Raw genomic sequence first — 57210 nt, 5'->3', positions numbered from 1 at the left:
GACCTTTATCGCGAGGCGCTGGATGAGGGATCGCGCCTGTGCCTGTGCGTGGCCTACTCGGTGGCTCAGGACCATCTGCATCCTGATACGCAGGCCGAGATCGCCCGGTTTCGCGAGGCGGTGATCACCTGGTTGATGAGCGTCTTTGAGGCCGGGCGCAAGGATGGGTCGATTGAGGGGGTTGGGGACCTGTCAAGCGAGGCTGCCGCGGCTCTGGCGCTTGCAGAAGGCGCGCAGATTGCCGCGCGCCTTCGGGGATCGGTGCATCCTTTCGATCAGGCAACCCGGGGGCTGCGCGACCGGTTGAAGCTGGCGCCGTTTTAACGATGGGGTGACCTCAGGCCGGTTAACAGCGCCGCAGGCGCCCGGACTTCGGTGACGTAGGCTCAGCGATCTTCGATCAGAAGGTCAGACGCTTTCTCGCCGATCATGATCGCAGGCGCGTTGGTGTTGCCTGACACGATTTCCGGCATGATCGCGCAATCGGCAACGCGCAGGCCGTCTATCCCGTGCACCCTCAACCGATCATCAACCACGGCATCCGGGCCTTCGCCCATGCGGCAGGTGCCGGTGGGGTGATAGATCGAGGCCGAGAAGTTGCGCGCCCAGTCCAGCGTGGCGGCATCATCGTCGATATCTATGTCTGCCGAGGGGCGGAACTCTTCCGAGATTTTGCCGCTCAGGGGGGCGTGGCGCGCGATGCGCCGTGCGATTTTCACGCCTTCGGTGATCACCTGACAGTCGGTTTCGGTCGACAGGTAATTGGGGTGGATCTTGATGTAGGAGGCCGGATCGGGGCCGTCCAGTTTCAACTCTCCCCGGCTTTCGGGGCGCAGTTGACAGACCGACATGGTAAAGGCCGAGAACGGATGCACCCCTTCGCCGGGGCTGTCGGCAGACCAGGGCTGAACATGGAACTGGATATCCGGCGTTTCCACATCGGGGCGGGTTTTCATGAAGCCGGTGGCAAGGCTGGCCGCCATTGTCATCGGTCCGGCGCGGAACATGGCATATTTCAGGGCAATCCGTGCCTGGTTGATCAGGCTGCGCACCTCGTCGTTCAGGGTCGGTTCGTTGCATTTGAAGACCAGCCGCGCCTGTAGGTGATCCTGCAGGCCCTTGCCCACACCGGTGAGGGCGTGATGGGGCGTGATGCCGTTGGCCTTGAGATGTTTGGGATCGCCAATGCCGGCCAGCATCAGGATATGGGGGCTGTTGATGGCCCCGGCAGACAGGACGATTTCGCGTGCGGCGTTGATCGTGTGATGCTTGCCCGCCTTGTCGCGATAGCTGATGCCGGTGGCGCGTTTGCCGTCAAATTCGATGCCGGTGACCAGCGCGTTGGTGATGATCTGCAGGTTGGGGCGCGACTTGATCGGCTTGAGATAGGCCACGGCCGCGCTGCAGCGTCGTCCGTTTTTCGTGGTCAGCTGGAAATAGCCCACGCCTTCCTGCTGGGCGCCGTTGTAGTCGGGGTTGAACGGATAGCCAGCGGTCTGTGCGGCGGCGACCCACGCGTCACAGATCGGGCGCTGGATGCGCATGTTGGAGACGGACAAGGGGCCCTGATCGCCGTGAAATTCGTCCGCGCCGCGTTCGTTGTTTTCGGCGCGCTTGAACAGGGGCAGGACATCGTCCCAGCCCCAGCCCTTGTTGCCCATCTGCCGCCAGCGGTCATAATCCTGCGGCTGTCCGCGGACATAAAGCAGACCGTTGAGCGAGGAGGACCCGCCCAGCACCTTGCCGCGGGGCCAGTCGATGGAGCGGCCATTGAGACCGGGATCAGGTTCGGTCCGATAACACCAATCCACGGTAGGATTGTGCATCGTTTTGAAATAGCCGACGGGGATATGAATCCACGGATTGCGATCCGCCGGACCGGCTTCGAGCAGCACGACATTGGTGTTTGGATCGGCACTTAACCGGTTGGCAATAACGCAGCCCGCAGAGCCCGCTCCGACGATGATATAATCCGCATTCACATTTTTATCCCCCGCTTTACGAAAAAACATTAGGCAAATTCGCGCAACTGTTCTAGTGTTTTTTGATAGAAAACGTCTCAATAATTGCGAAAATGGGAGGAAGCAATGGGAATCAACGATAGAATTAAGGGCGTCTCGCGCCGCGATTTCTTTAGGATCGCAGGGACTTACGGGATGAGCTCGACGCTGTTGGCGGCGGGTGCATTCGGTGGGGCGATGACAGCCGCAAACCTCGCCCAGGCGGCGGAATCAACCTATAACAAGCGCTTTTCCAAGGAAGCCAAGCATACTTTGAAGTTCGGTGCGGCCGGTTTTAACCAGCAAAACCTGTTGATCGAGCGCGCGGGTTGCCTTGAATTTGCCCGTGATCTGGAAGAACGCACCGATGGTGAGATTCGCATCGAATTCATCGGCAACAACCAGATTTGTGGTCAGCTGTCCTGTGTCGAGAAAGCCCAGCAAGGCATCATCGACATCTATGCCGCCTCGACCCAGAATTCGGCCGGTGGCGCGCCCTATCTGAACGTGCTGGACTATGCGTATATGTTCCGCAGCCGCGCGGATCAGTACTATTTCATGTACAGTCCGGAATCGCAGCGCATCCTGCGCGAGCCGTTCGAGAAACGTCATGGTCTGAAATTCCTGTTCACCCATGCCGAACTGCGCGGGATCCAGTTGGGTCTGAAGTGGAAAGACGCGCCGACCGTCACCTCGATTGACGAACTGGCCGGCACCAAGAACCGTGTGACGGGCACCCAGTTGGGCCGGATCGCGATGAACGCGCTGGATCTGAACCCTGTACCCGTGGCGTGGGAAGAAACCCTTGATGGTCTGAAGCAGGGCCTGATTGATGGGGCGGAAACATGGGCCTCGGCCGTGGCATATGCCAACATGAGCCCGGTTGTGAGCCAGGTGATCGACCTGCGCTTCTTCTGCGGAACCGAGCACACGGCGATGACCGCCTCGACCTTCGACAGCCTTGGTGGCGAGTTGCAGGATGCGGTCATGGAAAGCTCGTACCTGAGCCAAGTGCATGTGCAGGCGGCCAACGAAGCCGCGCTGGTCAACACCGTTGGCTTCACCGATCCGCCGATGCCCGGCACCATCTTCGCCGAGAACGGCGTGCGCGTTTCCAAACTGTCGGACGAAGAAGTCCGCAAGGCGGAAGAGCGTTGCTCGCCCGAGTTCCAACCGCAGCTGTGGGAGCAGTGGCGCGAGCGGATCAACGGCTGGGCCGGTGGCATCGACACCTATCAGGACATCTATAACGAGGTGCGCAACAACCCGCACACCCTGGCCGAAAATGTCGAGCCGCGCCGGTGGTGGAAAGGCTAAGCCCTTTCGACCAATATCAAGGTCAGCCCCGCGCGCCGGGGCTGACTGATACGCCTAAACGAACAGACCGGGCCGCCCAAAGCGGGTAAGGCCGGGCAACGAAATCGCAAGGGAGGGTGGCCCGATGTCAATCTGGTCCGAGGCAGGAGCGCTGTTCAGCGCCTTTGCCAGTCAAGATTCGTTCGAGATACGCAACGCATTGCGACCGAACAGCATGTATATTCTTGGTACGATATATCTGATCCTGTCTGGCCTTGGGCTGGCATGGCTGTATCACCGCATCCCTTTGTTCGAGCGGTATTTTGAACGCACCGTGATGATCACCTGCTATCTGGCGATTGCGATGATCATTTTCTGGGGTGTGGTGGATCGCTTTATTTTCTCGAATCAGCAACCCTGGTCCACGACGATCCCGCCCTTCCTGTTCATGGTCATGGCCTGGTTTGGTGCGGCCTATAACGTGCGGGTGCGCACGCATCTGAGCTTTTCCGAATTCCGCACACGGATGCCACGCACCGGGCAGTTTATGTGCCTGTGTATGGATTTCGCGCTGTGGTTCGGTTTCTCGCTGATCTTCCTGATCACCACCCTGCGGGTGGTGGCGCTGTCGGCATCCAACTTCCAGATCGTTCTGGGCACTGACAACACCATGCAGTGGTGGTTCCTTCTGGGGGCACCGCTGGCGGGCACCCTGATGGCCGCGCGCGCGGTGGAGAACCTGCAGGACGACATCAAGAACTATCGTTCGGGCGCGCCGCTGATCAAGCAGGCTGTCATCGGGGGGAATGCATAATGGCCGATGGGACACTCATTACACTGATCTCGCTTGGGGTCACGATGCTGTTCATGCTGGGCGTTCCTGTCCTGCTGGTGATCGCCTATTGGGTGATCGGCTGTTCCTTTGTGCTGGGTCTGACCCTGGACAATATGGGCGCCGAGTTGCTGAACGTGTTCAACAAGGGTTTTGCCCTGCTGGCGATGCCGCTGTTCATTCTGACCGGGGACCTGATCAACAAGTCCGGGATCGCCAAACGATTATCAGATTTCGCCTATGCCTGTCTGGGCTGGCTGCGTGGCGGTTTGGCCATGGCAGCCTTGGGTGCCTGCGGGCTGTTCGCGGCGATTTCGGGGTCGAACTCGGCCACGACGGCGACGATCGGTTCGATGTTGCATCCTGAAATGGTCAAAGGCGGCTATGACGAGCGCTTCTCGGCGGCCACGGCGGCGGCGGGTGGCACGGTGGGGATCATCATCCCGCCCTCGATCATCTTCATCGTTTACGGCTTCCTGATGAACCTGCCGATTTCCGACCTGTTCGTGGCGGGGATCATTCCGGGTACCCTGATGGTGGTTGGTATGCAGCTGGCCTGCTGGATCATCTGCCGCATCAATGGCTGGGGTTACCTGATCCCGCTGCAACTGAACCGGGTTCTGAAAACCGCGTTCGGGGCATGGCTGGGTTTCTTTGCCATCGGCCTGGTGCTCTGGGGCATCTACACCGGGAAATTCTCGCCCACTGAGGCGGCGGGTGTGACCGTGGGCTTCTGTATCATTGCAGGCCTGCTGTCCTGGCTGGTCAGCCGACTGACCCATCAGGACCCGGATCGTACATGGGAAGACAAAAGCTATCTTGAGATGCTGGTGGTGGAAGGGTTCACCCTGAAAGAGATCCCCGGTATCACCATGCGCTCGGCCGAGATCACGGGCATCCTTGCGCCACTGATCGCCATTTCGGTGGTGATGCAGCAGATCCTGTCGCTGCTTGGTGCGCAGGCTGTGATCGGCGATTTCGTGACGTCGATGGGCGGATACTATGCGGTTCTGTTCACGGCGATGGTGATCGTGTTCTTCTCGGGCATGGTGCTTGAATCGCTGCCGGTGACGATCATTCTGGCGCCGATCCTGGCCCCCATCGCGATGAGCGTGGGCGTTGATCCGGTGCATTTCTCGGTGATCTTCCTTGTCGGGGCCTCGATTGGCTTCATCACGCCGCCTTACGGGTTGAATCTTTATGTGGCCTCGGGTGTGACGGGTGTTCCGTATTTCCGCCTGCTGCGCTACACGGTGCCCTATCTGGTAGCGTTGCTGAGTGTCTGGTTCATTGTCGCACTGACCCCGGAACTGGCGCTGATGCTGCTGCCCAATCGGTAGGAAAGGCTGATGCCTGACGATGTTATGGTTGAGATCAAGGGACAAATACCGACCAACCTGCGGCTTCTTTTGCTGATCGAAGAAGTTGCCAGATCAGGCATGCCAATGTCGCCATCCGCGCTCAGCGATGCACTGGAGTTACCGAAACCCACGGTGCATCGCCTTTTGGCCACCGCCGAGGCCGAAGGGTTCTTGCAGCGTGATGTGGATGGGCGATCCTTTGGTCCCGGCAAGCGGTTGCGCCGTCTTGCCGGGAACACGTTGTCCTCACAACGTATCCGCACCGAACGGCTGATGATCATGCAATCGCTGGCGCAGGATGTTGGAGAGACCTGCAATCTGGCGGCGGCGGGACGGCATGGGATGGTCTATCTGGACCGGGTTGAAACCCATTGGCCTTTGCGCATTCAATTGCCGGTTGGCACGCAGGTGCCGTTTCACTGTACCGCCAGCGGAAAAATGTACCTGTCGTCGCTGCGTCCCGAGAAACTGGATCGTTTGCTGACGGCGACTGAGCTGGAGGCGCGGACCAGACGTACGTTGACCACCGCCAAGGATTTGCGGGCGGAACTGGCCCTGACGCAAAAGCGGGGATATTCCACGGATAACGAGGAGTTCATGGACGGGATGACCGCGATTGCGGTGCCGATCCGTGACAATCTGGGGCGGCTGGTGACCACCTTGTCCCTGCACGCGCCCAATCAGCGTAAGGATATTGCCGGCTTCGAGCCGCATTTGCCGCGTCTTCGGTTGGCGGCAAAGCAGCTTGAAGAGCTTATTCAGGACTAACGCGTTCCGGCTTTTACGTGCGACATCACATCAAGCCGAAACGCTTTGGCATCACCCGTCGCGGCGATAGACATGCACAGCGCATTTGGCGTGGCGCACAACCCGCGAGGCGGTTGAGCCGAGGAAGTAATCCCGCAGGTCCGGGCGGTGCGAGCCGATGACAATGCAATCGACTTTGTGTTCGTCCGCATAGTCGATGATTGTGCGGGCCGAATGCCCTTCGGTGATCTTGGCGGTGACGCCGTCCAGATGAGAGACTTTTTCGTGCAGCCGTGCCTTGGCAGCCTTGTAAGCCGCGGCGATTGTGGCCTCGTCCATATAGGCATTCGCCGCACCCTGCGGTGTGTCATAAACATGCAGCGCCACGATTTGCCCGCCATCCTGCAACAGGGCGCGGGCCACTTCCAGCGTGTCGGGCGAGAGGTCGTGGTCAAGCGCCATCGGGACGAGAATGTTCTTATACATGGGGTTCTCCTGATTTTGGCAAAATGCCTATTTCCAAGGGTAAAGGATTATCTTGGGGGCGGCCACGCGTCCTTGTCTCAGATCAACAAAAGCGGCGGCTCCATCGGCCAGCGGGCGGGGTTCGGTCCAGTTCAGATCGCCCAGCCGACCATCGAAAATGGCCTGCGCGGTCTGGCGGAAATCCTGTGCGGTATAGGTGTAGGTGCCGATGAAGGTGATTTCCTGCAAGGTCATGCGACGCACGTCCAATCCGCCGGTGTTTTCACCCAGACCCACATGCGCGATCACCCCGCCCGGCGCGGCAAGGGCCGAGGCGGCGGCGCGGGTGGCGCTGTATCCGACCGCGTCGATGACGATGGGATAAAGGCCCTCGGCCTCGGCGGTGACCTGATCGTGGCAGGTGTCGGCAAGGAATGCCCGGCGCGCCGTGTTGGGTTCAACGATGCTGACATCGGCGACACCCATCGCTTTCAGGGCAAGGGCAGCGGCCAGCCCAATGGCACCGCCGCCGATGACCAAGGCGCGTTGATCCATGTCGGGATGCAGGGCCTCAAGCGCCAGACGCGCGGCATGCCAGCTGACCGCCAAAGGCTCGGCCAGCGCGGCCTTGTCCATGGGAACCGCGTCGGGGACCGTCACTAGGTTCGTCTCGGGCATCGAAATATATTGCGCGAACGCCCCTTCGCGGGGCTGCATCGAGATGATTTGTCGCGTTGGGCAGAGGTTTTCGCGCTTGGCCACACAGGCGGGGCAGGTGCCACAGGTGACAAGTGGGTTGACCGTCACGCGCCTGCCATCCAGCGCGCCACCAACGACAACGCCTGCTGCCTCATGTCCAAGGATCAACGGGGCCGGGCGGCGCGCATCATGCCCCAAATAGGCATGCATGTCCGAGCCGCAAATGCCCACCGCATCGACGCGGATCAGATGCTCGCCCGTCGCCGGAACAGGATCGGGCACATCGCGGTAGCCCAGCGTTTCAACGCCTTCGTAAACCAGTGCTTTCATTTCGCGGTGAACCCCCCATCGACCATCAGAACCTGCCCGGTGACGTAAGACGACGCGTCTGAACACAGGAACAGCAGCGGGCCGTCCATGTCCTCCATGCGTCCATTGCGCCCGGCGCAGGTTTGCGCGGCGTTGCGTTTGGCGCGCTCGGGGTCCTCAAAAACCGCAGCGGTCAGTTCGGTTGGGAAAAATCCGGGGCCGATGGCGTTGGCGGTGATGCCGTGCTTGGACCATGCCTCGGCCATCGCGCGTGTCAACTGCCCGATCCCTGCCTTGGTGGCACCGTAAGCGATACCGCCGGGAAAGGCGCGGGTGGTTTGCAGCGAGGCGAAATTGACGATCCGCCCCCAGCCCTTTTCCTTCATCGCGGGCACCATGGCCTGACTGAGGAAGAAGGGGGCCGAGAGGTTCAGCGCCAGCGTGGCATCCCAGCCCTCAACCGTGACCTCATCCGCAGGTTGGCGGGTGTTCACGCCCGCCGCATGGATCACGATATCGGGCGCGCCGAAGGGGGTGGAGATTTCCGCGACAAGAGCGGGAATGACGTCGCGATCCGCCACATCGGCCACCACATAGGCGGCGTTTGCGCCGATCTCGGTTTGCAATTCCTGCAGCGGCTCTTCGCGTCGGGCGACGCCGATCACTTGTGCCCCGGCCGCGGCCAACGCGGTGGCGGCCCGCCGTCCGAGGCCTGAACTGGCCCCGGTGATGCAGGCCACGCGGCCCGTCAGATCAAAGAGCGCGCGGGGATCAGCCATCGGCGGTCAGATCGAACTCTTCGTCGGGGAAGTATTTGGCCAGACGCACATCGGCGGTGCGGGCGTGGCCCTCCATCCCTTCGAGGCGGGCGATCCGCGCGGTGGCCTCGGCCACGGGTTTGGCCCCGTCGCGGGTGGCGCGCTGCCAGGTGACGATCTTCATGTATTTGTGGACGCTGAGGCCACCGGTATAGCTTGCCGCGCCAGAGGTCGGTAGCACATGGTTGGTGCCCGAGGCCTTGTCGCCATAGGCCACGGTGGTTTCTTCGCCCAAAAACAGCGAGCCATAGCAGGTCAGGCGGTCGAGCCACCAATCAAGGTCTTCGGCCTGAACGGTCAGGTGCTCGGGGGCATAGGCATCCGAGGTGGCGGCCATGTCTTCGCGATCGGCACACAGGATCACCTCGGCATAGTCGCGCCAGGCGGCGGTGGCGTTGTCGCGGTTCACCTCTGGCAGGTCATTGATCAACTGCGGGACCAGCTCCATCACCTTTTCGGCCAGAGCGCGGTTGTCCGTCACCAGCCAGACGGGTGAATTATAGCCATGCTCGGCCTGACCCACGAGGTCGGTGGCAACAATATGGGCATCCGCCGTTTCATCGGCGAGGATCAGGCTGTCGGTGGGGCCGGCGATCATGTCGATGCCGACACGGCCAAAGAGAATGCGCTTGGCTTCGGCCACGAACTGGTTGCCGGGACCGACGAGGATGTTGGCCTTGGGCAGACCGAAGAGGCCGAAGGTCATGGCCGCAACGCCCTGCACACCACCCATTGCCATGATCTTGTCCGCGCCCGAGATGTGTGCGGCATAGATGATCGCGGGGGCCACGCCGACGCCGGGATGCGGAGGCGAGCAGGCGGTGATGTGATGACAGCCTGCGACCTTGGCGGTGGTGACGGTCATGATGGCGCTGGCGATATGGCTGTAACGCCCGCCGGGCACGTAGCATCCGGCGGCATCCACGGGAATGGCCTTTTGACCGGCGATCAGGCCGGGGACCACTTCAAGCTCAACATCGGTCATGGTGGCTTTCTGGGTTTCGGCAAAGCGTTTGACGTTGTCATGGGCGAATTCGATGTCGCGTTTCAGCTTTTCAGGGACCAGCGCGCAGGCGGCGGCAACTTCGTCATCGGACAGGATGACGTTGCCTTCATACTTGTCGAACTTGGCGGCGTATTCCAGCGCGGCGGCGTCCCCGCCCGCCTCGATATCGTTCAGAATACCCTTGACGATCTCATGCGTTTCGGAGGCATCGGATTTCGCTGTCAGGGTCGCTTTCTTGAGATATTCGCGCGTCATTGTCAAAACTTCCTGTCTTAATAGCTGGGGAGCCCTGCAGGCCAAATGATCAGGGCGAAGGCGGTCCTTATTCCTATCACCCGCACAGGGCCTTTGAAAGGGAAAGGGCTGCAAAAAATGCTTATTTTAAAGGGTGTAAAGCCATGCTTTACCTGTTCGTGGGCTGTCCTGTTTGCCGGTGTCAGGCGGCATCCGAGACGCCCGGAGCAATCTTGCTTGCGCGACGTGTCAGAACCGATGCGCATCCCGAGGGCGACGCGGTATGGGCGGCTAGCGGGTGTCAGGCGATCCGATCAAAAACTGCCAGGGTTTTGATGCCCGGTGGTGGCGTCATGCTGTCGCCCGGGGACAGCGCAGTGATCGGTTAATCGGTCTTGCCGTACCGGGCCATGATCATTTCCACGGCGCTGTCCACGATATCGGTCATTTCCTGTTCGCTGACAACAGAGCCGCTGAAAAGCATGGGCCAGAACGCCTTGGTCTTGATCAGGCCAATGAATTCCTTGCCCGCGGCATCCGGATCGGGAACCGACAACTGCCCGTCGGCATCGGCATCTTGCAGCATGTTGATGAACGCGGTCGTCTTGTCGAGCTTGCATTGCGCGGCCTCGGCCAGTTCCGGGTTGCGCAGGGTTTCGCTGATGATCATCCGCGACATCGCGATCACTTCGGGCAGCATGATCACGCGACCTTCCGCCCATGCCAGATCATGGAGCTGCTGGCGAATGTCGCGCCCGGGAACATAGCGGATTTCAAGCATATCTTCGAAGCGGCTGGACAGTTCCATCACGATGGAGCGGAACAGATTATCCTTGCTTTCAAAGTACTTATAGAGCGTGCGCTTGGAGACCGAAGCGCGTGCAGAAATCCGGTCCATGCTGGCTGCCGCGAACCCGTTTTCCTGGAATTCAGCAACGGCTGCATCGATGATTTGCGCGTGCTTGCATGCGTTTGGTGTGGTCGGATCCCCCATGGGTTCTACCTATAGACCCAATGGAGTCAGTGGGTCAAACGCCGGGGTAAACTTGGGAGTTTACAAGGCGCGCGCCCTTTCGTAAGGTAAACCCGCAAGTTTACCAAATCATCAAGTGTTATGTCCTACAGGAGACCACCCAAATGGCAGTTACCCTGAACCTGAACGGTGAGACACGCACCGTTGACGCAGACCCCGGAACCCCGTTGCTGTGGGTGATCCGGGATGAGTTGAAACTGACCGGCACGAAATTCGGCTGCGGTGTCGCCTCGTGCGGGGCCTGCACCGTGCATCTTGACGGCGAGCCGGTGCGGTCGTGCCAGACTTTCATCGAAGATCTTGAAGGGGCCGAAGTCACCACCATCGAGGCCATTGGCGAGTCCGAGATCGGGGCCGCGCTTCAACAGGCATGGGTCGAACTGGATGTTGTGCAATGCGGCTACTGTCAGTCCGGGCAGATCATGTCTGCCGTGGGCCTTCTGAAGGAGAATGCCAAGCCAAGTCCAACTGACATTGATGACTACATGGCCGGCAATGCCTGTCGCTGTGCCACCTATCAACGCATCCGCGCCGGTATCCTGCGCGCATCTGAAATTCTGGAGGCCTGAACCATGACCATCTCAACATCACGTCGCGGGTTTCTGAAAGGGGCTGCTGCGGCCTCGGCCGTTCTTCTGGTGGGCACGCGCCCGGATGGGGCGCTGGCGTCGGCGTCGTCCGAGGGGGCCATGCTGAACCCGTTTGTGAAAATCGACGGCGACGGCACGGTCACCGCCATCGTCAAGCATTTTGAGAAAGGGCAGGGGCCTGCCACGGGCCTGCCCACGCTGATTGCCGAGGAACTTGGCCTGCGTATGGACCAGATCGAGTATGAATTCGCGCCGTCCGACCCGCAGGTCTACAACAACACGTTGTTTGGCCCGTTTCAGGGGACGGGTGGGTCCACGGCGATGGCCAATTCCTGGCTGCAATACCGTCAGGCCGGGGCGGCAGCGCGGGAGATGCTGATCACCGCCGCTGCGCAGGAGTGGGGTGTCGATGCCAACGCCGTGACCATCGAGGACGGCATAGTCAAAGCGGGCGACCAATCCGCCCCCATTGGGCAGTTCGTGGCCGCGGCCTCGCAACTGGAAGCCCCTGCTGAGCCGCGTCTGAAAGACCCGTCCGAGTTCCGGTTGATCGGAAATGAAGCGGTACGCCGCAAGGATTCAGCGATCAAGGGGAACGGTCAGGCGATGTATGCCATGGACATGCACCTGCCCAACCAGATGGTTGCCATGATCGCGCGGCCCGAGGCGCGCGGAGGGCTGGCGCTTGGCTTTGATGACAGCGCCGCCAATGAGGTAAAGGGCTATATCAACGCGGCCATTCTGCCCAACCAAGCGGGTGTCGCGGTTTACGCCGAGAACACCTGGGCGGCCATTCAGGCACGCGAGGCCTTGGAGGTGGAATGGGACATGTCCGGCGCGGAAACCCGGTCGTCCGATCAGGTCAAGGCCGAGATCATGGAGGCGCTGGACGCGACCCCAACCTACAACGTGAACAAGGCCGATGCAGATGCCGTGGCGGCGGCTGTCGATGGCGCGGACACGGTGGTTGAAAAGACGTTTTACTTCCCGCTGCTGGCGCATGCCCCGATGGAGCCGCTGAACTGTGTCATCGAGCAGACGGAAGAGGGCGATATCGTGCTGCATGACGGGGCGCAGATGCCGACCGGGCCGCACATGGCCTATCAGCAGATTTTTGAGCTGCCCGCCGAGAAAATCCAGATCAAGACCATGCTGGCGGGTGGATCTTTCGGTCGGCGTGCCACGCCGGATGCGGATTATCAGGTGGAGGCCGCACTTGCCTTTGTAGTCACGGACCGCACCCGCCCCGTGCATCTGGTCTGGACCCGCGAGGATGACATGCGCAGCGGCTATTACCGCCCGGCCTTTGGCCACAAGGTGCGTGTCGGGCTGGATGGTGCGGGCAATATCGTCGGCTGGCAGCACCAGATCGCGGGTCAGTCGATCATAAAAGGCACCCCATTTGAAAGCTTTGCGGTGCATGACGGTGTTGATCACAGTTCGGTCGAAGGGGTGGCCGACAGCCCCTATGATATCCCCGGCATGGCCGTGGGCCTGACCGACACGGCCAAGGCGACATCGGTTCTGTGGTGGCGTGCGGTCGGGCATACGCATACGGCCTATGCGATGGAAACCATGATGGATCTGGCCGCAAAAGCGGCGGGACGGGACCCTGTCGAGTTCCGGCTGGCGCATCTGTCTGACGACAGCAATGCAGACCAGCGCCGCAAGGCGGGTGTGCTGAAACTGGCCGCAGAGAAAGCGGGTTGGGGGAATGTCCCGGAGGGCCGTGCGCAGGGCATTGCCGTGCATAAATCCTTTGGCTCTTACGTGGCCGAGGTGGTTGAGGTGTCGGGCGACCCCGAGGATGGGGTGCGCATCGAGAAGGTCACGTGCGCGGTGGATTGCGGCATCGCAGTCAATCCGGACATCGTGAAGGCGCAGATGGAAGGCGGGATCGGTTACGGTATCGGCCATGTCATGCGTAATCAGATCACGCTGACCAGCGGAGCGGTGGATCAGTATAACTTCCCCGATTACGAGCCGCTGCGCATCGGTGACATCGCCGAGATTGACGTCCATATCGTTGCTTCGGCGGAGGCGCCGACAGGCGTGGGTGAGCCCGGTACGCCGCCTTCGACCCCGGCGCTGGCCAATGCCGTGAGAGAGCTGTCTGGCGACCTCGTCACGGCCCTGCCAATGGCGGATAACGGCGTCAGCTTCGCCTGAGATAATCCCCACGCCATCACGCTTGGATGGCGTGGGGACCACTGCGCGTCACTTAAAATCTTTGAAAATATATGTCTGGTGGTTGCGCGGGATACGCGTGGTTGCCCCAAGGGATCGGCTTACGCCGGTCTTTCTGATGCGTTGGATTCGGGGCCGCCGCAACAGGGCTTTTTGCAAACCGCCGCGATGCTGCATAAGATGAGTGTGAAACTAAACAAAAGTTTCCAAAAACGACCAAAACCAACGGAGAGACGATGACCAAACCACATAACCAGATGATGATTGACCGCCTGGCAGATGCCGCCCGCGAAGGTAAGATTTCGCGCCGCTCTTTCATGAACTATTCAATGGCCGCAGGGATGACCGCCTCGGCGGCAACCGGCCTTTGGGGCACCTCGGCCAGGGCCGAGCCCAAGCGCGGGGGCACATGGCGGCTGGCGCAGCATGACGGCAATTCGTCGGACAATCACGATCCGGGCACCTACCTGACATTCGGGATGATCAATCTGGCGCATATCTACCGCTCGTACCTGACGCAGATTAACCCGGATCAGACGCTTGGCGGCGATCTGGCGACGGAATGGTCCGCCACACCTGACGCCAGGGAATGGACCTTCAAGCTGGCTGACAACGCCACCTTCCACAGCGGCGGCAAGGTGACGGCAAACGATGTGATCGCGTCGATGAACCACCACCGCGGCGAGGGGAACACCTCGGCGGCGGCAGCCTTGCTTGCCGATGTGGCCGACATCAAGGACAATGGCGACAATTCGGTCACCTTCGTGCTGAATGCCCCGAATGCCGATCTGCCGTGGCTGCTGACCGATTATCACATAGCGATTTGCCCGGCGAATGAAGACGGCTCGATGAACTGGCAATCCGGCGACGGGTGTGGACCTTACAAGCTGGTCGACAATGAATTCGGCGTGCGGTCGTACCTTGTGCGGCATGATGGTTGGCACGGTGAAGGCGCCTGGTTCGACGCGATCGAAATCCTCTACATCAACGACCCCAACGCGCGTCAGACCGCCGTTGTGACCGGCGATGTGGACAGCGCGAGCCAGATGGAAAACAAGACGCTGGCGCTGCTGCAACGCGATCCCAACCTTGAGATCGACAACGTGCCCTCGGCGGCGGCTGTGACAATGCCGATGGACACGTCGCAGGCCCCGTTTGACAATCCGGATGTGCGCATGGCGCTGAAACTGGCGGTCAATCGTCAGGAACTGGTCGACAAGATCCAGTTCGGCGCGGCCACGATCGGGAACGACTTCCACCATTCGCCAGCGATGCCCTATTTCCCGGAAAGCATTGAACAGCGCGAGTATGATCCGGATCAGGCCAAGTCACTGCTTGCCAAGGCCGGGATGGAAGGGCTGACCGTTCAACTCAGCACGGCAGATGCGGTGACAACAGGCGCTGTGGATGCGGCTGTGCTGTATTCCGAGCATGCCAAGGCCGCCGGGATCAACATCGAGGTCGTTCGTGAGCCAAATGACGGCTATTATTCCGACGTTTGGATGAGCAAGCCGTGGTGCATGGTGCAGTGGGGCGCGCGCCCGACGCCGGATGTGATGTACTCGCTGGCCTACAAGGACGATGCGGCCTGGAACGAAACCCGTTGGCAGAACGCACGCTTTAACGAGCTGTTGTTGCAGGGCAAATCCGAGCTGGATGACGCCAAGCGTGCCGGGATCTATACCGAGATGGGTCAAATCCTGCGGGATGATGGCGGGGCGGTGATCCCGTATTTCCCGAACTTCGTCTATGCGCGGCGCAAGAACGTGCGCCACACGGGCGAACTGGCGGCAAGCTGGCCGATGGATGGTGCCCGCGCGGCGCAGCGCTGGTGGTTTGATAGCTGAAGACGCGAATGAGAGGCCTGTACTCCCTGTGCGGGCCTTTCTTATCCCGGTGGTTTCATCAAGATGCAGCCACCGGGGCATTTCATGAAAACGTGAGTGATGATGTATCGGCCCCGACGCGGGCCGTTTTGCCGTGCTGGACCCGGGTGGGCGCGGGGTGCGAGGCCTTTCCGGATGATACATGCGAGGTGGCACCTGACACCGCCGTCACGAAGGACGCCCTCCAATGGAGTCAGGACCACCCCGCATTATGTCCGAAGCAGAACCGCCCTGTCCGGGCGGATCGCTTCGGTCGCCGCCTGGTTTATTGTTCGCGGAATGCGCGCGACATCGAGTCTGTGATCGGTTTGGTCAGATACTCGAAAAAGGTGCGTTCTGCGGTCTGGATCATCACCTCGGCTGGCATGCCGGGCGTCGGTGAAAAGTTCCGGACGCGTGCGGTTTCTTCTGCCGGAAGCCGGATGCGCGCCAGGTAGACCTCTTGCGGCAGGATTTCGGAATCGTCCGGAAGCGCGTCGGCAGACACGTAGAAAACCGTGCCATAGAGCACCGGGGTCGTGCGCTGGTTCAGCGCCACCAGCCGGATCGTCGCGGTCTGTCCGATCTGCACGCTGTCAATGTCGGTGCGCGGCAGCTTGGTTTCGATGATGAGCGGCGCATTTGCGGGCAGAATCTCGGCGATGGCCTTGCCGCTTTCGATCACCCCGCCCGGCGTGTTGTAGTTCATCCGCACCACGGTTCCGGACACGGGCGACAGGATCGACGAGCGTTCGTGCACTTCGAGCGCGCGATTGTAGTTTTCGCGCACGGTATCCAGTTCGTTCTGGACCGACTGCAATTCATCCAGCGCGGCCTTCCTGTGTTCGACGACGACCTGTTCGATCTGTTGATCGTGCTTGGCCAGCAGCGCTTCGACCTCGAGCATTTCTGCCTCAAGCTGACCGATCTGGCCCAGCCCATCGGCCTTAGCGCGGAAGAGCGAGTTGATCTGGGATTTCTGCGACAGGCCCTTTTCGAGCAGCGCGGATTGCGATTCAATATCCTCTTCCAGATATTCGATCTGTTGGTTCAGGGCTGTTTTCTGGGCCATGAATCCATCTTTGCGGCTGTTCAGGGCAAGGATGTTGCTTTCCAGAAGGCGGATATCCTTGGCGATCTTGGCTTTCGAGGATTCGAAGTTCAAACGCTGATTGCCGAGGATTTGGCTGACCGTTGGATCATCCGGCACCTCCTTGAGGAAGGCTGGCACGGCAAATGTATCGTCCCCGTTATATTCGGCCAGCAGCCGGGAGGCGACCGTTTCAAGGCGTGCCCGTCGTTGATGTAGCTCGCGCAGTTTTGCCTGCGCGGCGGTCTGGTCAAGCTGGATGATCGGCTGGCCGCGCTGGATGCTTTCGCCTTCGGACACCAGGATATCGCTGATGATCCCGCCTTCGAGGTGCTGAACGATCTGGTTGTTACCGGTTGCCACAAACGTGCCTTGCGTGATCACCGCCGCAGCCAGGGGTGCCATGAAGGCCCAGGCCCCGAAGCCACCGAAAGAGACGACCATCACCGTGATGCCGATAATGGTGATGCGCTTGATCGAGCGGGGCACGTCGGCAAACCATCCGGGCTGGTGAGGCGGTTCATGAAACGCGGTTACGGTCACGGGTTATTCCTCCGATAGGTGAGTCAGGTCCGGTTGTCGGGGATGCTGTTGCCCCCGGATTTGTCGCCGGAAAGAGATTTGAGAACGTCATCGCGGGGGCCGATCATTGCAACAGACCCGTTGGCCAGCAGCATGATCTTATCCACATGCCCCAGCAGCGACGGCTTCTGGGTGACGACAACCACGGTGATGCCCTGTTGTTTGGCCTGTTGCAGCGCGCGGGCCAGAGCCTGATCGCCTGCAATGTCGAGGTTGGAGTTGGGTTCATCCAGCACCAGCAGGCGTGGGTTGCCGAAGAAGGCGCGCGCCAGGGCGATGCGCTGTTTCTGCCCACCCGAAAGGGGGGAGCCATCCGCAGCGACGACGGTTTCGTAGCCATGCGGCAGGTTCGCGATCATCTGGTGAACGTCGGCCAGTTTGGCGGCCTGATAAATCTGTTCATCCGTTGCATCAGCACGCATGCGCGCGATGTTGTCCTTGATGGTGCCCGGGAACAGTTGCACGTCCTGCGGCAGATAGCCGATCGACTCGCCGAACTGGCGCTGATCCCAGTTGTGCAGATCCATGAGGTCAAGGCGGACACAGCCCGAGGTGGGCAAAATCGCCCCGACCAGCATTTTGCCCAGCGTGGTCTTGCCCGCGCCGGAATTGCCGATCACGGCCAGCGATGTGCCCGGTTCAAGGTGAAAGCTGACGCCGTTCAAAATCACGTTCTTGGTGCCTTGCGGGACATAAAGCAGGCGCTCTACATCCAGCCGGCCTTCGGGGTTCGGCAGGCGCAGCCGGTCATGATTGAGCGGCGACGCAGCCAGCAGATCGGAGATCCGGCCATAAGCGGCGCGGGACAGGATGAACTGGTTCCAGCCCTCGATGGCGCCTTCGATCGGGGCCAGCGCCCGTCCGGCGATGATCGAGGCGGCGATGACCATGCCGCCGGTGATTTGTCCGTCGATGGCCAGAAACGCCCCCCAGCCCAGCATGCCCACCTGGGTCAGCAGGCGCACACCCCGGGAAAAGGCGGCAGTGGTGATGTTGCGGTCCTGCGCGCGCACCTGAGCGGTCAGGGATGCGGCGGTATCGCGCCCCCAGATCGAAACCGCCTCGGGGATCATGGCCAGAGCATTGATGATCTGGCTGTTCCGGGACATCGAGTCGAGGTGCATGTTGGCCATGCTCTGGTGCCGGTTGGCCACGGTGAAGGGCCCTGATGTGATGCGCTGGTTGATCAGCGCGATGACCAGCAGCAGCAGCGCCGTTGCCACAACGATCAGCCCAAGGTGAAAATGGATCAGGAAGATCGCCAGCACGAAAAGCGGGGCGAAAGGTGCATCGAGAAACGCCAGCAGCGTGCCGGACACGAGGAAGCCGCGCAGTTGCTGCAAATCGCCAAGCGTCTGATATTCGCGCCCGTTGCTGGCCAGCGAAGCGCGCGCCGCAGCACTGAGGATCGACGAGCCCAGCCGCGCGGCCAGTTCCACGGCGGTCCGCATCAGCGCGAAACGGCGCATCGCATCAAAGAACGCCTGCAGGATAACCGCCCCGACAATCACAGCGGTCAACATGACCAGCGTATCGACCGAGCGGCTGGTCAGAACCCTGTCCGAGATCTGGAAAAGATAGATCGGGATCGCGAGAATGAGAACGTTGGTGGCGCAGCTAAACAGCATCACCACGGTGAGATTGCGGCGCACCGCGCCAATCCCGGCCTTGAGTTCGCCCGAGAAATCGACGGGCTTGGAACGACGGTGAAAATTTCCGCCGCCACCACCACCGCCACCTTTGCCGCCGCCACCGTTGGCGGGTGGTTGCGCGGCCGGCTTTGAAATCGCAGGCCGGACTTCGCGCACCTCTTCGGCATCTATCACTGGCGCGTTGGAGACCCGGCTGGTTTCGAACTTGAGTTCGGATGGTGACCCGGCCTGAGCCGTGTCCGCCTGTCCGTCCTCTGGTGCGCGTTGTTCAGGACGCAGGGTCAAAACATCCGGCTTCCTTCCTTCGGCGCTGTCGTGAGTGGTCTCGGGGGTCCCCGATACGGCCAGTGTAGCGTTGTTACTCATAATCTCGATGCTCTTATGTCTTTGGTTTTAATCAAGCGACCATGCCACCCATGGGGTCGTTCCCCAGTTCGTCTTCACTGACATAGCCGGTGTATCCGCCACCGTTTTCGTTCGCTTGCTGTTCGGTATCGTCCATGAGGAAGGCGACGGCTTCGGTTACAAGACCGCCGAGGCCCCCGGAAACAAGACTGCTTTCCTCGGCCACGACCAGGCCCGCCTGGTGCAGCAGGGCGTCGGAATAGGTGTCGCCGTTGACGTGAATCTCGGAGTCGACGCCAAATTCGGAAATGGCCGCGATGTTGACCAGCGCATTGCTGCCAGTGGTCAGCCCGGCCTCGTCGCCGCCACCGGCCACGAAAATCTGATCGGATTCAGAGGCGATGTTGAACTGATCGATGATCTGAAGGTTGATCAGGTCACCCGCGATGTAGAGCACGCTGAGGAAACCGTCACCGGCAAAGGCCTCGTTCGTCAGGATGTCGCCGGGTATGGCGTTGGACCCCTCCGCCAGGCTGTCGCCAAGCTCTTCGAACTCCGAATCCATTTCAAAATAGCTGTCGGTGCCGGTCGATTCGATGCTGGCCTGGTTCCAGAGCATGTTTTCATTGCCGCTGGCCGACCACGTCCCGTCATCGGGATGGGTGATGAAGTCATCGTCCAGCAAGACGTTCATCTGGTTGATCATGCTGACATTAATGATGTCGCCGCCAACCACGATCATATCGTAGAGGAAGCTCAGCGAAAGCAGGCTTGCGGTGTTTATGGAAAAGTTGCCGCCGCTCTCGATGAATGTGCCTTCCGCGGACAGCTCCATGCTGACCACATCGTCGTCGGCAATGAAGTTCTGCTGCATCAGGTAGTTGAAATTGACGACATCGCCCTCGATGCGCACCACGGATGCGATGGATGGAAACGTGATCGCTTCGTCTTCGCTTGCGGTTTCCGCGTCCGGATCCACGGGTGAGGCCGTGTTCTCCAGAATGGACGCGATATTGTTGAGCGTGTTGTCTTCCACGCCTGCGGTGTTGAGCACGCCATTCATCATGTCAAAGTCACTGAGCACGTTGACCTGGCTGATGCTGGACAGGGACAGGCTGTCGCCCATCACGGCAATCACCGGTGCATCTGTCAGGGAAAACGAGACATAGGCCTGGTTGATCAACGTGTTGCCGCCGGCGATCACGTCATGGCCGGGGCCTTCTTCATCGTCTTCTTCGGGCAGATCTGGCAGGGCCTCTCCGACTTCGGGAACGGAATCCGCAGTCTCGCCATTCATGTGGATGCCGACAGTGTGTTCGCCGGTTGCAACGAAGACGCTTGCGCCACTGGGTGAGGCGGCGTCGAAGGAGGTTGCCGCATCGTAAATCTCATAGGCGGTCGGGGCGAAGTCGTCGCCGGTGCCCGGGATTTGCGGCACCAGCGGACCGGCCAGTTCTTCGGCCGCGTCTGTCAACCATTCCAGGGCCAGGGCGGGTGCGCCCTCGGGCAGGAATTCTCCGCCGTCCAGACCGAGCAGAATGTCGGAATCCCACAGTTCGGTTTTTTGCACGATGACCGTCGCATAGGATGATGGCGGCGGTGGCGTGGGGATGATCGTGCCGCCGCCGCCCCCGGACGGTGCGTTTGACAGGTAAGTCAGCTGCTGTGCGGAAAGGTTGGTCCCGCCCACGAAAGGCGTTGCCTGCCCAAACCCTGCATTCAGAAACACGGAAACCGGCTCGAACCGGTCAGGCAACGGCAGGAGTTGCACGCTGTAGGAGATACCTGCGTCGTAGCCCGCGGTGTTCAGCGGTGCCGCTACTTTGACAACGATGTTCGGAAGGCCGTTCGCCTCGTCGTAATTATCGGCTTCACCTTCGAAAGGATCGTAATCTGTGCGTAGACGGGCTTCTTCAATAATCTGGTTAAATGAACCAATAAAATGCGCAATAGCTTCGGTTGTAAAATCAAAAGACATTTGTTTTTCCCACCCGGATCGAGATTAAAAATACAGACCTCGTTTTTCTTATTAGTTGGCCTGCGCGACCGGAGCCGCGCAGGTTGTTTTCATTGGTTAAGCCAATGGCTTACGCCATGGTGTCGTCTTCGCCGACCAGGGTCGAGGTGAGCGAGCCACCAACAACCGTCATGTCAACCGTGTTGCCCAGGATGTTGGCACCCTGCACAATGCTTTGGTTGAAGGCCGTTGTGTCGACAACTGCCGATGCCTGAGCTTCGGAGATCCCGGTGACGAAACCGTCATCACCGTTGTTCGAACCCCACCAGCCAGCGTGGCCGGCTGCGCCGCCATCACCGTTCAGAGCGTTCCCGGCTGCACCACCGTGGCCGCCAAGGGACAGACCATGTCCACCCTCTGAATAGCCACCTGTGCCGTTGCCGCCGCCGCCAGCGATTGCGCCAGCTGCGCCACCGGCACCACCAACACCCAGACCGACGCCCAGGCCAGCACTGTGTGCTGCGCCAATGCCGCCAGAGCTGCCGCTGTCGCCGCCGTCGCCATCGCTATAGCCGGACGCGGCACCAATTGCGTTGCCGCCGTCACCAGCGTCACCTGCAGCAGCCAAGCCAGCACCGGCACCGGCACCGACCGGGATCAGGCCCAGGCCACCAAGGCCAAGTCCGACACCGATTGCGCCAGCATCGCCACCATCGGCATCGCTCAGGCCGATTGCGCCAGCTCCGGCATTGCCACCGTCGCCGCCGTCGCCGCCGTCACCCGTATCGCCGCCAACACCGACGCCAACACCGATTGAACCGAGGCCACCACCGGCACCTGAGGCACCGTCACCGCCAACAGCAGCTGCAATGCCGCCATGGCCACCGGCACCGCCGGTTGCACCAGAATGGCCGCCATAGCCTGCGGAATCACCGCCCCAGCCGCCGACAGACGCTGCACCAGAACCACCGTTGCCGCCTTCAGGCTGCGCTTCGATGCCTTCATCTGCGGTTGCGGTGCCACCTTGGGCGCCACCACTCTGCTGGAAGTTGGCGTTGTTCTGCACCTGAGCATTCGAGATGCTGTCGTTGTCTTGCAGGTTTGCAGACTGGGCCAGCGCTACGCCGGCATCGTTGCCAGCACCTTTCAGCGCGTCCTTCAGAACGTCACTCATGTTGATGTCGTTGCCGGCACCAACGGAGTGATGGATTGTTCCATTTTGTGCCGAGATGACGTCACCGACGGAGCTGCCTCCGGACAGGTCGAAATCAGAGAAGTCGTCGTCGGAAGGCAGTCCTTCCAGGCCGACGCCCACATCCACGGTCACGTCCACATCGGTATTGCTTGTGTTCGTGGCAGTGTTTGTCGCCGTGTTCGTTGCCGAGTTGCTGGCTTCGTTGTGGTTGCCATTGTAGTTGACGTTGCCGTTGGCGTTGAGGTTGCCATTGGCATTCCCGTTGGCGTTGCCATTGGCGTTGCCGTTGTGGTTGCCGTTGGCATTTCCGTTACCATTCAGGTTGCCGTTGGCGTTGCCGTTCAGGTTGCCATTGCCGTTGCCATTGAGGTTGACGTTTTCACTCTCGCTGGACTGGCCTTGATGCTGGCCCTGACCTTGACCCTGGCCCTGGCCTTGAGCCTGACCTTGGCCCTGACCTTGCAGTTGCCCTTGGGCCTGCAGGCCGAAAAGATGATTATGACGATGTCCACCCATGATAATACTCCTTGTGAGGCATTCGATGGTCACCGCTCTATCTCAAGTGACATCTCGTCGAATGCGTTTGGGTTTTAGTTGTGTTGAATTTGATCGGGTCGCCGTGACGAAATCTCGGTCGTGGCAAAACCCATGGTTATGCTCTTAGACTGTCGGTTGTGTTCCCCTTTCCTTTCCCGGGGGCGGGACAATTCGAAAGGCGCTGATCTGTAAAAAATAAGCCGGACGACATCCTCGTGGATTAAGTCGCAGATCCGGACAGATCTGATGCGTACCTTTCGGTAATGATGCCCCCCCATGGCATTTGCACAAAATCGTGCTGAAGGAACGATGCGGGGGAATCGGGCATCAAAAATAGCCGCTAATTCAGCCTAGTCCTGATGGCGGTTTAGAAAAGGTCCGAAGTTTCATGAGGTTGCGGCGATTTACTTCAACCGGTTCAACTAGGGGCTCTAAACCGTCCGGTGATTCGGACTAGCCTAAGAGAACTTGACCTGTACGAAGGGTATAGTTGAGATGGTTTTATATATATCGAAAGGTTTAGAAAATGGCTGAAAATTTGAAGAGTTGGTCAAAAAGTTGTTATTAAACTTAGTTAATGCTACGCTAACGGTTCTTTAAACAAACTATTTTCACGACCGGTCCGAGAGGGCCAAATTTTAACTGGCGGTGCTAGATATCAATCTGGGGGGGCACTGTAATGATACACATGGACGAGGCGCGGGGTGACCGCGTTGATAAATTGTATGATATGGAACGGACAACACATTCGGTTGTCGCGCTTGTATCAGGAAATCAGAAGTTTTCGGAGCGGCTCTGCCGTGTGACCGAATCTGAGCTCGAAAAGTTCGGGGTCAAATGTTTCGAGACTGTCGATCAGCTTGTCGATACATTGCCGAACTGGCGGGAGCGATTACGCCTGATCGTGCTTGATCAACCTGCGGCCGGGAAACTTGACAGCAATCTGGCGGGATGGGTGCGTACGCAGTCGGGGGCAAGCTTTGCCTGTGCCTATTGTGACGTGAACAAGACCAGACCTATGGTCAGCACTCTTTATCCGGCAGCGGTTTCAAGCTTCTTTCCTTTGAACCTGAACTTCGACGCCTGGATTTCGATGCTCAAGCTGTGCTTGTCGGGACATCTTTACGTGACGCCCGAACTGATCGCGCCGATAGATACCGGAGCGGACCGACCGCGCGAGCAACCGGTTGAGCCGGTCGCGAAGTCCGCGGATCAGCCATCTTTGGGCAACAACCTGGATCGACTGACGCAGCGCGAGATGGAAGTTCTGCAGCATGTCGCCAAGGGACGTCAGAACAAGGTGATCGCGGCCAAGCTGGGACTTTCGGAAAATACGGTCAAGCTGCACATTCACCACGTGATTTCCAAGCTGGGTGTGCACAACCGCACGGAAGCAGCGATGATCTATGCCACGTCAAGGGACTGACATCACGCCGCAAGACAACGAAGCGGCCCTGCGCGAGATTTTTCTGCGCGTGGGGCAGCTGAATTTCAACTGGACCAATACCGAAAGCCTGTTCATTCACGTGACCGCCGGGCTTGCGAATGTCGACAAGGATGTGGCGATTGTCATTTTCCTGACCCTGAACACCACAAGTGCCCGGTTGGATCTGGTCGACAGGCTGGCAAAACTGCCGCGCACCCCGCAGGTGCAGCGCGATGCGATCCTTGACCTGACATCGCGCTTTCGCAAGGAGTCTGCGCTGCGCAACAAGTACAATCACTGCATCTATTCCTTCGATCCCGAAGGGGGCCCGCTGAACACCATCATGATGCGCATTGCCGATCGCAAGAACCGCATTCTGGTTGGCAAGCAGGAAGTGGCGGACGCGCAGGAGGTCGCCAATATCGACGCGTCGATTGCGCGTCTGAGGCAGCTTAATCTTGATATCTGGAAAACCGTCGCGACCTTCGGTTATCCAATCTGACAAACAAGACCCATCGGTCTGTCCCTGTCATGGGTGCACCTGAGTCTGACATTTAGTGCAGGTTAAAACGGTGGTTGACCAATTCTCACACTTCCCACCCACAGAAAATGGCCCGGTAACCTGATCAATCTCATATCCGAGCTTCTTCATAAACGGATAGTCATTCTCTGATGTTTCCACCACACCGCTAATCCCGCATTCGGGGCAAGTTATTGAGTGAGATGATCTGTCGCGAGCCGCCATGCGTTCAATATGGGTGCTGTACGAGCGGCATGCAAATCAAAGCTGACTATTTGGAAATTCAAAGTGACCCACTACCCTCATTTGGTCTGCATTGAAATTAATCTTACTTGCGCTATCGTCCATCCGGATTTGCCTGAAGCGTTTCGGGAAACCCTGAGATACAGCTTTTCGCGAAACACTTTAGCATGCTGATAAACCGAGCGGGGAATAACACTGTGCCAGATACCATAAAGGGTTTACTTGCAAGCCATCCCGGAACGGCACCTGCGATTGGTGCGCCTGATCGGGACTGGCTTGACTATGCGGGCCTCAGAACACTCTCTGACACGGTTGCGGCCTCGCTGCACAGAGCGGGCATCGGGCGCGGGGACCGCGTGGCGATCATTTTGCCCAATGGCCCCGAAATGGCCACGGCCTTCGTCACAATCGCGCAAACCGCTGTCACCGCCCCGCTGAACCCGGCCTATCGCGAAGAAGAGTTCGCTTTCTATATCGACGATCTGAAAGCCAAGGCCGTGGTGCTGATGGAGGGTGACGATGGCCCGGCAAGCGCTGCTGCAGAGAAACTTGGCGTTGCGGTTCTGCGGCTTGCCTTTGATCCGGCTGATCCCGCGGGTCAGTTCACCTTGTCATCGGAAACTACCGACCGTGGCGATCAGAGCGTACCGGGCGCAGACGATGTGGCGCTGATCCTGCACACCTCGGGCACAACGTCCCGACCCAAGATCGTTCCGCTTCTGCAATCCAATGTCGCGGCCTCGGCGCATAACATTGCCACATCGCTGGCGCTGACCTCGGATGATCGCTGCATGAATGTGATGCCGCTGTTCCACATCCACGGCCTTCTGGCGGCGGTGTCGGCCACGCTGTCGACGGGCGGGCAGGTGTGGTGTGCGCCCGGCTTCGACGCCCTGCGGTTCTTCGGCTGGCTGCGCGATGCCGACCCGACATGGTACACAGCGGTGCCGAGCATGCATCAGGCGATCCTGTCACGCGCGGCGCGCAACGCCGATATCATCGAGGGCGCGCGGCTGCGTTTCCTGCGATCGTCATCGGCCTCGCTGCCGGGTCCGGTGATGGAAAAGCTGTTCGAGACATTCGGCGCGCCGGTGATCGAAGGCTATGGCATGACCGAAGCTGCCCACCAGATGTGTTCCAACCCGCTTGAGCCGGGCACCCAGAAACCCGGTGCGGTTGGCGTCCCGGCCGGACCCGAGGTGCGCATTGCCCATGAGGTGGAGCCTGAACTGGCCGATGGTGGGGTTGGCGAAGTTGTCATCTCTGGTCCCAATGTGACCCCGGGATATGAGAACAATCCCGATGCCAATGCGAAGAATTTCTTCGAGGCCGAGGGCAAACGCTGGTTCCGCACGGGTGATCAGGGCACGTTTGACAGCGACGGTTTCCTGACGCTGACCGGACGGTTGAAAGAGATCATCAATCGCGGCGGCGAGAAGGTCAGCCCGCTGGAGGTTGATGGCGTGCTGTCTGCGCATCCGGCGATTGCCCAGGTCGTGACCTTCGCCTTGCCGCATCCCAAGCTGGGGGAAGAGGTTGCCGCTGCCGTCGTCCTGCGCGAGGGCGAGGATGCAACCGATCGCGATATCCGCGAATTCGCCCTGGAGCGGCTTGCGGATTTCAAAGCACCTCGCAAGGTGATCATCCTTGACGAGATCCCAAAGGGTGCAACCGGCAAGCTGCAACGGATTGGATTGGCTGAGAAACTTGGCCTCGTGGAGACATCCGGGTCATGAAGATCTGCATTTTCGGCGCGGGCGCTATCGGCGGCTATATGGGCGCGAAGCTGGCCGAGGCGGGGGCCGATGTCAGCCTTGTGGCACGTGGGCCTCATCTGGAGGCCATGCGCGAGAAAGGTTTGACACTGATCGAGGAAGGCGAGTCCAAAACCCTGCCGGTGACAGTGTCGGAGAACCCGGAGGATCTTGGCCCGCAGGACTATGTCATCGTTACGCTCAAGGCGCATTCGGTGCCGCCCGTGGTGGGCAGGATGCAACCTCTGATCGGTGACGGGACGACGATTGTCTCGGGCGTGAACGGTGTGCCCTGGTGGTATTTTCATAAGATCGGTGGCGATCTGGAGGGGACACGTTTGGAAAGTGTCGATCCCGGCAATGCGCAATGGGACGGCTTTGGGCCGGACAATGTACTGGGCTGCGTCGTCTATCCAGCGGCAGAGGTCAGCGAGCCCGGCGTGATCAGGCATATCGAGGGCAATCGGTTTTCGTTGGGTGAGCCATCGGGCGAACGTTCTGAACGTGCGATGGCTTTGTCCAAGGTGCTGAGCGCGGCCGGGCTGAAGGCACCGGTGCGGCCCAAGATCCGTGATGAAATCTGGGTCAAGCTTTGGGGGAACCTGTCGTTCAACCCGATCTCGGCACTGACGCACGCCACGCTGGATGTGCTGTGCACCGACCCCGGCACCCGCGAGGTGGCGCGCAACATGATGCTTGAGGCGCAGACCATTGCCGAAAAGCTTGGCGTGAAATTCCCCATTGACGTGGATCGCCGCATTCAGGGCGGTGCCGATGTGGGCGCGCACCGGACGTCGATGCTGCAGGACCTTGACGCGGGGCGTCCGATGGAAATCGACGCGCTGGTGGGATCAGTGCAGGAGCTGGGCCGTGTGACAGATACGCCGACGCCCACGATTGATACGGTTCTGGCCTTGATCCAGCTGCGGGGGAAGGTGGCCGGGCTTTACGGTTGATCGCATCCGGCGCAGCCTCTTGAAGGCTGGGAGGAAGATCGGGATCAGTGCCAGGCTGCGTGAGGAAGATCGACGGATCGCCCGAGCAGAGCAGGAGCGACTGGCGCGGCGTTGGTTCAGCAATGGGCCCCGGCCCGCTGGTCAGAACGACGGGCGCAAGCGTTTAACCCATAGGCACGGTCATGAATCCTGCCGGTCCAGATCGTGGCCTGCGGTCGCGCCGCTGATCAGCTGATAGGACAGCAGGTTCGTGATTGTTGCAGGATCGCGGATCAACGGCCTGCGCTTTTTGGGCAAGGATGCCCTGAACTCCCGGGCGCGCCTCTGGATGGCGACGGCGTCTTCCAGCGACACGAAGGTGAATCGCAGATGTTCACCCGGTCGAGTCTGAGCAACGCGCGGAAGATCGGCGGGCAGGACCGATCCGATCCGGGGATATCCACCCGTTGTCTGGCATTCGCTGAGAAGTACGAAAGGCGTGCCGTCGCCGGTGATCTGGATATCACCCGGCACGATCACTTCGGACAAAACGCTCAGCCCCGCTTCGCTTTTGAAGCCTTCGCCCTCCGGAACAAGGCGGACACCCATCCGGTTGCCGCGCGTGTCGCGTTGAAAGCTTGTTGCCTCGAAACGCGCGATCTCGGCGGGTGCGAAGAATTCCGTCTGCAGGCTTGATACAATCCGGACCGTTCCGCCGCCGAACCGCTCTTCCGGGGGCAGCCTCCAGCCTGTGTCGCTGCGCCCGTCCTGACCCACTGCAAGGCGATCCCCCGGTTCTATCCGGGCACCGATACCTGCGGCCAGATGCGCGCTTCCAGCGCCCAGCAGCTGCGGTGTTTCCACCCCTCCGCCGAGGTGCAAATAGCCGTAATTGCCCGCCACGGCGGCCCCTATCTGCAGCCGCGCGCCCTTGGGCAGCAAGTGGCTGGCGTTCCAAGCAAGGCGTGTCCCGTCGATGCTGGTCGGCATCGGCGCCCCGGTAAGCGCGATGCGCATGTCTTCTGTGGCTTCGAATTCGCCGCCCATGCCGACCAGTTCAAGCGCCGCGTGGTCGTCCTTTTGCCCAAGAAGGGCTGCGCCTTCGGCCAGCGCCATCCGGTCAGCCGCGCCGCCGCGCGACAGTCCGAACGCCAAATAGCCCGGCCGTCCGAGGTCTTGCACGGTTATGCCGGGCCCGACACGATGGACGATCAGGTTGCGTGTCATGGGATGGCCTCGCTTACCGCGCCACCATTCTCGTCGTCTTGCAGGGCCGCGAGTGTCTCGGAGCTGGTCGGCTCAAACAGCACCTCGTCGCCTGGGCGCAACAGGAACGGTTCGCGCGCTTCGGGCCGAAACAGGCGAAGCGCGGTCTGGCCGATATGACGCCAGCCGGTGGGGGTGGCGACGGGAAACAAAACCAGTTGGCGGATGGCAACGCAAAGCCCGCCCGCCGGCACCTGCGCGGTGAGCTCGGTTTGCCTTGGGATGTCCCATTCGGGCGGCAATTCGCCCAGATAGGGCATGCCCGGTGCAAAGCCGATGGTTTGCACCCGCACGCGCGTCGCCGAGATCGAGGCGATGGCCTCGGCCTCGCTCAGCCCGGCGGCCTGTGCGCTCTCGGCGAGCTGAGGGGCCGCATCGCCGCCAAAGACCGTCGGAACCCGCCATAATCTGCGTCCGGTTGGAAGCGCTGCCGCATACCAGTCACGTTCCTGCAATAACCCTTCCAGAGCGGTGCGCATCGCCCCATGATCGCGCCACAGCGGATCGAACCGCAGGTAGGTCGAAACGAGCGAGGTCGAGCTTTCTTCGACCCCCTCCCACCGGGCATGTTCGATTGCGTCGCGAAAGGCGAGGCTGGCGCGGTTTGCCGGTTCGTTCAGGCTGTCGCCGAAGCTGATGACAAAACCGTCATATCCGGCGGTACGAATCCGCGGCCATGTTGATTTCTGGGTCTCCGACATCGAATGAACGTTCCTCAGGCAACCACCGGAAGCGGTCGGACTTGGTATGAAAACTGCAACGCGCGGTCAAGAACCGGGTCGGTGAGGCTCATTCTATAGGAGGACGCGGGCCGCACACCACCAATCGCGCCAAGAGTGCCGCAAAGCATGGCCTGACCATCGGTGAGGCCAGCACTCTCGGCCAGTTCGCCAAGCGGCTTGATGCCTGTCAGCGGTCCGGTTTGGTACGTCGTCCACTTGCCCTCTTCCTCGATCTCGCACAGCAGACGCAGTTGATCGAGATGCGGGCTGACCTCGTTGAACCGCCAGAGCTGAGCTGCGACAGGTTTCGGGCAGGCTTGTTTCGAGGCGGCGACGGACACTGCTTCAAATTCACGGTCGGTATGGTCCGAACCGAGCCCAAGGAACAGTTCGCCATCCAGCTTGACGAGAAGCGGTTCAACCTCGCCCGAGGTGGCGGTGCCCAGCACCTCGATCTCCGGCGATTGCACCAGAAGGGAGTTGGAAACCCGGTAGAACAGCGGCACCTGACTGGGCGGGGCCACGCCCAGCTCTGCCAGCTCATCTATGTGGTGCTGAACCGCGTCGGGGTCGCGCCCTGTCCACCCGGCGACGATCACCTGCTCGATCGGGGCGTCGATCTCGGTCTTGTTCACACTAAACCGCATTGCGTGTCACCCTCCCAGAACCGAAGGCAAATAAAGCGCGATGGCCGGGAAAGCGATCAGCAAACCGGCCATGATCAGCATGGCCACCACATAGGGAACGCTGCCAAGCATGACTTCACTCATCCTGCCCGATTTGCGCGCGCCCTGAACGACATAGAGATTGAGCCCCACAGGGGGTGTGATCAGTGCCATCTCGATCAGGACGATCATCAGGATGCCAAACCAGATCGGATCATAGCCCTGTGCCACCACCAGCGGCACGATGATCGGGATGGTGACCACCATGAGCGACAGCGTTTCGATGAAGAAACCCAGCACGATGTAGATCAGAACCACGACGAGGATCGTGCCGAGGGGCGACAGGCCCAACCCGCCCAGAAATGCTTCAAGCTCGCGCCCCAATCCGGCGGAGGCCAGTGTGAAGTTGAGGAACGATGCCGCGATCACCACCAGCATGATCATCGACGTGATCTTGACGGTGCCGAGGATACTGTCGGTGAACATCTGCAGGCTGATGCCGCCAAAGAACGCGGCGATCAGCACGGCACCTGCAACCCCGACAGCGGCGGCTTCGGTTGGCGTGGCCCAGCCCTTGTAGATCGTCCCGATGATGATGGTGAACAGCAGCACGATGGGGATCAGTTGCAAAAGCGCCCGCAGCATTTCGGCCAGGGCAAACACTCGCCGCGTCCCGCCCAGGCTTGGGCGCACCATGCAAATCAACATGGTGATCACCATGAAACCAATCGCCAGCGCCAGACCGGGCAGCAGGCCAGCCAGGAACAGCTGCGGGATCGAGGTTTGTGTCAGGAACCCATAGACGATCAGGTTGATCGACGGCGGGATCATGATGCCCAACGTCCCGCCTGCGGCGATGGCGCCGGAAAAAAGCTTGGGGTCATAGCCGAGCTTTTCGGCCTGCGGCATGGCCACGGTGGCCACGGTGGCGGCCGTGGCAACGGAGGAGCCCGACGTGGCCGAGAACATCGTGGCGGTGGCGATATTGGCGTGCACCAAGCCGCCGGGCATCCAGCTGACCCAACGATCAAGCGCCGCATAGGTGCGCGAGGCGATCCCCGAACGCACCAGGATTTCGCCCAGAAGCACGAAGAAGGGAATGGCGATGAGCGTGGCATTGTTCGAGGTGGACCAGACCTGATTTCCCAGCCCCTTGATCAGCGGAAAGGGACTGAAGAAGGCATCGATGCCGAAACCCAGAAGAAACAGAACAATGCCAACCGGGATCGACAATGTCAGAAGCCCGAGCAGGCCGACAGAGATATAGCCGATCATTTCAGCGCCTCCTCTTCACCAAAGCAGCCGATCGCGGCCTCGGATTGCTCAAAGCGGCCTTTCACCACCAGCATGAGCGCGGCAAGAAGCGTCAGCCATGACACGATGGCGAACCAGACCCATCCTGCGAACCACGGTGCCTGCACCAACGCGAGAGGCGTTTCCAGCGGTGTGTTCGCCCGCGAAGAATTGGCCAGCGACCGGGAAAGAACAGGCCAGCATTTCACCGCGATCAGCGTCACCGTTCCGGCCATCATGGCCATCGAGAAAAGATCGAAAAGCGCCCGGCCAAGCTGACCGGTGCGGGCGCGCAGGATGTCGATCCGCACATGCCCCAGTTCGAGAAGCGTGAAGGCCATCCCCCAAGAGGTTGCGATGGCCATGACATAGCCGGAAATCTCGTCGGTTCCGCCAAGGGAAGACCCGATCCGGCGAAGAAGGATATCCAGAAGGACGATGGCGGCGCAGGCCAGAAGAACGAGCCCCGTCAGGATCGCGATGTACCTGTTCAGGCTGCGCAGTTTATCAAGAACGAGCTGTTCCATGTGGTCCCTCTGTCTTGTCATTCGGTCGGGAAAAGATGCGCGCGCCGCCCATATGCAGGCATGATTTCCGCGATCCGGCAATAGGGGTGGGCGCTTTTGCACCCACCCCTAAGCGTTTAGTTGGCGATGGTTACGCCGACGGTGGCACCCACGCTGGCGTTCCAGCGCTCGGCCCAGTCACCGCCTGCCCGTTCGGCCCAGTCGGGCAGAACTTCGCCCACCAGCACATCACGCGCCTTGGCGAAGTCGGCGTCGGAGACCTCAACCAGCGTCATGCCGCGTGCATCGCCCGACGGGCACTCGCCATTGCCGGTAAGGCAGGCAATGTCGTTGACCAGCGCATCCTGCGCGCTGGCCCAGGCGGGGCCTTCGAATTCGGCCGCGATCTGCTCGGTGATCAGTGTCTGGGTGTCGGCATCAAGGCTGTTCCACTTGTCCATGTTGACCGCCGTCACGACGCTGTCCCAGCCGCCCAGCGGGATCGGCATCAGGTGGGTCGAAACTTCCCACCAGCCCGCGGAATAGCCTGACCCGGCTCCGGTCACGGCGCAGTCAACGACACCCTTCTGCAGCGCGCCCGGCACTTCCGAGAAACCAACATTCACCCCCTCCGCGCCAAGCGCTTCGAGGAACTTGGCGGTCATCCGGCCCGAGGCGCGCACCTTGAGGCCCTTAAGGTCGTCCAGCCCGCTGACCTCGGCGTTGCAGAACACCACTTGCGGCGGATAGGGCGCGATGGCCAGAACGTGACTGTTGAACCGGTCCTTGTAGATATCGGCCACCATCGGGCGGGCGGCATCGACCATGGCGCGGGCCTCGTCGGCGGTCAGGGCGAGCAGCGGCACGTCGAGCCCTTCAAGCTCCGGCGCATCTGCCACGGCATAATCCGCGACCGTCATTGCCACGTCATAGACGCCGTCGCCCAGCAGGCGGAAAACGTCGCCCACGCCAAGATTCATCTGGTTATGCGTGGTCAGGTTGACGTTGATGTTGCCGCCCGAGGCAGCGGGAAGTGTCTCGCCCCAGAACGGCGCTTCGTATTGCTTGTGCAGGGGCAGGCCGGACCAGCTGCCGACGACCGACAGGTCTTCTGCCATGGCTGGCACCGCCAGTGCAGTGGTGGTGGCGAGGATTGCTAAGATACGTTTCATTTCGGTCTCCTTGTTGGATGCTTGGCTATGTTTCAGGTGAAGGTCAGGACAGGGACTTCGGCGTCCTCGGCGACGTCGGTGATCAGCATGTGGCCGGGTTTGTGCGTGATGCAGAGCGGCAGGCGCGCCGCCTCGATTGCGACCTGCGGGGTCACGCCGCAGGCCCAGAACACCGGTACGCCGCCGGGTGCAACCGGGGCCGGGTCGCCCCATTCCGGTGACGAGACGTCCCTGATGCCGATCCCGGTAGGGTCGCCCCAATAGACCGGCGCGCCATGGGCAAGCGGGAAGCGGCGCGATATCTCGATCACCTCCTCGACCCGGTCCTCTGGTACGGCGCGCATCGACACGACCATCTTGCCGGAAAAAGGCCCCGCCGGAACCGTGTCGATGTTGGAGCGGAACATCGGCACCGTCGTGTTGTTTTCGATATGCCAGACCGGAAGCCCGGCTCGCATCAGCGCATGTTCGAAGGTGAAGGAACAGCCAAGCGCAAAGGCGACCAGATCGTCCTGCCAGATATCCCGGATATCATCGGCTGTCTCTGTTAGCCTTCCGTCGCGATAGATGTTGTAGGCCGGAACATCCGTGCGAATGTCGATATCCTGACCCATGGTGAACATCATGGGATTGCCGGTGTCGGACACGCCGGTCAAAGGGCACGGTTTCGGGTTGCGCTGGCAATACCGCATGAAATCGAGGGCATAGGCCTCGTGCATGATGGCGAGGTTGGCTTGCAGATACCCTTGACCCAGACCGGCCGTATGCGAGCGGTACTCTGCGGTCCGTATCGCGGAACGTTGCGCGGTCAGTGTGCATGTTTTCAGCTGTTCGTAAGAATCGATCACGGAAGCCCCCTGGGTTGCCCAGAGGGTCACAACTTGAAGCTATAGAATCAAATCGTTTTTTTCTCTCGATTCTGATCAATTATTTTTATCACTATGATACGAAGTGGCCACCTCCAGAGCCGTCTTTGCCGCCGTCTCGATCAGATGGCTCTTGGGTTCACCCAGATAAGATGCGGTGAATTGCAGCGGTGACGGCACCCAGCCCGGATCAAATTCGGCGATGCGCCCGGCGGTGACATGTTCCCGGCCCAGGGCACGCGGTAGCGCGGCGACGCCCAGGTCGGCCTCGACCAGCCGGAAACAGGCCGAAAGCGATGTTGACGGGAAAAGCGATACGTCTGGCCCGACCCTTTCGAACAGCATTTCTTTCAGTTCACGGTAAGGGCGCGTGTTGCGTGCATAGGTCAGGACCGGGCGCGTCAGATCGGCTGCCGCAAACGGATCGCCCCGCGTCCCCGCGGAATACCATGCCAGATCGAACCCCGGCAGATCGATGTTGTTGACCTTGTGTTCCGAAATCGGGCCGAGCAGGATTGCAAGGTCGATCTCCCGGTTCATCAGACCCGTGCGCAGGTTGACCGAAATATCCACGTTGAATTCGATTTCGAGCCGCGGATAAAGCGCATGCAGGCGCGAGACCAGATCAGGAAGCCAGCATTGGGCGATGGTCTCGGACACCCCGAGGCGCAATCGGCCTTCCACGCCTCTTGGATCGACCACATCGCGCTCGACAAGTTCGGTCAGGTGTTCGAACTTTTCGGCATGGGCCAGAAGAAGCTCGCCTCGCTTGGTAAGCCGCATCCCGGCCGAGCGCCGTTCGAAAAGCGCGCAGGCAAGCGTGTCCTCAAGGTTCTTGATCCGCGCGGTCACAGCCGGTTGTGTCAGATTGAGGCCCGCCGCCGCCTTGCGCACCCCGCCGTGACGGATGACCGCCAGAAAGGTCCGAAGCTGCTCTATGTTAATCCGTGTCATCGTAGATTGGTCGCATGACCACATCGATCTGGGCAACCCAAACTTGCGACGCTCATGACCCAGAGGTCAGGTCTGCCGGCGACAGCACGCTTCCGTCAAGGCCATTTACTCCGGCAGTCCTGCCACGCGCAGATCGTTTAAGACGCGTTCAAGATCAGAGCTGTTGGTGTATTTCCCGTCATAGTTATGGCGGACGTCGACAATTGAATACTCGGGATCGAATTCAAGCAGGCGCTCAACGGCCGCTTTGGCGTCGTCCGTATTGTCAAGGCAGACCTGCAGGATGGCCAGCACCCGATATGCCATCGGGGGGATTTCGGACATTGCGTTCATGGTTCGCAGCCCGTCCTCGCAATGTCGCGTATGCCATTGAACCCATGCGAGATTCCATTTGATCCAATCCTGATGCAACGGGTCGAGGCGCACGACCTTTAGCATAAGTTCTTCTGCTTCCTCCGCCTGACCGCCATAGGTCAGGGCCTCGGCAAGAGAGGCCATTGCGCCCGTGTCCCCGGGGTTCAGCTCTAACGCCTGTTCGTATCGTGCAATCGCCTTGTCGAGCCGTCCTTCCTGAATGTGAAAATAGGCCATCGCCGAATGGCTGTCATAGTAATCCGGCCCGGTCTCAACAGCTTTCCGGGCAAACTCACGGGCCGCTTCCAACTCGGCTTGTGGCTCCTGATCTGTCCACCCCCAACGGTATTTATTGATGTGAACAAAGGTCAGCCCAACATACCCGAACGGTTGTGTCGGATCGGCCTCGACCGCTGCAAGGTTGGCCAGCCGCGCCTTCTCATTCCCCTCGGGTGTAAAATCGAACAGGTGTTGGCGTGCTTTCAGGTTAAGCAGCAGGGCCGTCAGTTTGGCCTCATCGGAATGTATGGCATCCTGGCCCTCCGAATTGATAACCTTCTGCGCCACTGTCGCGACGACCCGGCGGACAATGTCATCCTGCACGGCGAAGACATCGTTCAGATCGCTGTTATAGACTTGCGACCAAAGTTGATTGCCTTCGACGGCATCGACAAGCTGGATCGTGACCCGCAGCCTGTCGCCACTCTTTTGCTGGCTGCCTTCCAGCAGGTATCGCACACCCAAAGCCTTTGAGATGTCGGCAACTTTGGTCGGCGCCCCGCGAAAGCTGAAACTGGAATTGCGCGCAATGACAAAAAGCTCGGGGAAGCGGGACAGGTTGGCAATAACGCCCTCGGCAATCGCATCGCTCAGGTAGCCTTCCTCGTCTCCGACGCTGAGGTCTTCAAAGGCCAGAACGGCGATGGATGGTTTCGAGGGAAGCGGCAGGCTTGCAGGGGTTTGATCACCCGGGCCACCATCATTTGTGGCAGCCCAAAAAATACCCAGACCAATGGCAACTGACACCAGTATCCCGATCAGTCCAATTCTGGACCACGGACGGACACGCGTCGCACCAATGTCTGGTTGGGGTGCGCTTTCCTGTTGAACTGGCGTTGCGTTCAGGCGGTATCCTTTCTTGGGCCGGGTCTGAACAATTTTGTACTCGGAATCACCCAAGGCCCGCCTGATATCTGCGATACATTGCGTCAGGCTGTCATCGGTCACAAAGCTCTTGGCCCAGACATTTTCGATGATGATGTCTTTTGAGACGGTCTCGCCAATGCGGGTCACGAGATAGGCAAGAACGTCCGAACTTTGACTGCGCAAGTGGACCACATGCCCCGATTGATCGGTCAACTCCCTTGTTTGCAACGAAAAGCTGAACTCGCCCAAGGTGACGGGATTGGTCAATTTCATATCTTTTTCAGGTTTTGATCCGGACATTTCAGCCCCTCCCTGTCCAGTTGAATGTGCGAAGTGTCGCACAGAGAGGCAAGAACAATCGGCCGCGTCGTGGCATTCGCACTGCACCAACCGGATCGCGAAATCGCGACAGGACCCTGAAAGGAAAGACCATGAAACTTGTTCTGAAAATCGCCACCACCGCCATCAGCGCGCTTTGCGCAACAACAGCATTGTCAGCGGATTACACCATCAAGCGCTCGCTTGAGCTGCCGTACCCGGCGGTTGAAATCTGGAACCTGATTGGAGATTTCTGCGACGTCGACGATTGGCACCCGAGCATCAATGCGTGTTCCCTGAAGGTCGACGAAGGCTCGCTGGTTCGCCTGATCACCACCAATGACGGGGACGTTATTACGCAAAAACGCATCGCTGAGGAACCGAGCCTGTCTTACACCTACAGGACAGTCAGCTCATCCTTGCCGGTCGAGAGTTTCACCGCCACGCTGTCAATTGAACCTTTTGAGAAGCCATTGATCATGTGGTCCGCGAGTTTCTCGTCTGACGATCCGGCAACAGAACAGGCCGTCGTCACCGAGATGGAAGCAGGGCTGGCAGCAATCGAAACCATTCTGAGCGCGCGCTGACAAAGCGTTTGCCATCAAAAGGGGCCGTCCCGCATGGAAAATCAGAGTCCGCTCCCGGGACGGCACCGCGAAACGAAGTTTTGAAATCGGCAACAGGAGCCGTGTTCGCCGATGAGCGCGGGTATTTTTCATACATGTCATATCCGGTTTTCGCTGACCCAATAAGGTGTTTCGGGAAAGACCTGACACACAGCTCTCTCGCCGGACAAGTTGCGGTTCATGCTGGACGAACTGCTGGACGTGGTTGGCTTTGCAGACAGTCCTGAGCTATCCGGTCTCGGAAATTCCCTGCTATCAGGGAAATTTGCAGAGGAGTTTGGGAACTTTGCGCATCTGAGATAAATCGCAGTTGGCAAAATCCATTGAAAAGTTGAGCTTTTCCCACGAGATTCCCTAAAACTCTCAGCAGGGAAAACTCTTTAGCTTGCAACCTTGGCTCTGCGGTCTTTGAAGCGCAGTACCAACAGCAACCGGTGCCTCCGAGCGGAAACATGATCAAGCGGGCGTGGCTTTCCCGTTACCCTTATCTTCCGGAGATCACCGATGAGGACACCGTGTTTCAGAGCCGGGATACCGCCTCAAAAACCGGTCCGGAAAACGATTGGTCCGTGGGCACAATATGGCTCTTCAAGAATGGCTATTACTACTTGATAGATGTTTATCATGAGAAGCTGAACTCCCCCGATTTGAAAGTGAGGATGATCCAAAATGCGCGGGAACATGAACCTGGGATCATTCTGATTGAAGACACCGGTGTTGGTACAGGCTTACCGGAAGATCTCATTCGAGAAGGCTTCGATGCCATCGGTGTTGCGGCAACAAAGGACAAAGTCACCAGAGCCCACATTCAAACGCCAAAGTTCGAGCCTGGTCGCGTTCTTTTTCCGTATTCCGCTCCCTGGTTGGCTGATCTGGAGGCCGAACTTCTGGCATTCCCGTCCGGGCGGCACGATGATCAGGTGGATTCAATCACGCAGGCACTTGCATACGATATTCCGGTCGGACCGAGTGTGATCTGGATATGAGGATTGGTTGAATGACAGGACACCAGTAAAACAGGAAGAGGGTTACCCTCGAACGTTTCCAAAACCGTGCCTGAACGCGCTACCCAGAGCAGACCTCTATGTGCAACGCAGTAACGGGCGCCATGTAATGGCGGCAAGGCGGATAGCAGCAGTCATTGGACTAAATAGCGGCAAATATCGGCTTAGAGCCCGAAATGCTTTATGCTGCTCTGTGCACAAGCGACCTCTATCCGGGCTAAGCTGTCATCAGTTTTGGCAAGGACGCCTCAAAGCGGACATTCAGCTTCGCTGAAATTGACATGGGAAGTCTCCCGAGGCCGGATGCCAGAGCGCGTCAGTTTCAAAACGAATTATTCTGCCGCCACCAATTGGCAGTGTCCTAAGTCTAGGCCCGATAAAACTCGGCCCCCCATTCAACATCCGCGCGCATTATGGCTCCAAAATCCTCCACCTGTCCTGCCCGCATAGCCCTGCAAAGGCGCTTGTGGTCGGCGTTCCAGTCAAGTTTGGCCATCCCACCCTCTTGCAATCCGTGGAAAAGCGAGGGGCCTGTTTTCATCCACAACTGTTCGATCATCGAGATCAGGTCGGGGTTGTCCGCAAGGCGGTAGAGCAGGAAATGAAAGTGGCGGTTGTCGACCATGTAAGCGGCGAAATCGCGTAGTTTCAGATGGGCATCAATACGATCGCACAGGGCTTCCAGCTCATCCAGAAGCGCGGGGGTCAAGAAAGGATGCGCCGCTTGGACCGCTGCACTTTCCAGCAGGGCGCGCAGCTCGAACAGACCGGCGGCGCGTTTGCGGCTTAGACTTGGGACATTGAAGGCCTTTGCAGCGGCACTTTCGATCACTTGTTCTGAGGAAAGCCGTTTGAGGGCTTCGCGCACCGGCATCGCGCTGGTGCCAAACTCGGCCGCCAGCTTGCGCATCGACAGGCGGTCGCCAGGCGAATAACGCCCAAGGATCAGCCGGTTTTTCAATTCGGCATAAATCCCGTCAGACAGCGAAATGTCCCGGAGGGTTGTGGTGTCAGTCATGCAGGCAGACTGGCACGAATGGGGCGCGCTCGGCAATGTGCCATGCGCGCCCACAGTCTTAAGGGGATCAGCCTTTGAACCACCAGCGCTGGTAAGCGCGGGCGCCGTCCAGTTCCCAGGTGGAACTGACAGTCTCGTCATGACCGACCTTCTCACTATGCGCATATACGTAATTGGTGAACATCGGAACGATCGAGCCACCTTCGTCGCGCAGAAGCGTCGACATATCGCGGTACATTTCGGCCCGCTTGGCATCGTCCAGCTCGGCCTTGGCTTCCAGCAGGACTTTGTCGAACGTATCGTTACTCCAGAACGCCTCAGACCATGGCGCACCGCTTTGATAAGCTAGCGTATAGATCATGTCGGGTGTTGGGCGCGCACCCCACTTGGAGAAGATGAACGGCTTTTTCAGCCAGACATCTGCCCAATACCCATCACCGGGTTCGCGAATGGGCTTGAGAGTGATGCCCGCGGCCTTGGCCTGTTCAGCATAGAGCGTCACGAAATCAACTGCGCCCGGCATGATCGAATCCGAGGCTGACACATCAAGGGTCAACCCCTCCATTCCGGCCTCTTTCAGATGCCACTTGGCCTTGTCAGGGTCATAGGCGCGTTGCTCAATCCCTTCGGGATAGTAGGGCATGTTGGGCGAGATATGGAAATCATTGCCCAATGTTGCCGTGCCAAACACGATCTTCTCTATCAGCTCTTCGCGGTCCATCGCCAGTTTCAGGGCCATGCGCACATTGTTGTCGTCAAACGGGGCTGCGGTGACATGCATCGGCATGGTCACGGTTGAACCGGATGGCAGGTTGAGGATTTCCAGACCTTCACGGCGGCGCAAAAGTTCCAGCGTCTTGAGGTCAACCGAACTGACTGCATCCACATCACCCGACACAAGGGCTGTCTGTCGTGCGTTGGGATCGTTGATGGCAATCATTTCGACCGCATCGAAGTAAGCGCCTTCACCATGCCACCCGTCGTGCTTGGTCAGTGTCGCGCTGACGCCCGGATTGAAGTTCTCGACCTTGTAGGGACCCGCACCAATCCCGCCTTTCCAATCCAGATTGCCATCGGCATCCGCCGGGCAGATCGCGATGTGATAGTCAGTGAGGATGTAGGGCAGATCGGCCAGACCCTGATCCAGTTCAATGATCAGCGTGTGATCGCCATCGGCACGCACATCAACCACATTCCCCAGAAGGGATTTGGCCGCGGAGGTGCTGTCTTCGCCCATATGGTGACGGATCGACGCTTCGGCATCGCGCGAGGTGAATTTACGGCCATCATGGAAGGTGGCGTTCTGATTTAACTTGAATGTCCAGACCTTGGCATCGGCAGACGCTTCCCAGCTATCGGCCATATCCGGGCCAGCAGTGCCATCGGGGTTGATCGCTGTCATATAGCTGCGCGAGGCATGGGCCAGCTGGATCATGAAGACCGACAGGTACTGGCCCGGATCGTTTACATCCGAGGTGTTGGCATCGTGGATTGCGACGCGGAAGGTGCCACCCTGGCTGGGCGTCATTGCCGCAACTTTGTTGGTCCAGAGCATAGATGCCGCCGTCACCGACAGGCCCGCCGCTGTGGCATGGCCCATAAAGCTGCGGCGGCTGACACCTCCGCGTCGACCTGCGGCCGTGATGCGATCAAGAACAAGTTTATCTGTCTGTTTTTTCATTTTGCGTTTCCCTGTTGAATTATTATTGATTTCATTAAGGTCAGCCATCGCCAGCCTTATTTTAGATTTTTCGCCACTTGCTGGGCTCAAGCGTCTATTTTTTGATATTCCGGCGTGACACTCATCCATCACCCGTCTTTCGAGCGATGTATTTGATGAAATCCCAGATCGTCCCCTCGACGTCATCAGGGGCCAATGGTCCGCCATGATAGCCACGTGTGCGCAGCGCCTTTTGCAGGATTTCCAGCTTCTCTTTGTCCTCGACATTAAACGCCCGGCACAGATCAACATAGCCGCGCGTCGCCCCCGAGGTCGGCTCGTCCTTCTGGCCGGTCACGCCCCAGCGGATACGAACCTTGTCAGGGCCATCGGGGCGGATGATCATGAACAGCGTGAAATCTGTGCCCATTCCCACCATCAGGTTGGGATAGATCCCGTACATGGGCGAGTTGTGTTTCTCGTCCTCGGTCAGGTCCGGGTGGAACGGGCCGCGCGGTGGGTAATCGGGATCATAATAGGCGTGATAGCCGGTCCAGCCTTCGCCCGAGCGCATTTTCTTGCAGAGTTTGGTGGGTGTGATGGGATGCAGCGTGGTCAGATGCGTGGCGCTGAGGTGATAGCCCTCCATGAAGTTCTCAAACAGCGCCTTCCAGTTACACGCCCACACGTCCTCTTCCATGAAGACGAGGTGGCGATCTTCCTGATGATAGTTGTGGATCACCTCGGACAGGCCCTCAAGACGGGGGGCAAGTGGCGCGGCCAGACCATCGAGATTGACAAACAGCCAGCCTTTCCAGATTTCGCTGGCGAACTCGGGCAGGCCGCATTTTGACTGATCGAAACTGGGCTGTTTGCGCATCATGGGCGCGACCTTCAGGGCGCCGGTCGTGTCATAGGTCCAGGTGTGGTACTGGCAGATAAACTTGCGGGCATTGCCACTGCCTTCGGCCACGCGATTGCCCCGGTGACGGCAGACATTGGAGAGGATGCGCACCACGCCATCGGTGTCACGCACGACCAAAAGTTCCTCGCCCAACAGTTCGGTGGTAAAGAAATCGCCCGGATTGCGCAGCTCGCCGACATGGCCCACGCACATCCACTCGCGGCGCAGAACCTCTTCGATCTCGATCTCCAGAAACTTGGGCGAGGTGTAGAATTCAGCGGGCATGGCCCAGGCCTGTTCGACCGGGCGAGCAAGCCTATCCGCCAGCTCATGCCGGATACGGGCGACCTCATCATTGGCCTTGTCGAGCATCAAACAGCACCTTGCTTTGCTAAAACATGAATCTTACAGTCCTCAAAAGTGTGATCACAGTTTATTGATTCTATCAAGCTTATATGCAGGGGTATCGAAACCGTGATCACGAATTGGCCGAAATGAGAGGATCGCTATGTTTCTGAGAAATGCCTGGTATGTGGCGGCGTGGGGAGATGAAATCACCGATGAGTTGCAAGAGATCACCTTGCTGGAGGAAAGCATCTGCATGTTCCGCGACAGCAAGGGTGGTGTCGTCGCGTTGGAAAACGCCTGCCCGCATCGCAAGCTGCCGCTGACCAGGGGGCGGAGGAAGGGCGACACGGTCGAATGCGGCTATCACGGGCTGACCTTTAACGGTACCGGCCAATGCGTGCGTGCGCCCGGCAAAGGGGGTATCCCGTCAAACGCCAACGTCCATGCCTACCCGGTGGAGGAACGATATGGCCTTGTCTGGATCTGGATGGGCAACCCGGCCCTGGCCAGTGCGGAAGAGATTTTCCAGATCGAGCATTTCGATAATCCCGCTTGGGGGATGAACCGGGGCAAGGCGCTCGAAATTGACTGCAACTATCTTTATGTCACTGACAACCTGCTTGATCCTACCCATGTCGCTTGGGTGCATCAGTCTTCCTTCGGGCAAGCCGCGACCGAAGATACACCGCTCAGGATCACCAAGGCCGAGGATGGCGTGACCGTCTGGCGCTGGATGATGGATGTGGAACCGGCACCCTTTTACAAGAAGATTGTGGAATTCGAGGGCAATTGCGACCGCTTGCAGCATTACGAGGTGCGCTATCCCTGCCACGCCCTGATCAAGGCGGTGTTTACCCCTGCGGGAACGGGTGGCGAAGGGGGCCCGTTGCACGACAAGGTCTTCGTGATGGACAGCTATAATTTCATGACGCCGGAAACCCGCGATCGCACCCGCTATTATTGGTTCCAGCTGCGCAATATCCGTCCCGACGATGCGGCGCTTTCCAAGATGATGAGCGCCGATGTCAAACACGCCTTCGAGGAGGATCGCGAGGTTCTCAATCACGTGCAGAAGGGCATGGCCAACAAACGCACACCGCATATCGACCTGCCGATTGATGGTGGACAATTGCGGTTCCGTCGCCAGCTTGAAGTGCTGATCGAACAGGAACGCACCGCCGATGCGGCCCTGGCCTAAGACGATGCGGGCGGTGGAAATACTGGGCGATCTGGTCGCCATCCCCTCGACGCCGGGGCAAAACAATGCGGAGTGGGTGCGGTATGTTACGGACCTGCTGACGGCGGTTGGTGCGCGCGTCAACGTGGTGCCGTCACCCTTGGGGGATTGCGACGGCTTGGTGGCCAGCATCGGGCCGGATGTAGAGGGCGGCGTGGTGCTGTCGGGGCATGCGGATGTGGTGGTTGTCACCGATCAGCACTGGACCAGTGATCCGTTCGTGATGCGCGAGCAGGATGGGCGGCTGTTTGGTCGGGGCACCGCCGATATGAAAGGCTTCGTGGCCTGCGCCCTGGCGATGATGGAAGAGGCAGCGGCGCTGCCCCTGACCCGCCCTTTGCATGTGGCCATTTCCGGCGATGAGGAAACCACCTGTCAGAGCGCCATCAGCCTTGCGACGCATGTGGCGTCTGACCTGCCGTCGGTGCGCGGCGTATTGGTGGGCGAGCCCACGATGTTGCGTGCAGGCCATAGCCACAAAGGCTCGTACACCTGCGTGGTCACGGTCACCGGGCGGACGGCCCATGCCAGCCTGCCCGAAGCGGGGCTGAGCGCCACGGCATTGGCCGCGCGCCTGATGGTATGGATCGACGACCGCTCGGCGCAGACATCTGCACCGGAGACCACGACCTTTACCGTGGGCACCATCACCGGGGGGATCGCCAACAACATCATCGCACAACATTGCCAGTTTGAATGGGACATCCGGCTGTCGCCGCAGGACGATCTGGAGGAGGTGATTGCGGGATTGCAGGCGGAGGCCGACAGGTTGTTGGCTCAGGTGCATCCCCGCGTGCCCGAGGCCCGTATCGACATTGCGCGCACTGCATTTTTCCCGGGGTTTTACACCAAAACAGACCATGAATTTGCGCAGGAGTGCCTGGCGGCCTCAGGCAATAACGGGTTTGACAGCCTGCCCTATGGCACCGAGGCGGGCCTTTTCCAAGACGAGGGGCTCTCGGTCATGGTGATGGGGCCGGGATCGATTGATCAGGCCCACACGCCGGACGAGTTTATCGAGATTGATCAGCTGGCCCGCTGTATGGCCCAGTTACGCGCCTTGGTCTGAAAGCTGATCAAGAAACGCCCGCACCGGGGTGTTGACGGCGTCGGGGTCTTCGGCCAACGCCATGTGCCGCAACCCCGGCAGGATCAGGGCGGTGCCACCGTCGACCCCCTCCGCAATGGCCTTGGTCATCTCGGGGCCATTGCCGTAATCCTGATCCGCCGTGATCGCCAGCGTGGGCAGCGACAGGCGGATATCGGGGTTGGTGATTTCGTCAATTCCGTCGGCCAATACCCTGTAGATCGTCGGGTAAATCTTTGGGTCATTGGCCAGAACCCAGTGCCGGACAAGCGCCATCATATCGGGGTTCCTGGCGCGGTACTCATCGGTGAACCAACGTTCCAGCGCGGCCTCGACCGTGGCATGTGGCCCTTGGCTTTCCGCTTGATCCACGCGGGTCAGAATGGCGGCTTGCGCCTCCGGGGTACGCCGGTGCGGTGAATTCAGAATAACAAGCGCGCGGGCCAATTCGGGGTGATCCATAGCGAAGCGGCGACAGATCATCCCGCCCAGTGAAAAGCCAATAATCACCGCATCAGGGACATCCAGAGCAGCCATTAGGCTGACAAGCTGCTCGGAAAACAAGGACAGGCTGGGCCGCTCGGGCGGAACCCCGCTTTGCCCATGGCCATAAAGGTTATAGGTGATCACATCATAGGCATCGCTGAGCGCGGGCACCATCCATTGCCAGACCTCGCGGTTCAACCCAAGCCCGTGGATCAACACCACACTCGAGGCGTTCTGTGGTCCTGTGCGCTCATAGGATGTGCCATCGGGTAACTTGGGCATCCAACGCTCCTTTTTGCTGAGGGTAGCCACGGTTTTGCATCGCAATGAATGCATTTTTCGCCACGGGATGTCGATAAATCGCACATTTGAGGCCCAGAACCGCCCAAGATGAGAATCAGACCAAGGGGAGGCCGCAAAGATGACATATGTGATCCGCTACCAGATGCTGATTGAGGGCGCGTGGGTGGACGCCTCGGATGGTGGGGCCTTTGACAGTGTGAACCCGGCGACAGGGCAGGTCTGGTCCCGCGTGCCAGAAGCGACCGAGGCAGATGTGGACCGTGCCGTGCGCAGTGCGCATGAGGCGTTTCTGAAAGGTCCGTGGTCAAAAATGACCCCGACCGAGCGCGGCAAATGCCTGCGCCGTCTGGCCGAATTGCTGGCGGATAAGTCCGAAGAGTTGGGTCGCACGGAAACCATCGACACCGGTAAGATGCTGAAGGAAACGCGCTGGCAGGCCAAGTACATCGCCGAGTTTTTCCAGTTCTACGCAGGCTGCGCCGACAAGATTTCGGGTGAGACCCTGCCCATCGACAAACCCGATCTGTTTGTCTTCACCAAGCGGGAACCCCTTGGCGTGGTGGCCGCCGTGGTGCCATGGAACAGCCAGCTTTTCCTTGTGGCGGTCAAGATTGGCCCGGCCCTGGCGGCGGGCAACACCGTGGTTTTGAAAGCGTCCGAACATGCCAGCGCCGCCATGCTGGAATTCGGCAAGTTGATTGAAGAGGCGGGGTTTCCCCCCGGCGTGGTCAACATCGTCACCGGGCATGGCGATCCCTGCGGTCGGGCGCTAACCAGTCACAAGCTGGTGTCGCGGATTTCCTTCACTGGCGGGCCGGGGGCGGCGCGTCATGTGCTGGACAATTCCAAGAACAACTTTGCCGAGGTCAGTCTTGAGCTGGGCGGCAAGTCCCCGTTTATCGTCTTTGACGACGCCAATATCGAAAGTGCCGTGAACGCCTCGATCGCGGGGATTTTTGGGGCGACGGGGCAAAGCTGTGTCGCGGGCTCGCGGCTTTATCTGCATGAGGACATCGCCGATGAATTCCTTGAGCGGATGGTGGCGCAGGCCAAGGCGATTGAGATTGGCGATCCGTTGCTGGACGCAACCCAGATGGGCCCGCTATGCACCACGGGGCAGCGCGATCATATCGAGGCCGAGATTGCCCATGCTGTTGAAGAGGGGGCCGAAATCTTGTCCGGAGGCAAGCGCCCCGAGGGGATGGAGGGCCTGTTCTTTGAGCCGACCATCCTGGCCTGTCCACGGCAGGATTTGCGCATCGTGGATACCGAATTGTTTGGGCCGGTCCTCTGCGTACAGCGCTTCAAGACCGAGGAAGAGGTGATAGAGCTGGCTAATGATACCGAGCATGGATTAGCGGCGGGGATTTTCACCCGCGACAGCGCGCGCTCTTTGCGGATGGCCGATGCGGTGCGCGCCGGGATCGTCTGGGTCAATACCTATCGTGTCGTCTCTCCGATTGCGGAATTTGGCGGCATCAAAGGGTCGGGTTATGGGCGCGAAAGCGGGTTTCAGGCAATGTATGACTATACCCGCCCCAAGACGGTCTGGATGAATACATCCGATGCGCCGATGGCCAATCCGTTTGTGATGCGTTGAGAGGGGAACAGAGATGAAATTCCAACTGGCAATCAATCTGGAGCGCATGGATGCAAGCACGGATATGCGGGCTGTGCGCGATCATACGCTTGATATGGTGCGCATGGCCGAGCAGGGCGGGTTTGGCATTGTCTGGGCCGCCGAGCATCACGCGCTGGAAATGACCATCGCGCCCAACCCGTTCCAGATCCTGACCTGGTGGGCGGAACATACCAGCACGATCCGCCTGGGCACTGCTGTGGCCACGGCGGCGTATTGGCACCCGATCAACCTGGCTGGTGAGGCGGCGTTTCTGGACCTGCTGAGTGACGGGCGGTTGGAATTTGGCATCGGCTCGGGCGCGTATCAGCGCGAATTTGACCGGATGCGCGCGGGGCTGAAACAGCCCGATGCCTGGCGCTACATGCAGGAAATGCTGCCGGCGGTGCGTGCGCTTTGGCAGGGGGATTATGCCCATGATGGCGAATTCTGGCAGTTTCCAACCTCCACCTCTTGCCCCAAACCGGTGCAAAACGAGGTGCCTGTCTGGGTCGCGGCACGCTCGCCCATCACATATGACTACGCGTTGCGGGAGAAATGCCATGTGATGAGCTGGCCATTGACGCGACCGTTTTCGGAGGCCGAGCTTTACAAAAAGCATCTGGATGAAGCGATTGCCAAGGCCGACAACGGCTTCTCGCCGATCTTTGCCATGATGCGCCACACGGCGGTTTACGACAACGCCGCGGATCGCCAGCGGGCTTTGGACGCTATCCGCCTTGTGCTGGGCCAGTTCGAGAACCTGTTCCGCAATGCGGGTGACGTGCATAACGGTTTCCCCAAGCAAATCCCGCTGGATCAGTTGGACGGGCGCGAACAATATGATCCAGCCATGTTGGAGGAGAATCTGCTGTTCGGAAGTCCGGATGAGGTGATTGAAAAACTAAAAAGATATCAGGCGCTTGGCGTAGATGAGTTTATCTACTACGCCTCGATGGGTCTTGATCTGGAGGCGCAGAAACGGTCCATGGAATTGTTCTGTGACCGGGTCATGCCCGCGTTCCAATAAGGAGAAACAGATGTCAGACGATGTGAAAGTGGTCCGCAATGGCCACGTGCTTGAGGTGACGTTGGATCGCCCCAAGGTGAACGCCATTGATGTGCCCACCAGTCAGGCGCTGGCGGCCGCGTTTCAGGAATTGCATGAGGACAAAGAGCTGCGCTGTGCCATCCTGACCGGCGGGGGCGAAAAGATCTTCTCGGCCGGATGGGACCTCAAGGCGCTGAACGATGGCGAGATGCAGCTTGATAACTGGTGGGAGGCCGATGAATACGGGTTTGGCGGCTTTACCGGGCTGACGGAAAACTGGGCGCTGAACAAACCGGTGATCGCCGCGATCAACGGGCTTGCCATTGGCGGCGGGTTTGAGATGGCCATGGCCTGTGATCTGCTGATCGCGGCCGATCATGTGGAGTTCGGCCTGCCGGAAATGCCGCTTGGCATCGTGCCGGACGCTGGCGCGCTGCAACGGCTGCCGCGCCGCATCCCGCATAACATCGCGATGGAAATGTTCCTGCTGGGCCGCCGGATGAGCGCCGAAGAGGCGGCGCATTATGGGTTGGTCAACAAGGTCGTGCCCAAAGCCGACCTGATGGATGCCGCCCGCGAATGGGCCGCGTCAATCGCGTGGTCCGCTCCGCTGGCGATGCAATCGGTTAAGGAAGTGCAGCGTGAGATCGAATGCCATCCCCTGCAAGCCGCCTTTCACAAGATGCGCACCGATCCGATGCCGACCTATCGCAAGATGCTGAAATCCGATGACGCCGCCGAAGGGGTGGCCGCCTTTGTCGAAAAGCGCGAACCAAATTTCAAAGGTGAATGATGTATCCTGACCCACATGCCGTTCGCCGCATCACCTCGCTGGGCGCCGGGCCCATTGGCGGGGGTTGGGCCGCTCATTTTCTGGCACGCGGTTATGACGTCACCGCCTATATCCATGACGCGGCGGAACGTTCGGCCTTTGACGCCATCCTCGACACGGCGTGGATCAGCCTGACGGCCCTTGGGCTGGCCCCCGGTGCTGCGCGTGACCGTTTGACCGTGACAACTGATCTGGAAACGGCGCTGGACGGGGCGCAATTCGTACAGGAAAGCGCCCCGGAGCGCTTGGACATCAAACAGGCGCTTTATGAAAAGATGGGCGCGGTGCTACCCGACGATGTGGTGATCGGTTCATCCACGTCGGGCCTGACCATGACCGAGATCCAAGCCACATGCCCCACGCCGGGGCGCTGTGTGATCGGGCATCCGTTCAACCCGCCTTACTTGCTGCCGTTGGTCGAAATCGTCGGCGGCAAACAGACCGATCCGGCAGCGGTTGACTGGGCTGCGTCCTTCTACGAGGTCGCGGGCAAGGCCCCGTTGGTGATGAAAAAGGAAATACCCGGTTTTGTGGCCACGCGCCTGCAAGAGGCCCTGTGGCGCGAGGCGTTGCATATGGTGGCGGCGGGCGAGGCGACGCCTGAGGATATCGACAATGCGCTGATCAACGGCCCGGCCCCGCGCATGGCGGTGCAGGGGCAATGTATGGCCTTCCACGTCGCCTGCGGCGCTGGCGGTATGGCCACCAATCTGGATCAGTTTGGTCCGGCGCTGAAATGGCCCTGGACTCGGCTTGAGGCCCCTGAACTGACGCAGGAATTGCGCGACCGGATGGTTGATGGCTGTAACGCCATGGCAGGCACGCGCCCGTTTGAAGAGATGGCCGCCGAGCGGGATGCGCAGATCGTTGCGGTGCTTAACGCGCTGCGTCAGGCACATTAGGCGCGCCTTGCGCCTGTTTGAGCGTGTCCAGATAGGCCGATAATGTGCCGGGCCAATCCGGCGCTTCCTTGTTGTCGGGCCAGGCCTGGCGGTATTCCCGTGGGCGGCGGTCAAAGCATTTTCGGAACGAATAGGCGAAATGCGATAGCGAGTTGAAGCCTGATGCGGTGGCGATCTCGCGCACGCCCAGATCGGTTGAGATCAGCAGGACGCGCGCATGTTGCAGCCGCAGCAGCAGGCCAAACTGTACCACGCTGCACCCGACGGCGCGTTTGAATTGGCGTTCCAGCTGGCGCTGTGACAATCCCACGCGTTTGGCCAGCTCTGGTACAGGCACCGGTTCGCTGAGGTTCTGATCCATCACCTCGACGGCGTCGGCCACGCTTTGCGGCAGCTCGTCCAATCCACGCCCCAAACTCTTGCGCTGCGGGGCCAGCGGATCGCGCACCGGATGATGCAGGATATTGTCAGAAATCTCACCCACCAGCGCATCGCCATGATCCTGCCGGATCAGGTGCAGCATGAAATCGAGACCTGCGGTGGAGCCCGCACAGGTCATCACGCGCCCGTCGATGGTAAACAGTTGTTCGGTCCCAAGAATATCGGGGAAAAGCTCTTGAAAGCCAGGGAGATAGGCCCAGTGCACCGTCGCCTGACGCTTGGCCAATAACCCGGCGCGGGCAAACACATAGGGGGCCATTTCAACCGCGCATTGGCGGATGCCTTGCCGGTCGGCGCGGCGTAGCCACGATAACAGTTTGGGATCGTTGTGATGCTCGGCCCCCCAACTGCCGATCAGCAGCACAAGATCATCCGGCCCCAGTTTCTCGGGCAGGCCCTCGCACATCACCGAGGTGCCATTGCTTGCCGTGACCTCACCCGGCTCGGCGGCGCAGGTGACGGTGTCATACAGCGTACCGGAGGAGAGGTAGTTGGCAATGCGCACCGGCTCCATCAGGCTGATCAGGCTCATCATGTTAAAGCGGGGCAACAGGATGGCGACGATTCGAGCCGCCGGGCGGCTTTGCGCTGTGGGTGAAATCATGGTGAATATCCCGCTGGATAGGAACCGTCGAAGTCAGACTATCCGCCATCATAAGTCAATAACTGGCGAATAATCGACACTTTTCTAAGGTGCCCATCGCAAACTGGGCAAGTCTGGCAGGAGAGTGTTGAGATGAATTTTGAAGTGATCGTTACATGCGCCGTCACCGGTGCCGGTGATACCGTTGGCAAAAGCCCGCACATCCCGGTCACCCCGCAAGAGGTTGCCGATGCCGCGATTGAAGCGGCTAAGGCAGGCGCGGCCATTGCTCATCTGCATGTGCGTGACCCGGAAACCGGGAAAGGATCGCGCGATCCGGCTCTGTTCAAAGAGGCCGTTGATATCGTCCGCGCCAGCGACACGGATGTCGTGATCAACCTCACCGCCGGGATGGGTGGTGATTGGGTGCCTTCGGCAGATGATCCATCGCTGCCTGGGCCGGGGACTGACATGATCGGCCCGGAAGAGAGGCTGGCCCATATCAAGGAATGCCTGCCCGAGATTTGTTCGCTGGATTGTGGAACGCTGAATTTCGGCAATGGGGATGAGATTTACATTTCCACCCCGCCGACCTTGCGGCGCATGGCCCAACTGACGCAAGAATGGGGCGTGAAGCCCGAGCTTGAGGTGTTTGATCTGGGCCATATCCGGTTTGCCAAGGCCATGGTCGAGGAAGGGCTGATTGATGCGCCACCCATGTTCCAGCTGTGCCTTGGCATTCCGTGGGGCGCGGATCAGACGGTTGAGACGATGGCGGCGATGAAAGCGCAGCTTCCGACCGGGGCTAGCTGGGCCAGTTTTGGGATCAGCCGGATGCAGATGCCCATGGCCGCGGCGGCCATCACCCTTGGCGGTAATGTGCGCGTAGGGCTGGAAGACAACATCTGGCTGGATCGCGGGGTGCCTGCCACGAATGGACAGCTTGTGGCCCGCGTGGTCGAGATTATCGAGCGGATGGGCGGACGTGCCCTGACGCCGCAAGAAGCGCGCAACAAGCTGGGCCTGCGGGGGGCGGATGCATGAATTTCGCCGTCAGTCACGAGAATGAGCTGCTGTTAAGCACAGTGCGCGCCTTTCTGGAGGCCGAGATTTATCCGCATGAGGACGAGGTGGATCGATTGGGCGAGGTTCCCGAAGAGTTGGGCCGGCAGATCGAGATGCGGTCAAAGGAGTTGGGCCTTTATGCTTGCAATCTGCCCGAAGAAGTGGGTGGTGGTGGTCTGAGCACGTCCGCCCAGCACCTGATCGAGCGTGAGTACGGTAAGGCGACCCACGCGCTGCACAGCTGGGCCGCGCGCCCTACGGAAATCCTGCTCGCCTGCGAAGGCGATCAACGCGCACGGTATCTGCTCCCTTGTGTGACAGGCGAAAAACGCGAACTGTTTGCCCTGACTGAACCCGAGGCCGGTTCGGACGCGATGGGGATGAAAACCAATGCCCGGCGCGATGGTGATGATTGGATTCTGAACGGCTCCAAACATTTCATTTCCGGCCCCTGTATGCCTGATTTCGCGATTGTTTTTGCCGCCACGGGTGAGGACGAGACACCACGCAAGCCGCGCAAACGGGTCACCGCCTTTCTGGTGGATGTGGGTCTGCCGGGGTTTGACTGCCGCGAAGGCACAAAATCGGTCAGCTATCGTGGCTACAAGACCTATCAGTTCAGCTTTGAGGATGTACGCCTTGGCCCCGATCAGATTCTTGGCGAAGAGGGGCGTGGCTTTGAGGTCGCCAACCAGTGGCTCAGCATGGGGCGCATTTGGGTTGGGGCCAGTTGCTGTGGCAAGGCCGAGCGCATCCTTGAGATGATGACTGATTGGGCCGCCACTCGCCGCCAATTTGGCAAACCCATTGGGCAATTTCAGGCCACAGGTTTCCGGCTAGCCGATGGGGCAATGACACTGCGCGCAGCTGATCTGATGGTCACGGACGCTGTGCGGCGGCACGAGGCGGGCCATATGTCGGATCAGGATGCGGCGATGGTCAAGGTGTTCTGCTCGGAAATGCTGGGCAAGGTCGCGGATGATGCGGTGCAGGTGCATGGCGGCATGGGGCTGATGGAAGAGCTGCCGATTCAGCGCCTGTGGCGCGACAGCCGTCTTGAGCGGATCTGGGATGGCACCTCGGAAATCCAGCGCCATATCATCACCCGCTCAATGCTGCGCCCGCTTGGCGCATGACCCCGGCCAAGCGCCAGAATTTCGAGCGTCTGCTCACCCCCCGTCACATCGCGTTCGTCGGGGGCGCAGATGCCGCCGTCGCGATTGGCGAGGCCCGCCGCGCCGGGTTTGGTGGGCAGATGTGGGTGGTCAATCCCAAACGTGATCAGATTGGCGGTATCGCCTGCCTGCCTGATCTTGCCGCCCTTCCCGAACCGCCCGATGCTGTGTTTCTGGCTATTCCGGCGCCGCATGTTCCCGACGCCATCGCGACGCTGCGCGATATGGGGGCTGGGGGCATCGTCTGTTACTCTGCGGGCTTCAGCGAAGCACATGAAGACGGGGCCGCGCTGGAGGCTCAGCTAAAGGCAAATCTGGGCGACATGGTTTTGATTGGCCCCAACTGCTATGGCCTGATCAATTATGTGGGCGGCTCAGCCCTTTGGCCCTTTGCCCATGGCGGCAGCTGCCCCGGGCATGGCGCGGCGATTATCACCCAGTCGGGCATGTTCTCGTCCGACATCACGATGAGCCAACGTTCATTGCCCCTTGCCTACATGGCCTCGGCAGGCAATCAGGCCGATTTGGGTCTGACGGAATTCGTGGATCTGATGTGCGAGCGTCCCGAGGTGCGCGCCATCGGCCTTCACATCGAAGGGCTTGCCGATATCCCGGCTTTTGAGCGCGCGGCGCTGAAAGCCTTGCGCGCCGGAACGCCCATCGTTGCCCTGAAGACGGGCCATTCTGCCATTGGCGAAAGCCTTACGATCAGTCACACGGGCTCTCTCGCCGGATCGGATGTACTCTATCAGGCGTTGTTTGAGCGCGTCGGCGTGATCAGCGTGACCAACCCGGCGCAGTTTCTTGAAACATTGAAGTATCTTTGCATCGCCGGTGCCCCCGAAGGCCATGACGTGATGGGCTTCACCTGTTCCGGCGGTGGGGCAACAATGCTGGCAGATCATGGCGAGGTGATCGGGCTGAGCTATCCCAGCCCGGATGACGCCACCCGTCACAGGCTGGAGATGCACCTGCCGCCGATCGCCACGGTTTCCAATCCGTTGGACTACACCACTCCGATCTGGGGTCAGCCAAAGAGAACCGCGCCAGTCTTTGCCGAGGCCCTGAACCATATCCTGGCTCAGTCAACGGTGCTTGTGCAGGACTACCCGGCCAAAGGGCTTGATGAGACCGAACAGCTTTATCTGAATGACGCCATGGCCTTTGCAAAGGCGGCGCAGGCCGCCGGTTTGCCTGCTGCGATCTGCGCAACGATTCCGGAAAACATGGGGCAGCATATCCGCGAGGCATTTATCGCCGAAGGCATCGCGCCCATGCAGGGCATTCACGAAACCCTGAATGCGATCCGCGATGCCGCTTGGTGGCGGGATCGTCAACGCCGTATACTAGTCGCGCCACCTAACCCGCTTTTGTCCGCGCCCGACTTCGCGGATCCGCATTTGCTGAACGAAGCCGACGCCAAGCGAATGCTGCATGACGCAGGCATTCCCGTGCCCAAATATGCCGAGGCCGATGACGATACGCTGGTTGATGCGGCGCGCGCCGTGGGATTCCCGGTTGCCCTCAAAATGATGGGGCCTGAACTGACCCATAAGACAGAGGCTGGTGCCGTCGCGCTTAATCTCAACAACGCAGAGGTGGTAAAGAATGCCGCCAAAGAGATGCGCACCCGTGTCGCGGCATTCTCAGAGACTGCGGTAACGGACAGCTTTCTGATTGAGGCCATGGCACCACCGCCCTTGGCCGAGCTTCTTGTGACGCTCCGCAATGACCCGCAATTTGGATTGGCCATGACATTGGGCAGTGGGGGTGTCTTGGTTGAACTTGTGGGGGATACACAAACCCTGCTTCTTCCCGCGACGGCCAAAGACGTCGCCAACGCATTGCAGGCTTTGCGAGTCTCGAAACTGCTGAACGGCTTCCGTGGCAAACCGGCCGTCAATGCTGAGACATTGATCGACGCCATTATGAAGCTGGCGCAGTTCGCCACCAAGCACGTCAAGTACATCGCCGAAATTGAGATCAACCCGCTCTTTGTCTACGAGGATAGAGTTCTGGCTGTGGACTGCCTGATGCACAGTTTGAGATACCCCAACGCCAGATGAGGTTTATGTACTTGGATTTCCTTATGAACGAAATTCCAACCAAACTTACACGTGCGGCAAAAGTCTGCTTTCCACCCTTGGTGCTTATCGCAGTGGCCGCCAAGCTCTTAAAGCAGCCGTTGGAGCCGGTGCGGCGATCGGCAGCAAAGTCTAAGCGGAGCTGCCATTTACATCAGTTGCCACGAATGGCTGCAAGGCGGGACGAACCGGTCGTTGAGGTCTCCGGGATAGATGGCTGCTTTTGGTAAATGCTTGCGCCGACAAGTTGTCCGGTGGCACATGGCCTCGAAATTGGCAGATTGCATTCTTGCTAAAAAATGAGGGTACCAACTCGCTGTTGTCTTCTGCGCCCAGACTACACGATGCTAGCGGACCAGCACAGCGGCAAGCACAAAGTCCTTAAGGCTGCTCACGATCTTGCGCATTGGAATTTCCCCCAAGACACTTCTGTAGGCGCTTCCCTCAATCACAGACAAAAGCAGCTGAGCGCCTTCATCTGCCGAAGGCATCACGCGAAAGTCGCCTTCAACCGCACCACGGGTCAACATCCTGGCCAGCGCATCGATCAACTCTTGACGGTTCTCCAAGAACAGCGTTGCGATGTCAGGCTGTCGCAGTGCTTCATTCGTGATTTCGATGCTCAAGATCACGTTTTCCGGCTTTGCAAGATATTTGGCATAGGCCGCCACAAACTGGCCCAAGATTTTGGGGGCCGGTGACGATTTGCGCAGCGTTTTCAGAAAAGGCTTCATCTCGTTGCGCTCAAGCATCGCAATTTCGACCAAGACGTCATGCTTGCCGGGAAAGTGGTTGTAGAGATTGCCCAGACTCACATCTGCCCGTTTGGCGATGTCTCGTACGCCGGTCTGATGATAGCCCTGCTCAAGAAAACACATGACCGCCGCATCCAAAATGTGGCGGCGCCGTCTGGCCGTTGTCTTTTCCCTAGATAGTTTCTGAGGCTTGTCGATATCAGTCATTTCCCAATTATATCTTGAACGAACGATCGTTCATAATATATGGCAAATAGCCACCTGCTGCAAGGCGCAGATTGATTCTTTCATTGGTGAGGGATGCAGATAATGACGTCAAAAAATGCTCAGACAGGGCCATCGCCAATCCGCAGGTGGCTCTGGATCGGGTTATCGCTGATCATCCTTCTGACCGTGCTTGGGCTGTTGTTCGAAACCGAAGACACAGCGGATGTGGAAAAAACCGATGCTGCCCCGCCCGCACCACTGGTCTCTGTTGTCATTGTCGAGGCACATTCCTCTCAGGCAGAATTGTCTGCTTTTGCCGAGCTACGGCCGCGGTGGGATGCAGAGCTGCGATCTGCGGTGACAGGGCGGATTGTCCTGGTGGAGGACAGCGCGCTGGCTGGGGCAAAGGTTGATAAAGACGATCTGTTATTCTCGATCGAAAAAACGCAATACGAAGCAGCTGTTGCATTGGCTGAGCTAGAGCTTGAACAAGCCAAGTTCGAAATGTTGCGCGCGCGCAACAATGCCTCTGTCGCGTTAAAGCAATTCGAGCGGGACGGCCTGGAACCGCCAACCGAGCTCGCCATTCAATTACCTCAGTTGCGGATCGCAGAAAAGAACGTTGCCTCCGCGAAAAGCCGACTTCGTTCAGCACAACGGGCTCTGGCAGACACCGATGTCCGGGCGCCGTTTTCAGGCTTTGTAACCAATCGACTGGCCAGTCTGGGTCAAACCATCAATCAAGGCGACCCGCTGGTACATTTGTCCGATGACAGCCGGTACGAGTTAACAGTTGAAATCAGCCAGTCAGACTGGGCATTGCTATCCCACCCGATCGAGGGTCAGACAGCATCCCTACAGCACCAAGACGGTCGGTTCCTTGG

At 59.6% G+C, this 57210-nt stretch carries 50 protein-coding genes (2 of these 50 running past the window's edge); 25 read left to right on the top strand and 25 right to left on the bottom strand.

Translation table 11 applies throughout. The features are described from left to right. Positions 1-324, top strand: partial view of a TetR/AcrR family transcriptional regulator gene (locus V6N02_RS10015; protein ID WP_371225441.1) — the 3' portion only. It extends 255 nt beyond the left edge of the window; the window shows 324 of its 579 coding nt (coding positions 256-579); its start codon lies beyond the left edge, outside the window; its stop codon occupies positions 322-324. A gap of 62 nt (positions 325-386) precedes the next feature. On the opposite strand, the gene V6N02_RS10010 is transcribed toward V6N02_RS10015, so the two are convergent. Continuing rightward, complete coding sequence (locus tag V6N02_RS10010) at positions 387-2012, bottom strand: GMC family oxidoreductase (RefSeq protein ID WP_371225440.1); 1626 nt, start codon at positions 2010-2012, stop codon at positions 387-389. Positions 2013-2087: 75 nt separating this feature from the next. Between V6N02_RS10010 and V6N02_RS10005 the strand changes: the two genes are divergently transcribed. The 4 genes from V6N02_RS10005 (at position 2088) to V6N02_RS09990 (ending at position 6257) form a co-directional block, all read left to right on the top strand. Continuing rightward, positions 2088-3317: a TRAP transporter substrate-binding protein gene (locus tag V6N02_RS10005; RefSeq protein ID WP_371225439.1), complete on the top strand. Its 1230-nt coding sequence runs from the start codon at positions 2088-2090 to the stop codon at positions 3315-3317. A gap of 124 nt (positions 3318-3441) precedes the next feature. After that, a complete protein-coding gene (locus V6N02_RS10000; RefSeq protein WP_371225438.1) occupies positions 3442-4110 on the top strand; it encodes a TRAP transporter small permease in 669 nt (222 codons plus the stop codon). Then, complete coding sequence (locus V6N02_RS09995; RefSeq protein ID WP_371225437.1) at positions 4110-5468, top strand: TRAP transporter large permease; 1359 nt, start codon at positions 4110-4112, stop codon at positions 5466-5468. Before V6N02_RS10000 ends, V6N02_RS09995 begins: the two co-directional genes overlap by 1 nt. A 9-nt stretch (positions 5469-5477) precedes the next feature. Beyond that, positions 5478-6257, top strand: a complete 780-nt coding sequence (locus tag V6N02_RS09990) for an IclR family transcriptional regulator (RefSeq protein ID WP_371225436.1) — start codon at positions 5478-5480, stop codon at positions 6255-6257. 51 nt (positions 6258-6308) lie between these two features. Here V6N02_RS09990 and V6N02_RS09985 read toward each other — a convergent pair whose 3' ends face one another. The 5 genes from V6N02_RS09985 to V6N02_RS09965 all read right to left on the bottom strand — a co-directional run bounded on the left by V6N02_RS09985 (position 6309) and on the right by V6N02_RS09965 (position 10761). Next, positions 6309-6722, bottom strand: coding sequence for a universal stress protein (locus V6N02_RS09985; protein WP_371225435.1), 414 nt, complete (start codon positions 6720-6722; stop codon positions 6309-6311). A 27-nt stretch (positions 6723-6749) separates the two neighbouring features. Beyond that, positions 6750-7730, bottom strand: a complete 981-nt coding sequence (locus V6N02_RS09980; RefSeq protein ID WP_371225434.1) for an alcohol dehydrogenase catalytic domain-containing protein — start codon at positions 7728-7730, stop codon at positions 6750-6752. Then, the gene (locus V6N02_RS09975) at positions 7727-8488 is read right to left on the bottom strand and encodes an SDR family NAD(P)-dependent oxidoreductase (protein ID WP_371225433.1); all 762 of its coding nucleotides are present in this window, start codon (positions 8486-8488) and stop codon (positions 7727-7729) included. The genes V6N02_RS09980 and V6N02_RS09975 overlap by 4 nt, the downstream gene beginning before the upstream one ends. Next, positions 8481-9788, bottom strand: a complete 1308-nt coding sequence (gene hisD, locus V6N02_RS09970; RefSeq protein ID WP_371225432.1) for a histidinol dehydrogenase — start codon at positions 9786-9788, stop codon at positions 8481-8483. Before hisD ends, V6N02_RS09975 begins: the two co-directional genes overlap by 8 nt. Before the next feature lie 364 nt (positions 9789-10152). Continuing rightward, positions 10153-10761, bottom strand: a complete 609-nt coding sequence (locus tag V6N02_RS09965; protein WP_371225431.1) for a TetR/AcrR family transcriptional regulator — start codon at positions 10759-10761, stop codon at positions 10153-10155. Positions 10762-10904: 143 nt separating this feature from the next. On the opposite strand from V6N02_RS09965, the gene V6N02_RS09960 reads away from it, so the two are divergent. The 3 genes from V6N02_RS09960 to V6N02_RS09950 all read left to right on the top strand — a co-directional run bounded on the left by V6N02_RS09960 (position 10905) and on the right by V6N02_RS09950 (position 15424). Continuing rightward, positions 10905-11369, top strand: coding sequence for a (2Fe-2S)-binding protein (locus V6N02_RS09960; RefSeq protein ID WP_371225430.1), 465 nt, complete (start codon positions 10905-10907; stop codon positions 11367-11369). 3 nt (positions 11370-11372) lie between these two features. After that, positions 11373-13559, top strand: coding sequence for a xanthine dehydrogenase family protein molybdopterin-binding subunit (locus V6N02_RS09955; protein ID WP_371225429.1), 2187 nt, complete (start codon positions 11373-11375; stop codon positions 13557-13559). Between the two features lie 254 nt (positions 13560-13813). Further along, entirely contained in the window at positions 13814-15424 is a 1611-nt protein-coding gene (locus V6N02_RS09950; RefSeq protein WP_371225428.1) for an ABC transporter substrate-binding protein, read from the top strand. A gap of 304 nt (positions 15425-15728) precedes the next feature. Here V6N02_RS09950 and V6N02_RS09945 read toward each other — a convergent pair whose 3' ends face one another. From V6N02_RS09945 to V6N02_RS09930, 4 genes are all read right to left on the bottom strand, one after another. After that, positions 15729-17075 carry an HlyD family type I secretion periplasmic adaptor subunit gene (locus V6N02_RS09945; protein WP_371225427.1) on the bottom strand — a complete coding sequence of 449 codons (1347 nt, stop codon included), beginning with the start codon at positions 17073-17075 and terminating at the stop codon, positions 15729-15731. Between the two features lie 23 nt (positions 17076-17098). Further along, positions 17099-19132: a type I secretion system permease/ATPase gene (locus V6N02_RS09940; RefSeq protein WP_371225426.1), complete on the bottom strand. Its 2034-nt coding sequence runs from the start codon at positions 19130-19132 to the stop codon at positions 17099-17101. A gap of 31 nt (positions 19133-19163) precedes the next feature. Continuing rightward, positions 19164-21089: a hypothetical protein gene (locus V6N02_RS09935; RefSeq protein ID WP_371225425.1), complete on the bottom strand. Its 1926-nt coding sequence runs from the start codon at positions 21087-21089 to the stop codon at positions 19164-19166. Between the two features lie 109 nt (positions 21090-21198). Then, positions 21199-22779, bottom strand: coding sequence for a hypothetical protein (locus V6N02_RS09930; RefSeq protein ID WP_371225424.1), 1581 nt, complete (start codon positions 22777-22779; stop codon positions 21199-21201). A gap of 823 nt (positions 22780-23602) precedes the next feature. Here V6N02_RS09930 and V6N02_RS09925 point away from each other — a divergent pair. The 4 genes from V6N02_RS09925 to V6N02_RS09910 all read left to right on the top strand — a co-directional run bounded on the left by V6N02_RS09925 (position 23603) and on the right by V6N02_RS09910 (position 27699). Continuing rightward, positions 23603-24226 (top strand): response regulator transcription factor, encoded by a 624-nt coding sequence (locus tag V6N02_RS09925; protein ID WP_371225423.1) that lies wholly within the window; start codon positions 23603-23605, stop codon positions 24224-24226. Next, a complete protein-coding gene (locus V6N02_RS09920) occupies positions 24207-24728 on the top strand; it encodes a hypothetical protein (protein ID WP_371225422.1) in 522 nt (173 codons plus the stop codon). The genes V6N02_RS09925 and V6N02_RS09920 overlap by 20 nt, the downstream gene beginning before the upstream one ends. Positions 24729-25186: 458 nt before the next feature. Further along, on the top strand, positions 25187-26725 hold the full coding sequence (locus V6N02_RS09915; protein WP_371225421.1) for an acyl--CoA ligase: 1539 nt from the start codon (positions 25187-25189) through the stop codon (positions 26723-26725). Further along, positions 26722-27699 carry a 2-dehydropantoate 2-reductase gene (locus tag V6N02_RS09910; protein WP_371225420.1) on the top strand — a complete coding sequence of 326 codons (978 nt, stop codon included), beginning with the start codon at positions 26722-26724 and terminating at the stop codon, positions 27697-27699. Before V6N02_RS09915 ends, V6N02_RS09910 begins: the two co-directional genes overlap by 4 nt. A 180-nt stretch (positions 27700-27879) precedes the next feature. Here the strand turns inward: V6N02_RS09910 and V6N02_RS09905 are convergent, their stop codons facing one another. The 9 genes from V6N02_RS09905 to V6N02_RS09865 all read right to left on the bottom strand — a co-directional run bounded on the left by V6N02_RS09905 (position 27880) and on the right by V6N02_RS09865 (position 36895). Beyond that, the gene (locus V6N02_RS09905) at positions 27880-28905 is read right to left on the bottom strand and encodes a 5-oxoprolinase subunit C family protein (RefSeq protein ID WP_371225419.1); all 1026 of its coding nucleotides are present in this window, start codon (positions 28903-28905) and stop codon (positions 27880-27882) included. Beyond that, on the bottom strand, positions 28902-29645 hold the full coding sequence (locus V6N02_RS09900) for a 5-oxoprolinase subunit B family protein (RefSeq protein WP_371225418.1): 744 nt from the start codon (positions 29643-29645) through the stop codon (positions 28902-28904). The genes V6N02_RS09905 and V6N02_RS09900 overlap by 4 nt, the downstream gene beginning before the upstream one ends. A 14-nt stretch (positions 29646-29659) precedes the next feature. After that, positions 29660-30313, bottom strand: a complete 654-nt coding sequence (locus V6N02_RS09895; RefSeq protein ID WP_371225417.1) for a DUF2848 domain-containing protein — start codon at positions 30311-30313, stop codon at positions 29660-29662. A 6-nt stretch (positions 30314-30319) separates the two neighbouring features. Next, positions 30320-31606, bottom strand: a complete 1287-nt coding sequence (locus tag V6N02_RS09890; protein ID WP_371225416.1) for a TRAP transporter large permease — start codon at positions 31604-31606, stop codon at positions 30320-30322. Next, entirely contained in the window at positions 31603-32151 is a 549-nt protein-coding gene (locus tag V6N02_RS09885; RefSeq protein WP_371225415.1) for a TRAP transporter small permease subunit, read from the bottom strand. Before V6N02_RS09885 ends, V6N02_RS09890 begins: the two co-directional genes overlap by 4 nt. Positions 32152-32267: 116 nt before the next feature. Continuing rightward, positions 32268-33302: a TRAP transporter substrate-binding protein gene (locus V6N02_RS09880; protein WP_371225414.1), complete on the bottom strand. Its 1035-nt coding sequence runs from the start codon at positions 33300-33302 to the stop codon at positions 32268-32270. Positions 33303-33334: 32 nt separating this feature from the next. Continuing rightward, positions 33335-34150, bottom strand: coding sequence for a putative hydro-lyase (locus V6N02_RS09875; RefSeq protein ID WP_371225413.1), 816 nt, complete (start codon positions 34148-34150; stop codon positions 33335-33337). A gap of 75 nt (positions 34151-34225) precedes the next feature. Beyond that, the gene (locus V6N02_RS09870) at positions 34226-35122 is read right to left on the bottom strand and encodes a LysR family transcriptional regulator (RefSeq protein WP_371225412.1); all 897 of its coding nucleotides are present in this window, start codon (positions 35120-35122) and stop codon (positions 34226-34228) included. A gap of 105 nt (positions 35123-35227) precedes the next feature. Further along, the gene (locus V6N02_RS09865) at positions 35228-36895 is read right to left on the bottom strand and encodes a winged helix-turn-helix domain-containing tetratricopeptide repeat protein (protein WP_371225411.1); all 1668 of its coding nucleotides are present in this window, start codon (positions 36893-36895) and stop codon (positions 35228-35230) included. Positions 36896-37053: 158 nt separating this feature from the next. Here V6N02_RS09865 and V6N02_RS09860 point away from each other — a divergent pair, with 158 nt between their 5' ends. From V6N02_RS09860 to terL, 3 genes are all read left to right on the top strand, one after another. Continuing rightward, positions 37054-37527: an SRPBCC family protein gene (locus V6N02_RS09860; RefSeq protein ID WP_371225410.1), complete on the top strand. Its 474-nt coding sequence runs from the start codon at positions 37054-37056 to the stop codon at positions 37525-37527. A gap of 219 nt (positions 37528-37746) precedes the next feature. Then, entirely contained in the window at positions 37747-37869 is a 123-nt protein-coding gene (locus V6N02_RS09855) for a hypothetical protein (RefSeq protein ID WP_371225409.1), read from the top strand. Positions 37870-38018: 149 nt separating this feature from the next. Then, entirely contained in the window at positions 38019-38552 is a 534-nt protein-coding gene (gene terL / locus V6N02_RS09850) for a phage terminase large subunit (protein ID WP_371225408.1), read from the top strand. Positions 38553-38937: 385 nt separating this feature from the next. Here the strand turns inward: terL and V6N02_RS09845 are convergent, their stop codons facing one another. From V6N02_RS09845 to V6N02_RS09835, 3 genes are all read right to left on the bottom strand, one after another. Continuing rightward, a complete protein-coding gene (locus tag V6N02_RS09845; protein ID WP_371225407.1) occupies positions 38938-39588 on the bottom strand; it encodes a GntR family transcriptional regulator in 651 nt (216 codons plus the stop codon). Between the two features lie 67 nt (positions 39589-39655). Continuing rightward, the gene (locus tag V6N02_RS09840; RefSeq protein ID WP_371225406.1) at positions 39656-41269 is read right to left on the bottom strand and encodes an ABC transporter substrate-binding protein; all 1614 of its coding nucleotides are present in this window, start codon (positions 41267-41269) and stop codon (positions 39656-39658) included. A 121-nt stretch (positions 41270-41390) separates the two neighbouring features. Continuing rightward, entirely contained in the window at positions 41391-42524 is a 1134-nt protein-coding gene (locus V6N02_RS09835) for an aromatic ring-hydroxylating oxygenase subunit alpha (protein WP_371225405.1), read from the bottom strand. A gap of 136 nt (positions 42525-42660) precedes the next feature. Here V6N02_RS09835 and V6N02_RS09830 point away from each other — a divergent pair, with 136 nt between their 5' ends. Together V6N02_RS09830 and argE are read left to right on the top strand one after the other, a co-directional pair. Continuing rightward, on the top strand, positions 42661-43698 hold the full coding sequence (locus tag V6N02_RS09830; RefSeq protein WP_371225404.1) for an aromatic ring-hydroxylating dioxygenase subunit alpha: 1038 nt from the start codon (positions 42661-42663) through the stop codon (positions 43696-43698). Continuing rightward, positions 43682-44806, top strand: coding sequence for an acetylornithine deacetylase (argE, locus tag V6N02_RS09825; RefSeq protein ID WP_371225403.1), 1125 nt, complete (start codon positions 43682-43684; stop codon positions 44804-44806). The genes V6N02_RS09830 and argE overlap by 17 nt, the downstream gene beginning before the upstream one ends. Here the strand turns inward: argE and V6N02_RS09820 are convergent. Next, positions 44789-45592, bottom strand: coding sequence for an alpha/beta fold hydrolase (locus tag V6N02_RS09820; protein ID WP_371225402.1), 804 nt, complete (start codon positions 45590-45592; stop codon positions 44789-44791). The two genes, argE and V6N02_RS09820, sit on opposite strands and share 18 nt — an antisense overlap. 139 nt (positions 45593-45731) lie before the next feature. Between V6N02_RS09820 and V6N02_RS09815 the strand changes: the two genes are divergently transcribed. The 4 genes from V6N02_RS09815 to V6N02_RS09800 are packed head-to-tail and all read left to right on the top strand — an operon-like array spanning position 45732 to position 50016. Continuing rightward, positions 45732-47213, top strand: a complete 1482-nt coding sequence (locus tag V6N02_RS09815) for an aldehyde dehydrogenase (RefSeq protein ID WP_371225401.1) — start codon at positions 45732-45734, stop codon at positions 47211-47213. A 13-nt stretch (positions 47214-47226) separates the two neighbouring features. Next, entirely contained in the window at positions 47227-48261 is a 1035-nt protein-coding gene (locus V6N02_RS09810) for an LLM class flavin-dependent oxidoreductase (protein ID WP_371225400.1), read from the top strand. 10 nt (positions 48262-48271) lie between these two features. Continuing rightward, positions 48272-49075: a carnitinyl-CoA dehydratase gene (locus tag V6N02_RS09805; RefSeq protein ID WP_371225399.1), complete on the top strand. Its 804-nt coding sequence runs from the start codon at positions 48272-48274 to the stop codon at positions 49073-49075. Beyond that, a complete protein-coding gene (locus V6N02_RS09800) occupies positions 49072-50016 on the top strand; it encodes a 3-hydroxyacyl-CoA dehydrogenase NAD-binding domain-containing protein (protein WP_371225398.1) in 945 nt (314 codons plus the stop codon). The genes V6N02_RS09805 and V6N02_RS09800 overlap by 4 nt, the downstream gene beginning before the upstream one ends. Here V6N02_RS09800 and V6N02_RS09795 read toward each other — a convergent pair. Next, positions 49991-51061, bottom strand: a complete 1071-nt coding sequence (locus tag V6N02_RS09795) for a GlxA family transcriptional regulator (protein WP_371225396.1) — start codon at positions 51059-51061, stop codon at positions 49991-49993. The two genes, V6N02_RS09800 and V6N02_RS09795, sit on opposite strands and share 26 nt — an antisense overlap. 132 nt (positions 51062-51193) lie before the next feature. Here V6N02_RS09795 and V6N02_RS09790 point away from each other — a divergent pair, with 132 nt between their 5' ends. The 3 genes from V6N02_RS09790 to V6N02_RS09780 are packed head-to-tail and all read left to right on the top strand — an operon-like array spanning position 51194 to position 55346. Continuing rightward, entirely contained in the window at positions 51194-52084 is an 891-nt protein-coding gene (locus tag V6N02_RS09790; protein ID WP_371225395.1) for a beta-keto acid cleavage family enzyme, read from the top strand. Next, on the top strand, positions 52081-53241 hold the full coding sequence (locus V6N02_RS09785; RefSeq protein ID WP_371225394.1) for an acyl-CoA dehydrogenase family protein: 1161 nt from the start codon (positions 52081-52083) through the stop codon (positions 53239-53241). Before V6N02_RS09790 ends, V6N02_RS09785 begins: the two co-directional genes overlap by 4 nt. Then, positions 53238-55346, top strand: a complete 2109-nt coding sequence (locus V6N02_RS09780) for an acetate--CoA ligase family protein (RefSeq protein ID WP_371225393.1) — start codon at positions 53238-53240, stop codon at positions 55344-55346. Before V6N02_RS09785 ends, V6N02_RS09780 begins: the two co-directional genes overlap by 4 nt. A gap of 365 nt (positions 55347-55711) precedes the next feature. Here V6N02_RS09780 and V6N02_RS09775 read toward each other — a convergent pair whose 3' ends face one another. Further along, entirely contained in the window at positions 55712-56326 is a 615-nt protein-coding gene (locus V6N02_RS09775; protein WP_371225392.1) for a TetR/AcrR family transcriptional regulator, read from the bottom strand. 225 nt (positions 56327-56551) lie between these two features. Here V6N02_RS09775 and V6N02_RS09770 point away from each other — a divergent pair, with 225 nt between their 5' ends. After that, positions 56552-57210, top strand: the 5' portion of a protein-coding gene (locus V6N02_RS09770) for an efflux RND transporter periplasmic adaptor subunit (RefSeq protein ID WP_371225391.1). Its footprint extends 367 nt past the window's final position; the window shows 659 of its 1026 coding nt (coding positions 1-659); it begins with the start codon at positions 56552-56554; the stop codon falls past the right edge of the window.

The organism is Roseovarius conchicola (assembly GCF_041403425.1).
Classification (GTDB): Bacteria; Pseudomonadota; Alphaproteobacteria; order Rhodobacterales; family Rhodobacteraceae; genus Roseovarius; species Roseovarius conchicola.
Note: the sequence above shows the minus strand (reverse complement) of the source record. Positions and strands in the feature narration are given on the sequence as shown.

Excerpts from the sequence above, each read along its gene's own strand:
- V6N02_RS10010 (WP_371225440.1), bottom strand. The coding sequence starts at position 2,012 with ATGTTTTTTCGTAAAGCGGGGGATAAAAATGTGAATGCGGATTATATC.
- V6N02_RS10005 (WP_371225439.1), top strand. The coding sequence starts at position 2,088 with ATGGGAATCAACGATAGAATTAAGGGCGTCTCGCGCCGCGATTTCTTT.
- V6N02_RS10000 (WP_371225438.1), top strand. The coding sequence starts at position 3,442 with ATGTCAATCTGGTCCGAGGCAGGAGCGCTGTTCAGCGCCTTTGCCAGT.
- V6N02_RS09995 (WP_371225437.1), top strand. The coding sequence starts at position 4,110 with ATGGCCGATGGGACACTCATTACACTGATCTCGCTTGGGGTCACGATG.
- V6N02_RS09990 (WP_371225436.1), top strand. The coding sequence starts at position 5,478 with ATGCCTGACGATGTTATGGTTGAGATCAAGGGACAAATACCGACCAAC.
- V6N02_RS09985 (WP_371225435.1), bottom strand. The coding sequence starts at position 6,722 with ATGTATAAGAACATTCTCGTCCCGATGGCGCTTGACCACGACCTCTCG.
- V6N02_RS09980 (WP_371225434.1), bottom strand. The coding sequence starts at position 7,730 with ATGAAAGCACTGGTTTACGAAGGCGTTGAAACGCTGGGCTACCGCGAT.
- V6N02_RS09975 (WP_371225433.1), bottom strand. The coding sequence starts at position 8,488 with ATGGCTGATCCCCGCGCGCTCTTTGATCTGACGGGCCGCGTGGCCTGC.
- hisD (WP_371225432.1), bottom strand. The coding sequence starts at position 9,788 with ATGACGCGCGAATATCTCAAGAAAGCGACCCTGACAGCGAAATCCGAT.
- V6N02_RS09965 (WP_371225431.1), bottom strand. The coding sequence starts at position 10,761 with ATGGGGGATCCGACCACACCAAACGCATGCAAGCACGCGCAAATCATC.
- V6N02_RS09960 (WP_371225430.1), top strand. The coding sequence starts at position 10,905 with ATGGCAGTTACCCTGAACCTGAACGGTGAGACACGCACCGTTGACGCA.
- V6N02_RS09955 (WP_371225429.1), top strand. The coding sequence starts at position 11,373 with ATGACCATCTCAACATCACGTCGCGGGTTTCTGAAAGGGGCTGCTGCG.
- V6N02_RS09950 (WP_371225428.1), top strand. The coding sequence starts at position 13,814 with ATGACCAAACCACATAACCAGATGATGATTGACCGCCTGGCAGATGCC.
- V6N02_RS09940 (WP_371225426.1), bottom strand. The coding sequence starts at position 19,132 with ATGAGTAACAACGCTACACTGGCCGTATCGGGGACCCCCGAGACCACT.
- V6N02_RS09935 (WP_371225425.1), bottom strand. The coding sequence starts at position 21,089 with ATGTCTTTTGATTTTACAACCGAAGCTATTGCGCATTTTATTGGTTCA.
- V6N02_RS09930 (WP_371225424.1), bottom strand. The coding sequence starts at position 22,779 with ATGGGTGGACATCGTCATAATCATCTTTTCGGCCTGCAGGCCCAAGGG.
- V6N02_RS09920 (WP_371225422.1), top strand. The coding sequence starts at position 24,207 with ATGCCACGTCAAGGGACTGACATCACGCCGCAAGACAACGAAGCGGCC.
- V6N02_RS09910 (WP_371225420.1), top strand. The coding sequence starts at position 26,722 with ATGAAGATCTGCATTTTCGGCGCGGGCGCTATCGGCGGCTATATGGGC.
- V6N02_RS09905 (WP_371225419.1), bottom strand. The coding sequence starts at position 28,905 with ATGACACGCAACCTGATCGTCCATCGTGTCGGGCCCGGCATAACCGTG.
- V6N02_RS09900 (WP_371225418.1), bottom strand. The coding sequence starts at position 29,645 with ATGTCGGAGACCCAGAAATCAACATGGCCGCGGATTCGTACCGCCGGA.
- V6N02_RS09895 (WP_371225417.1), bottom strand. The coding sequence starts at position 30,313 with ATGCGGTTTAGTGTGAACAAGACCGAGATCGACGCCCCGATCGAGCAG.
- V6N02_RS09890 (WP_371225416.1), bottom strand. The coding sequence starts at position 31,606 with ATGATCGGCTATATCTCTGTCGGCCTGCTCGGGCTTCTGACATTGTCG.
- V6N02_RS09885 (WP_371225415.1), bottom strand. The coding sequence starts at position 32,151 with ATGGAACAGCTCGTTCTTGATAAACTGCGCAGCCTGAACAGGTACATC.
- V6N02_RS09880 (WP_371225414.1), bottom strand. The coding sequence starts at position 33,302 with ATGAAACGTATCTTAGCAATCCTCGCCACCACCACTGCACTGGCGGTG.
- V6N02_RS09870 (WP_371225412.1), bottom strand. The coding sequence starts at position 35,122 with ATGACACGGATTAACATAGAGCAGCTTCGGACCTTTCTGGCGGTCATC.
- V6N02_RS09865 (WP_371225411.1), bottom strand. The coding sequence starts at position 36,895 with ATGAAATTGACCAATCCCGTCACCTTGGGCGAGTTCAGCTTTTCGTTG.
- V6N02_RS09860 (WP_371225410.1), top strand. The coding sequence starts at position 37,054 with ATGAAACTTGTTCTGAAAATCGCCACCACCGCCATCAGCGCGCTTTGC.
- V6N02_RS09855 (WP_371225409.1), top strand. The coding sequence starts at position 37,747 with ATGCTGGACGAACTGCTGGACGTGGTTGGCTTTGCAGACAGTCCTGAG.
- terL (WP_371225408.1), top strand. The coding sequence starts at position 38,019 with ATGATCAAGCGGGCGTGGCTTTCCCGTTACCCTTATCTTCCGGAGATC.
- V6N02_RS09845 (WP_371225407.1), bottom strand. The coding sequence starts at position 39,588 with ATGACTGACACCACAACCCTCCGGGACATTTCGCTGTCTGACGGGATT.
- V6N02_RS09840 (WP_371225406.1), bottom strand. The coding sequence starts at position 41,269 with ATGAAAAAACAGACAGATAAACTTGTTCTTGATCGCATCACGGCCGCA.
- V6N02_RS09835 (WP_371225405.1), bottom strand. The coding sequence starts at position 42,524 with ATGCTCGACAAGGCCAATGATGAGGTCGCCCGTATCCGGCATGAGCTG.
- V6N02_RS09830 (WP_371225404.1), top strand. The coding sequence starts at position 42,661 with ATGTTTCTGAGAAATGCCTGGTATGTGGCGGCGTGGGGAGATGAAATC.
- argE (WP_371225403.1), top strand. The coding sequence starts at position 43,682 with ATGCGGCCCTGGCCTAAGACGATGCGGGCGGTGGAAATACTGGGCGAT.
- V6N02_RS09820 (WP_371225402.1), bottom strand. The coding sequence starts at position 45,592 with ATGCCCAAGTTACCCGATGGCACATCCTATGAGCGCACAGGACCACAG.
- V6N02_RS09815 (WP_371225401.1), top strand. The coding sequence starts at position 45,732 with ATGACATATGTGATCCGCTACCAGATGCTGATTGAGGGCGCGTGGGTG.
- V6N02_RS09810 (WP_371225400.1), top strand. The coding sequence starts at position 47,227 with ATGAAATTCCAACTGGCAATCAATCTGGAGCGCATGGATGCAAGCACG.
- V6N02_RS09805 (WP_371225399.1), top strand. The coding sequence starts at position 48,272 with ATGTCAGACGATGTGAAAGTGGTCCGCAATGGCCACGTGCTTGAGGTG.
- V6N02_RS09800 (WP_371225398.1), top strand. The coding sequence starts at position 49,072 with ATGATGTATCCTGACCCACATGCCGTTCGCCGCATCACCTCGCTGGGC.
- V6N02_RS09795 (WP_371225396.1), bottom strand. The coding sequence starts at position 51,061 with ATGATTTCACCCACAGCGCAAAGCCGCCCGGCGGCTCGAATCGTCGCC.
- V6N02_RS09790 (WP_371225395.1), top strand. The coding sequence starts at position 51,194 with ATGAATTTTGAAGTGATCGTTACATGCGCCGTCACCGGTGCCGGTGAT.
- V6N02_RS09785 (WP_371225394.1), top strand. The coding sequence starts at position 52,081 with ATGAATTTCGCCGTCAGTCACGAGAATGAGCTGCTGTTAAGCACAGTG.
- V6N02_RS09780 (WP_371225393.1), top strand. The coding sequence starts at position 53,238 with ATGACCCCGGCCAAGCGCCAGAATTTCGAGCGTCTGCTCACCCCCCGT.
- V6N02_RS09775 (WP_371225392.1), bottom strand. The coding sequence starts at position 56,326 with ATGACTGATATCGACAAGCCTCAGAAACTATCTAGGGAAAAGACAACG.